This window comes from Hymenobacter sp. FMD4 (assembly GCF_058932745.1).
The window spans coordinates 1-57,671 of sequence record NZ_JBZYWH010000013.1 but is presented as its reverse complement, the minus strand read 5'-3'; the positions used below and the strand labels follow the sequence as shown (position 1 = coordinate 57,671).

48 protein-coding genes, 1 tRNA gene and 1 riboswitch (1 of these 50 running past the window's edge) are annotated in these 57,671 nt (G+C 56.6%); of the genes, 27 read left to right on the top strand and 22 right to left on the bottom strand.

The features are described from left to right. Together AC5FXY_RS13270 and AC5FXY_RS13265 are read right to left on the bottom strand one after the other, a co-directional pair. Nucleotides 1-1,259, bottom strand: the 5' portion of a protein-coding gene (locus AC5FXY_RS13270) for a lipopolysaccharide biosynthesis protein (RefSeq protein ID WP_493557167.1). The gene continues 256 nt to the left of window position 1, outside the view; 1,259 of the gene's 1,515 nt are visible here — the first part of the coding sequence; it begins with the start codon at nt 1,257-1,259; the stop codon falls past the left edge of the window. Nucleotides 1,260-1,377: 118 nt separating this feature from the next. Further along, a complete protein-coding gene (locus AC5FXY_RS13265) occupies nt 1,378-2,166 on the bottom strand; it encodes an enoyl-CoA hydratase/isomerase family protein (protein ID WP_493557166.1) in 789 nt (262 codons plus the stop codon). 209 nt (nt 2,167-2,375) lie between these two features. Here AC5FXY_RS13265 and mscL point away from each other — a divergent pair, with 209 nt between their 5' ends. Both mscL and AC5FXY_RS13255 read left to right on the top strand, forming a co-directional pair. Beyond that, complete coding sequence (gene mscL, locus AC5FXY_RS13260; RefSeq protein ID WP_493557165.1) at nt 2,376-2,792, top strand: large conductance mechanosensitive channel protein MscL; 417 nt, start codon at nt 2,376-2,378, stop codon at nt 2,790-2,792. Between the two features lie 234 nt (nt 2,793-3,026). Further along, the gene (locus tag AC5FXY_RS13255; RefSeq protein ID WP_493557164.1) at nt 3,027-3,467 is read left to right on the top strand and encodes a hypothetical protein; all 441 of its coding nucleotides are present in this window, start codon (nt 3,027-3,029) and stop codon (nt 3,465-3,467) included. A 281-nt stretch (nt 3,468-3,748) separates the two neighbouring features. On the opposite strand, the gene AC5FXY_RS13250 is transcribed toward AC5FXY_RS13255, so the two are convergent. The 9 genes from AC5FXY_RS13250 to AC5FXY_RS13210 all read right to left on the bottom strand — a co-directional run bounded on the left by AC5FXY_RS13250 (nt 3,749) and on the right by AC5FXY_RS13210 (nt 18,883). Further along, a complete protein-coding gene (locus AC5FXY_RS13250) occupies nt 3,749-4,273 on the bottom strand; it encodes an OmpA family protein (protein ID WP_493557163.1) in 525 nt (174 codons plus the stop codon). Between the two features lie 48 nt (nt 4,274-4,321). Beyond that, nucleotides 4,322-4,957 (bottom strand): hypothetical protein, encoded by a 636-nt coding sequence (locus AC5FXY_RS13245; RefSeq protein WP_493557162.1) that lies wholly within the window; start codon nt 4,955-4,957, stop codon nt 4,322-4,324. A 29-nt stretch (nt 4,958-4,986) separates the two neighbouring features. Beyond that, nucleotides 4,987-5,817 (bottom strand): hypothetical protein, encoded by an 831-nt coding sequence (locus tag AC5FXY_RS13240; RefSeq protein ID WP_493557161.1) that lies wholly within the window; start codon nt 5,815-5,817, stop codon nt 4,987-4,989. Nucleotides 5,818-6,121: 304 nt separating this feature from the next. After that, nucleotides 6,122-6,550, bottom strand: coding sequence for a hypothetical protein (locus tag AC5FXY_RS13235; RefSeq protein WP_493557160.1), 429 nt, complete (start codon nt 6,548-6,550; stop codon nt 6,122-6,124). 327 nt (nt 6,551-6,877) lie between these two features. Then, the gene (locus AC5FXY_RS13230) at nt 6,878-9,886 is read right to left on the bottom strand and encodes a 7TM diverse intracellular signaling domain-containing protein (RefSeq protein ID WP_493557159.1); all 3,009 of its coding nucleotides are present in this window, start codon (nt 9,884-9,886) and stop codon (nt 6,878-6,880) included. A gap of 147 nt (nt 9,887-10,033) precedes the next feature. Further along, a complete protein-coding gene (gene infB, locus AC5FXY_RS13225) occupies nt 10,034-13,207 on the bottom strand; it encodes a translation initiation factor IF-2 (RefSeq protein WP_493557158.1) in 3,174 nt (1,057 codons plus the stop codon). Nucleotides 13,208-13,356: 149 nt separating this feature from the next. Then, nucleotides 13,357-14,649, bottom strand: coding sequence for a transcription termination factor NusA (nusA, locus tag AC5FXY_RS13220; RefSeq protein ID WP_493557157.1), 1,293 nt, complete (start codon nt 14,647-14,649; stop codon nt 13,357-13,359). 118 nt (nt 14,650-14,767) lie between these two features. After that, nucleotides 14,768-15,241 carry a ribosome maturation factor RimP gene (gene rimP, locus AC5FXY_RS13215; protein ID WP_493557156.1) on the bottom strand — a complete coding sequence of 158 codons (474 nt, stop codon included), beginning with the start codon at nt 15,239-15,241 and terminating at the stop codon, nt 14,768-14,770. Between the two features lie 165 nt (nt 15,242-15,406). Continuing rightward, entirely contained in the window at nt 15,407-18,883 is a 3,477-nt protein-coding gene (locus AC5FXY_RS13210; RefSeq protein WP_493557155.1) for a DUF7948 domain-containing protein, read from the bottom strand. Nucleotides 18,884-19,007: 124 nt separating this feature from the next. On the opposite strand from AC5FXY_RS13210, the gene AC5FXY_RS13205 reads away from it, so the two are divergent. The 4 genes from AC5FXY_RS13205 to AC5FXY_RS13190 all read left to right on the top strand — a co-directional run bounded on the left by AC5FXY_RS13205 (nt 19,008) and on the right by AC5FXY_RS13190 (nt 24,526). Then, a complete protein-coding gene (locus AC5FXY_RS13205; protein ID WP_493557154.1) occupies nt 19,008-20,108 on the top strand; it encodes an endonuclease/exonuclease/phosphatase family protein in 1,101 nt (366 codons plus the stop codon). Between the two features lie 94 nt (nt 20,109-20,202). Then, nucleotides 20,203-21,702, top strand: coding sequence for a cysteine--tRNA ligase (gene cysS / locus AC5FXY_RS13200; RefSeq protein ID WP_493557153.1), 1,500 nt, complete (start codon nt 20,203-20,205; stop codon nt 21,700-21,702). A 160-nt stretch (nt 21,703-21,862) separates the two neighbouring features. After that, nucleotides 21,863-22,900 carry a M28 family peptidase gene (locus AC5FXY_RS13195; protein WP_493557152.1) on the top strand — a complete coding sequence of 346 codons (1,038 nt, stop codon included), beginning with the start codon at nt 21,863-21,865 and terminating at the stop codon, nt 22,898-22,900. 144 nt (nt 22,901-23,044) lie between these two features. After that, a complete protein-coding gene (locus AC5FXY_RS13190; RefSeq protein ID WP_493557151.1) occupies nt 23,045-24,526 on the top strand; it encodes an alpha/beta hydrolase fold domain-containing protein in 1,482 nt (493 codons plus the stop codon). 292 nt (nt 24,527-24,818) lie between these two features. Here AC5FXY_RS13190 and AC5FXY_RS13185 read toward each other — a convergent pair whose 3' ends face one another. Then, nucleotides 24,819-25,724 carry a S66 peptidase family protein gene (locus tag AC5FXY_RS13185; protein ID WP_493557150.1) on the bottom strand — a complete coding sequence of 302 codons (906 nt, stop codon included), beginning with the start codon at nt 25,722-25,724 and terminating at the stop codon, nt 24,819-24,821. 640 nt (nt 25,725-26,364) lie between these two features. On the opposite strand from AC5FXY_RS13185, the gene AC5FXY_RS13180 reads away from it, so the two are divergent. Beyond that, nucleotides 26,365-27,015 carry a hypothetical protein gene (locus tag AC5FXY_RS13180; RefSeq protein ID WP_493557149.1) on the top strand — a complete coding sequence of 217 codons (651 nt, stop codon included), beginning with the start codon at nt 26,365-26,367 and terminating at the stop codon, nt 27,013-27,015. A 58-nt stretch (nt 27,016-27,073) separates the two neighbouring features. Here the strand turns inward: AC5FXY_RS13180 and AC5FXY_RS13175 are convergent, their stop codons facing one another. The 4 genes from AC5FXY_RS13175 to AC5FXY_RS13160 all read right to left on the bottom strand — a co-directional run bounded on the left by AC5FXY_RS13175 (nt 27,074) and on the right by AC5FXY_RS13160 (nt 32,052). Continuing rightward, nucleotides 27,074-28,348 carry a homoserine dehydrogenase gene (locus AC5FXY_RS13175; protein ID WP_493557148.1) on the bottom strand — a complete coding sequence of 425 codons (1,275 nt, stop codon included), beginning with the start codon at nt 28,346-28,348 and terminating at the stop codon, nt 27,074-27,076. Beyond that, entirely contained in the window at nt 28,326-29,360 is a 1,035-nt protein-coding gene (locus AC5FXY_RS13170) for a homoserine O-acetyltransferase family protein (protein ID WP_493557147.1), read from the bottom strand. The genes AC5FXY_RS13175 and AC5FXY_RS13170 overlap by 23 nt, the downstream gene beginning before the upstream one ends. A 268-nt stretch (nt 29,361-29,628) precedes the next feature. Next, nucleotides 29,629-31,014 carry an O-acetylhomoserine aminocarboxypropyltransferase/cysteine synthase family protein gene (locus tag AC5FXY_RS13165; protein WP_493557146.1) on the bottom strand — a complete coding sequence of 462 codons (1,386 nt, stop codon included), beginning with the start codon at nt 31,012-31,014 and terminating at the stop codon, nt 29,629-29,631. A 376-nt stretch (nt 31,015-31,390) separates the two neighbouring features. After that, nucleotides 31,391-31,510: riboswitch (SAM riboswitch) on the bottom strand. A 239-nt stretch (nt 31,511-31,749) separates the two neighbouring features. Next, a complete protein-coding gene (locus AC5FXY_RS13160; RefSeq protein ID WP_493557145.1) occupies nt 31,750-32,052 on the bottom strand; it encodes a LysM peptidoglycan-binding domain-containing protein in 303 nt (100 codons plus the stop codon). 191 nt (nt 32,053-32,243) lie between these two features. Between AC5FXY_RS13160 and AC5FXY_RS13155 the strand changes: the two genes are divergently transcribed. Further along, nucleotides 32,244-32,663: a hypothetical protein gene (locus tag AC5FXY_RS13155; RefSeq protein WP_493557144.1), complete on the top strand. Its 420-nt coding sequence runs from the start codon at nt 32,244-32,246 to the stop codon at nt 32,661-32,663. Between the two features lie 135 nt (nt 32,664-32,798). On the opposite strand, the gene AC5FXY_RS13150 is transcribed toward AC5FXY_RS13155, so the two are convergent. Next, a complete protein-coding gene (locus AC5FXY_RS13150) occupies nt 32,799-33,872 on the bottom strand; it encodes a lysylphosphatidylglycerol synthase transmembrane domain-containing protein (protein WP_493557143.1) in 1,074 nt (357 codons plus the stop codon). Between the two features lie 277 nt (nt 33,873-34,149). Between AC5FXY_RS13150 and dxs the strand changes: the two genes are divergently transcribed. Together dxs and AC5FXY_RS13140 are read left to right on the top strand one after the other, a co-directional pair. Beyond that, the gene (gene dxs / locus AC5FXY_RS13145; protein ID WP_493557142.1) at nt 34,150-36,096 is read left to right on the top strand and encodes a 1-deoxy-D-xylulose-5-phosphate synthase; all 1,947 of its coding nucleotides are present in this window, start codon (nt 34,150-34,152) and stop codon (nt 36,094-36,096) included. A gap of 160 nt (nt 36,097-36,256) precedes the next feature. After that, nucleotides 36,257-36,961, top strand: a complete 705-nt coding sequence (locus AC5FXY_RS13140; RefSeq protein WP_493557141.1) for an SGNH/GDSL hydrolase family protein — start codon at nt 36,257-36,259, stop codon at nt 36,959-36,961. 91 nt (nt 36,962-37,052) lie between these two features. Here the strand turns inward: AC5FXY_RS13140 and AC5FXY_RS13135 are convergent, their stop codons facing one another. Next, nucleotides 37,053-37,388: a winged helix-turn-helix transcriptional regulator gene (locus tag AC5FXY_RS13135; protein ID WP_493557140.1), complete on the bottom strand. Its 336-nt coding sequence runs from the start codon at nt 37,386-37,388 to the stop codon at nt 37,053-37,055. 149 nt (nt 37,389-37,537) lie between these two features. Here AC5FXY_RS13135 and AC5FXY_RS13130 point away from each other — a divergent pair, with 149 nt between their 5' ends. The 5 genes from AC5FXY_RS13130 (at nt 37,538) to AC5FXY_RS13110 (ending at nt 43,024) form a co-directional block, all read left to right on the top strand. Continuing rightward, nucleotides 37,538-38,089 carry a YceI family protein gene (locus tag AC5FXY_RS13130; protein WP_493557139.1) on the top strand — a complete coding sequence of 184 codons (552 nt, stop codon included), beginning with the start codon at nt 37,538-37,540 and terminating at the stop codon, nt 38,087-38,089. A gap of 142 nt (nt 38,090-38,231) precedes the next feature. Then, on the top strand, nt 38,232-39,281 hold the full coding sequence (locus AC5FXY_RS13125; RefSeq protein ID WP_493557138.1) for a GNAT family N-acetyltransferase: 1,050 nt from the start codon (nt 38,232-38,234) through the stop codon (nt 39,279-39,281). After that, nucleotides 39,257-39,934: a uracil phosphoribosyltransferase gene (gene upp / locus AC5FXY_RS13120; RefSeq protein ID WP_493557137.1), complete on the top strand. Its 678-nt coding sequence runs from the start codon at nt 39,257-39,259 to the stop codon at nt 39,932-39,934. The genes AC5FXY_RS13125 and upp overlap by 25 nt, the downstream gene beginning before the upstream one ends. A 138-nt stretch (nt 39,935-40,072) precedes the next feature. Then, nucleotides 40,073-40,480, top strand: coding sequence for a hypothetical protein (locus tag AC5FXY_RS13115; RefSeq protein WP_493557136.1), 408 nt, complete (start codon nt 40,073-40,075; stop codon nt 40,478-40,480). Between the two features lie 549 nt (nt 40,481-41,029). Then, the gene (locus AC5FXY_RS13110; RefSeq protein ID WP_493557135.1) at nt 41,030-43,024 is read left to right on the top strand and encodes a GEVED domain-containing protein; all 1,995 of its coding nucleotides are present in this window, start codon (nt 41,030-41,032) and stop codon (nt 43,022-43,024) included. A gap of 12 nt (nt 43,025-43,036) precedes the next feature. On the opposite strand, the gene AC5FXY_RS13105 is transcribed toward AC5FXY_RS13110, so the two are convergent. Then, a complete protein-coding gene (locus AC5FXY_RS13105; RefSeq protein WP_493557134.1) occupies nt 43,037-44,479 on the bottom strand; it encodes a DEAD/DEAH box helicase in 1,443 nt (480 codons plus the stop codon). Nucleotides 44,480-44,632: 153 nt separating this feature from the next. Between AC5FXY_RS13105 and AC5FXY_RS13100 the strand changes: the two genes are divergently transcribed. From AC5FXY_RS13100 to AC5FXY_RS13090, 3 genes are all read left to right on the top strand, one after another. Further along, nucleotides 44,633-44,709 (top strand) — tRNA-His (locus AC5FXY_RS13100). Between the two features lie 98 nt (nt 44,710-44,807). After that, nucleotides 44,808-45,731 (top strand): PfkB family carbohydrate kinase, encoded by a 924-nt coding sequence (locus AC5FXY_RS13095; protein ID WP_493557133.1) that lies wholly within the window; start codon nt 44,808-44,810, stop codon nt 45,729-45,731. A 66-nt stretch (nt 45,732-45,797) separates the two neighbouring features. Further along, nucleotides 45,798-46,085, top strand: a complete 288-nt coding sequence (locus AC5FXY_RS13090; RefSeq protein ID WP_493557132.1) for a hypothetical protein — start codon at nt 45,798-45,800, stop codon at nt 46,083-46,085. A gap of 129 nt (nt 46,086-46,214) precedes the next feature. Here the strand turns inward: AC5FXY_RS13090 and AC5FXY_RS13085 are convergent, their stop codons facing one another. Together AC5FXY_RS13085 and AC5FXY_RS13080 are read right to left on the bottom strand one after the other, a co-directional pair. Further along, nucleotides 46,215-47,045 (bottom strand): hypothetical protein, encoded by an 831-nt coding sequence (locus AC5FXY_RS13085; RefSeq protein ID WP_493557131.1) that lies wholly within the window; start codon nt 47,043-47,045, stop codon nt 46,215-46,217. Nucleotides 47,046-47,071: 26 nt separating this feature from the next. Continuing rightward, nucleotides 47,072-48,808 (bottom strand): M61 family metallopeptidase, encoded by a 1,737-nt coding sequence (locus AC5FXY_RS13080; RefSeq protein WP_493557130.1) that lies wholly within the window; start codon nt 48,806-48,808, stop codon nt 47,072-47,074. Nucleotides 48,809-48,971: 163 nt separating this feature from the next. On the opposite strand from AC5FXY_RS13080, the gene rpmH reads away from it, so the two are divergent. The 9 genes from rpmH to AC5FXY_RS13035 all read left to right on the top strand — a co-directional run bounded on the left by rpmH (nt 48,972) and on the right by AC5FXY_RS13035 (nt 57,296). After that, the gene (rpmH, locus tag AC5FXY_RS13075; protein ID WP_078014902.1) at nt 48,972-49,130 is read left to right on the top strand and encodes a 50S ribosomal protein L34; all 159 of its coding nucleotides are present in this window, start codon (nt 48,972-48,974) and stop codon (nt 49,128-49,130) included. A gap of 63 nt (nt 49,131-49,193) precedes the next feature. After that, nucleotides 49,194-49,622 carry a ribonuclease P protein component gene (rnpA, locus tag AC5FXY_RS13070; RefSeq protein ID WP_493557209.1) on the top strand — a complete coding sequence of 143 codons (429 nt, stop codon included), beginning with the start codon at nt 49,194-49,196 and terminating at the stop codon, nt 49,620-49,622. Nucleotides 49,623-49,651: 29 nt separating this feature from the next. Next, on the top strand, nt 49,652-51,352 hold the full coding sequence (locus AC5FXY_RS13065; RefSeq protein ID WP_493557129.1) for a S41 family peptidase: 1,701 nt from the start codon (nt 49,652-49,654) through the stop codon (nt 51,350-51,352). 39 nt (nt 51,353-51,391) lie between these two features. After that, the gene (locus AC5FXY_RS13060) at nt 51,392-51,961 is read left to right on the top strand and encodes a hypothetical protein (protein ID WP_493557128.1); all 570 of its coding nucleotides are present in this window, start codon (nt 51,392-51,394) and stop codon (nt 51,959-51,961) included. Next, nucleotides 51,939-52,631 (top strand): tRNA (adenosine(37)-N6)-threonylcarbamoyltransferase complex dimerization subunit type 1 TsaB, encoded by a 693-nt coding sequence (tsaB, locus tag AC5FXY_RS13055; RefSeq protein ID WP_493557127.1) that lies wholly within the window; start codon nt 51,939-51,941, stop codon nt 52,629-52,631. The genes AC5FXY_RS13060 and tsaB overlap by 23 nt, the downstream gene beginning before the upstream one ends. Before the next feature lie 90 nt (nt 52,632-52,721). Continuing rightward, nucleotides 52,722-53,234 (top strand): DUF2480 family protein, encoded by a 513-nt coding sequence (locus AC5FXY_RS13050; RefSeq protein WP_493557126.1) that lies wholly within the window; start codon nt 52,722-52,724, stop codon nt 53,232-53,234. A gap of 133 nt (nt 53,235-53,367) precedes the next feature. Further along, complete coding sequence (locus tag AC5FXY_RS13045; RefSeq protein ID WP_493557125.1) at nt 53,368-54,696, top strand: APC family permease; 1,329 nt, start codon at nt 53,368-53,370, stop codon at nt 54,694-54,696. 60 nt (nt 54,697-54,756) lie between these two features. Continuing rightward, nucleotides 54,757-55,971: a hypothetical protein gene (locus AC5FXY_RS13040; RefSeq protein WP_493557124.1), complete on the top strand. Its 1,215-nt coding sequence runs from the start codon at nt 54,757-54,759 to the stop codon at nt 55,969-55,971. 197 nt (nt 55,972-56,168) lie between these two features. After that, nucleotides 56,169-57,296 (top strand): serine hydrolase, encoded by a 1,128-nt coding sequence (locus AC5FXY_RS13035; protein ID WP_493557123.1) that lies wholly within the window; start codon nt 56,169-56,171, stop codon nt 57,294-57,296. Nucleotides 57,297-57,383: 87 nt separating this feature from the next. On the opposite strand, the gene AC5FXY_RS13030 is transcribed toward AC5FXY_RS13035, so the two are convergent. After that, a partial coding sequence (locus tag AC5FXY_RS13030; RefSeq protein WP_493557122.1) for a hypothetical protein occupies nt 57,384-57,671 on the bottom strand: 288 nt, incomplete at its 5' end.

Sequence of the window (57,671 nt, the reverse complement as noted above, 5' to 3'; positions counted from 1 at the left end):
GTGGTGAGGGCCGAGCCCATGTAGCCTAGTACCGGAATCAGCAGCAGGTTCAGCACAATGGTGAGCAACGCACCACCAGCACTGATGTAAGTGCCCACGTAGGTTTTGTCGGTAAGCTTAAACCACACCGAAAGGTTGTAGTACACACCCAGAAACAGGTTCGCCATCAGCAGCACCGGTACCACCGCAATACCTTCGCGGTACTCGGGGCGCTGCAGCAGGATAGGCGCGATTAAATCCAGATTGGCACTGATACCCACAAAGATGACGGCGCAGCAAAGCGTAAACCACTTCAACACCACCGCGAATGTGATAGGTGAATTTTTTTCCTTGGCCTGCGCGAAAAAGAACGGCTCGGCTGCGTACCGAAATGCCTGAATCACCAGCGTCATAAAGATGCTGAGCTTGTAGCAGGCGCCGTAAATACCCACAGCTGTTAGATTGGACTGATCTGGGTAAAAACCTTCAGGAAGCCAATATTTGAGCAGGATACGGTCCAGAACTTCGTTAATCATGCCGGCCAAGCCCATCAGCATCAGCGGGAGGCCATAACGCCAGAGCGACGGTACAGCTTCCCAGTTGAGGCGAAAACGAAAATCGGTCAGCTCGCGCCAGAGCAGCGGTATGAACAGGGCATTGGCCACCAGATTCGAAATGAAAATGTAGCCCACTCCCAACTCGGGATTGTATACAGCGTCGATTAAGGGCCGCAGTTGAGGCAGGTAGCGGCCAGCGTGCACGTCGCGGCAGAGGACAACGAAGAACAGGTTCAGCCCGACGTTGACCAAGATATTGACGAAGCGGACAGTCGCGAATTTCCGGGCTTTGTTTTCCAGTCGCAGCCGCGCAAACGGAATGCTTACCACCGCATCAATAGCCATGATAAGCGCTAACCAGATAAAATAGCGTTCCTGTCCCGGGTACTTCAGCATCTCTGCGATGGGCCTGGCAAACGCAATGATTAGACCGCAGAATACCAAGCTACTCAGGAGCAGTAGGCTCAGGATCTGGTTGTATAGCTGGGGGCGGTCGGCACCGGCGCGGTTGGCAAACCGGAAGAAGGTCGTCTCCATCCCGTAGGTAAAGACGATGTTCAGGAAGCCCACGTACGCATACAACTCGGTGACTACGCCGTATTCAGCCGCCGCAAACTTCGCGGTGTAGATGGGCACGAGCAGATAGCTCAGTACGCGACCGACGATGCTGCTAATGCCGTAAACGGCCGTTTGGCTGGCCAGCCGCTTTGCTAATCCGCTCAAGGGAAGAGATTAAGAATTAAGGATTAAACATTGGCAATCAATACTTTAAAAAGAGCTGCCATTTCTCGACGAGAAGGGGCTTTCTTTTAAAGTCTTGATTGACAATGTTTAATTGATTTTACTTGCCGCGAAACACAGCGGGGCGCTTTTCCAGAAACGCTTGCGTGCCTTCGCGGAAATCCTCTGAGGCAAAGCAGCGGGCGAAAGCGTTGGCCTCGGTCTGGTAGCCGTGGCGCTCGGTATCAAAATAGGCGTTGACGCAGTCCACGATCTGACCCACGGCCAGGGGGGCTTTGGTCAGGATACGGCCTAGCAGCTGCTGGCAGAAGCCGAGCAGTTCAGTCTGGGGTACCACGTGGTTGACCAAGCCCAAACGCAGTGCCTCGTCGGCTTTCAGCAAATCCGCGGTCATCATCAACTCCAGGGCTTTGCCTTTACCCACCAGTTGGGTGAGGCGTTGGGTGCCGCCGTAGCCCGGAATTAAGCCTAGGTTTACTTCGGGCTGCCCAAAGCGGGCGTTTTCGGAAGCCACGCGCATGTGGCAGGCCATGGCTAGCTCGCAGCCGCCGCCTAGTGCAAAGCCGTTGACAGCGGCCACCACGGGCTTGGGGCTTTCTTCAATCATGCAGAACACCTCTTGGCCGCGCTCCGAAGCCCGCCGAGCCAGCGGCTCGCTCAGGGCAGCCAGCTCCGCAATGTCGGCACCGGCTACAAAGGCTTTCTCACCGGCGCCAGTAAGGATGATGGCCTTTACCTCGGCCGTATCCAAGGCATACTGCATGGCTTGGCCAATTTCCTCGATGGTGGCCGCATTCAGGGCGTTAAGCTTGCTGGGACGGTTCAGAGTAATGGTCAGGATGCCGTCGTCGGAACGGTCAAGCGCGAGGTTTTCCAGGGCTGGGAGCATGGGATAGAGTTGAGGAATGTGGAATGCGTAGTGGGGCAAAGATAAAGACAATGCGTACCTCGCTTTGGCGGGCTGTTCAGCTACCCGCTGACCTTGTCCGGCAAGCGCCAACCGATATTCAGCAATACTCAACTATAATCATATATTTCAAGCGCCAGCTTCACAGCTGAAACTGGAATACGGGCTGCAGCTTAGTAATCATCCGTTCTATGATTGCTCGCGTCTCAGTTCTTTACCTAACTCTCCACACCACCATGGGCTTCGTTTCCGAGTTCAAAGAATTTATTTCCAAAGGCAATGTGCTCGATCTGGCTGTCGGCGTGATTATCGGCGCTTCGTTTGGCAAGATTGTAACGTCGCTCACCGAAGACATCATCATGCCAGTTATTGGCTTGGCTCTGGGCCGCGTTGATTTTTCCACCATCATGCTCGGGCCGATGAAGGTGGGCAATTTTCTCAATGCCATTCTTTACTTCCTCATCATTGCCTTTGTTATTTTCTGGGTGGTGAAGCTGGCCAACCGCTTTAAAAAGCCCGCGCCGGTAGCCGTGGTAGCGGAGCCCACCCCTAGTAAGGAGGTGCTGCTACTAGCCGAAATACGTGATGCCCTGCGCAACCGGGCATAAATAAAATCTGCTTTTCTGGCGCTTCAGTTGGTTGCCGCTATCTGCCTTTCGATGGAGGAATGATCAGGTTGATTTTCGCGTTTGTGAAAGTGCCCAAGTGAGTGAAACCTATTGGCGTTAATCGGCTTATAAGGGTTTTGCAAATTTGAACTAACTTGCTTTTCTGACCGTTTCGCCGACAATAAAGCTAGCCGTGCTGGCGCGTTGCCGCGGACCATATCCTGCCCTCTCAAAATGAAAACTCACGCTGCTGCCGCTGCCCTTCTGCTTGCCGGGTTGTTGGCTACTTCTGTAGCGCAGGCGCAAACGTCGGCCACTCCGTTTACGGGTGATGCGCCGCGCCGAGACGCTCCAAAGAAGCGGAAAGCGTCTAATCAGGACGTGGCTCGCATGCAGCAGCGCATGAGCATGAACGCCGGCGAGGCTAAGCGCGACCAACAGATTGAGATACTAGAGGCACGAGCCGGAGGCAGCAGCAGTTACGCTCGTGGTTCGTCTTCAGCCCGCCAATACGAGAAAGTGGCGGGCGGCTTCACGGTGCGCAGGTTCCGGGGCGATAAGCGGAGCGCCGCAATGCAGAAACGCGGGCAGACGCGCCCCGCGCCAGGCATCGACCCCAAGGGCAAGCCGCTCAAGCACAAAAAGCACAAGAAGAACCACTTCCTGTTTTTCTAACCGCTACCAGCCAGAAATGAAAAAGCCACGGCGCAAGGCTCCGTGGCTTTTTGCTTCTTCATGTTTTTTCAGAGCCACCGTTCGCCTCTGATTCAATGAAGAATGACTAGTTGTTGAGCTTCTCAACGAATGCTGGTGGAGAGATTCTGGAGCCGAGCAGTACCGGCTCAGCTAATGCCAACGGTGTAAAGCAGTAGGGCTGCCAAAAGCAACCCTATGCAGCGGCGTAGTAAGATGGTGGTCATGTGCAAAGACGTTGAACCGACTACATACCGGATGTACTAGAGCTTGACTACCTCTACGCGTTGATTCAGCGCGGCGTATTCATCGTCTGGGTCGGAGTACAGCGGTTGCGTTTCTCCTAGACCTTTAGCTGCCAAGCGGGTGCCATCGATGCCAAGTCCGATAAGGGCGGCCCGTACCGCATCGGCGCGGCGTTGCGATAGGCGTTGATTGGCAGTGGTCTCTCCAGCCTGCAGGGTATGCGCTTCAATGCGTACCCGCACAGCGGGGTCGCGGCGCAGCACGTCGGCCAAGCCTTTCAGGAAGGGCTGCGAATCGGGCAGCAGCGTGGCCGAGCCTTCTTCAAACTGCAAGGTGTGCGAAACGATACGGCCGTCTTCGAGCAGTTGAGCGTAATAATCACCAGTGCGTTCGGTGAATTTGCGCTCTACAGCCTGTTCGATTTTGCGCGAAGCAGCGCGTTCGGCACCGCGCTGGACGGCCCGCTCTAGCAGCCCGTATTGGGCTTGGGTGGCGGCCGGTAGTAGCAGCAGCCAGCATATGATCAGCAGTAATTGCTTCATGGTCTTAGGACAGCAAAAGCGAAATAAAAGGTAAGCGCAACGGCCGGGCTACAGCTGAGCTAGTCGTTTCAGATCCAGTGCTTGAGCTACGTGCTTCACGAGCTTGGTATCCTGCTGTTGCGTAGATTCAACGGAGACGAAAAATCGGTCACCAACGCCCAGCGCCACGGTAGCCCGGTGCTCCTTTTTTTGCAGCGTTTCGTAGCCGCGTACTCCTGGCATACCTAGGTCGCAGCCTCGCATCAACTGCTCGTCGCTTTCCTGGGAGATGCCAGTGCCCATCAGAGCGGTGGCGCCGGCATACAGGGCGTTGGCCCCGTTGTAGTCCACAAGCTGCACTTTCAAGCGCTGTTCGCCCTTGCGATAGTGCTGCTCGCAGGTGGAGTAGTTCACTCCGCCTAGGCTCACCGATTCGCCTTGGGGCTCCCCCTCGCGCACAAACCCAGCCACGTGCTCAGGAAGAAACTTCTCCAACTCCTTGTAGTGCAGCGACATGGTATCGCCGCGGGAGGAACGCTCTAAGTGCCGCTGTTCCGACTGTTCCAGCTGCCGCTCCATCTGCTGCACAGTTTGGGTGGCCGTGGCTACGCTTGCGTAGGAGCGTTGGGCTTCCTGTACTTGGCTACAGCCAGTGAACAAGACCAGCAACACCAGGCAGCTGGAAGAAGTGAAGGAGAAGTTCATGGGTGGGTTGGTGGTGGAGGGGCTGCGGTTTAGAACCTAGCCGTCAGCCCCATTTTCAGGTAAGACATATCGTAACCAGCCTCACCGAATGCGCCGATTTTATCAGTGAACATGTAGCGGGCACCAGCAAAAAAGCCCGGGTAGACGTAAGCGCCACCATAAGAGTATCGGTCGTTGCCGAAAAACTCATCGTAGTAAGTGTCCTTGTACTTCTCGACGCGCACGCCTAGGGAGATGCCCGCGTACGTGTCCAGGTTGGGTACTTCGAAGATGTTGTAGTGATAGGTGCCACGTACGCCCACATAAAGGTTGCTCCAGGTGGCCTTGTACTTCGTGCCGGGGTAGTCATAGCGGGTGCTCTTGTAGCCGATCATGCCGCCAATGCCAATCACACCCGGGCCGATGCCTTCAATGATGCCTCGCTCCACAGACACGCTCAGAGCAGGAATTGACTTGAGAGAGCTGCCGTAGTAGCCATATCCTAACCCGAAACCCACACCTAAGTTGGCGGCCGTGCTGCCCTTGCCAAACTCGTGGCTGGCCGTGGTAGCCTTCGGCGCCACACTTGGGGCGGCTTTAGCGGGTGCTGCTTCTGCCTGCGGGGCAGGCTGGGCAACGGGGGCTGCCGCTACAGGCTTAGCAGCGGCTGGTTTGGCCGTTGTGCCAGCAGGCTTGGCTGCCGAGGTGGTGGTTTTCGCGGCAGCTGGCTTTGGCGCCGTGGAGGTAGCGGCCGGCTTAGCCGCCACCGTACGGGCCGCAGCGGATGAAGCTGGTTTGGCTGCCAATTGCGTTTGGGCAGACACTGTGCCCGCCGCCAGGGTCGATACTGCAACGAGGGTAGAGAGGCCAAGCGTTTTCATAGGGTAGGGTTTGAACGGTGTGAGAGAAGAGAAGAACAGCGCGCCAGACGTATGGCTAACTGACTGGGGCAAAGCTACTCGCTCGGTAGGCCTAGGGTCAATCGCATGATGATGTGAAAAGCAGCATTAGGCGGTAATGGAGCTAGATACAAGCGCTCCAAAAACAAAGCCCCTCTGGCGCCACATTAGGCGTCAGAGGGGTTTTTTGAAGGGAAAAGTTACTTTAAACCACTAGCAGTAAGTGGCTAAGAGAAGGCCTTTCTATGTGAGTCTGTGGGCAGCGGCTTAGACCGATAAATCGATTTTACAGGTTGGGAAACAAGCGGTGTGCAAGGTTACCAACCAGGGGTAACGGCTCATGCAAGCCGCTCATTGCTGCCATCAGGCCCAGCATGCGCATGAGCAGCGTAAGCGAAAGACCTATCCCGGCTACAATCAGACTGCTCCAGCCGAAAAAGGGAATCAAGGCGACCTGTGCTACCAGCAGGCCGGTGCTCAGCAATAGTAAAAGCGTCATCTGGCGTAGATGAAATGTCACCAAGGCACCGCGCTGATGACGAGGCACGCGGTAAGCCACGAGCCATCCGAATACCGACAGATAGCACATGATGGCCATTTTACGGTCGAGCTGTTCAGCATCGGCGCTGCGCAACTCGTAAGACTGCCGCGGCGACATTCCTACTTCCTCAAAGTCACCCAACCAACTTCCCACGCGGCTGCTTATGCGAAGCACAAAGTCAGCTGCTAAAAACCTCTCCAGAGCAAACATGATAATTGAGAAAGATGAGTAAACAGAATCGGTGATGTCCTTGGGTGGAAGCCTCTGCTTTGTTCCCACCGAGTCTACTCTGCTAATGTTGCCGAGCACTACTCGCCGTTGACATTGCAAAGGTGGAGGGCGAGCCAACGTAAGAGCTAATACTAATGTTTCATTTACTAATACAAATGTTTCCTTGTGAATAAATGCTTGTAAATGAATTAATTATAATTGAAATATGCTTGGCGCTAACACAAATATTGATGTGATGTAACGCCGACACTGAAGTTGTAGTCCGGCTTTTTACTCCGCTACCAGCGTGCCCGCTGCGTACTCAGAAGGGGACTGGTGATATAGTTCTCGGAAGCATTTGCTGAAGTACGACAAGTTGGCGAATCCCACTGACTCAGCTATTTCGGCTACGTTGCCGGCATGACCCTGTAGAAGCACCGCTGCCCGGCGCAGCCGGATCGTGCGCACAAATTCGGAACTTGATTGATCTGTCAGCGCCTTCAGTTTCCGATGTAGCTGTACCCGGCTCAAGGCCATTTCATCGGCGAATTGCTCCACGCTAAAATCGGAATCGGCCAAGTGCTTTTCGACTACCCCCATAGCTCTGTTCAAGAAAGCCTCATCGGTGGAGGTGATGCTAATGTCGCGAGGCTGTAAGGTTACTTCGCGGCCGAAGCGTTGGCGCAGCAAACGCCGTTGACTTATGAGGTTATGAATGCGCACGCGCAGTTCCTCCGGCCGAAACGGTTTGGTGAGATACTCATCAGCTCCAAGCCCGAAGCTGCTCAAGCGAGCTTCGTCGTCGGCCCGAGCTGTCAGTAGAATAACAGGAATGTGACTGGTACGCTCGTCTTCGCGTAGGCGCTGACACAGTTCCAACCCATCCATCTTGGGCATCATCAGGTCTGATACCACTAGGTCGGGTACTGCGGATATAGTACGTTCCAGACCTTGTTGGCCGTCTTCTGCAGTCAAAATGCGGAACTCGACTGAGAGGCAGCTCTGAATGTAGCTGCGCACCTCCGCGTTGTCCTCTACCAACAAAACCAGCGGCCGAGCATCCTCAGGGTTTGTGTTTAGGCTGACTTCTGCCGGCTCCGGTGTGGGTAATACCGATATGTAGGCGTGGGCTTTAGCGGATGGTGCCGACCCTTCAGAGCACAACTCGGTGGCATCCAGATGGTCATTGCCCAACGGCAATTCTACCACGAAAGTGGTGCCCTGTTCTAGTGCGCTTGATACCCGAATGTGCCCGTGGTGCAGCGATACTAGCTCTTTCACCAAGGCTAGCCCAATGCCCGAGCCCTCGTGCCGGCGGGTGCGCGAGTCATCGACCTGATGAAACCGATCGAAGATAAGAGGCAAGTGTTCGACCGGAATTCCTACGCCCGTATCGCGTACTCGTAACACCGCATGGCCGGCAGAGCGGTCAACGCTAACCACCACCTCACCACCCGCGGGCGTAAACTTAATGGCGTTTCCAAGCAGGTTGTAGAGGATTTTGTCGAACTGGTCACCATCTACGTACACCTCCAACGTCTCTAGCGGCGACTCAAACCGCAATTCTACATTGTGGCTCACCGCTAACGATTCAAAAGACAACACGTTGGTGCGTACAGTGCGCACTAGGTCTACCGGTGCAGCGGCCAAATGCATTTGGCCAGCCTCTAGGCGCGCAATGTCGAGCAACTGATTGATCAGTTGGAGCAGCCGCTGTGCGTTGCGAAGCATCATCATGTACTCCGGCCGGGTATCAGCCGTTGGTTTCGCTTGGGCTTCATTAACCAGTTGTTCCAGCGGGCTGATAATGAGCGTGAGCGGGGTTCGTAACTCGTGAGAGATGTTGGTGAAGAATTTCGTTTTGAGTTCATCCAGCTCCTGCAAATGGTGCGAAGTCCGGATGCTGGCGTGTAGTTCCTGATAAGCACGCTGCAACTCCGCCGCTCGTTCCGCAAGCTCCTGGTTGCTGCGCTGCTGCAGTTCCTCCTTCTCCTGGGAAACCTGAAGAGCCTGTGCCTGCGCCGCCTGAGTTGCCTGCAGGGCTATTAACGCTTGGCTTTGAGCTGCTTCTTTTTCCTGAAGTGCCTTCATGGCACCTTCCTGAGCCAATTGTTTATCACGCTTGGCTAGGTTGATGCGGTCGGCTAGGCCCAAGGAGAGTAAAATCATTTCCAGCGCCGATGCCACATGTACCCCGTGCGACGCCCAGAAGCCCGAGCGCGGCGTGATACCCACCAAGCCCAGGTAGAAATTAACTACTGCTGCCAGCAGCAGCGTCCACCCAATCATGTAGTACCGCGCAGGGCGGTAACCACTGCGCAAGGCCAGGGTACCCGCCGTCAGCAATGCGACGCTGGTCCACAGCGCCGCAATAACGGGCCACCACACGGCATCGTTGGGGTTAGTGTGTAGAAAACTCAGCAGCGGTAACCACGCCACTACCAGGGTCAGCCGCAGTACACGGTCAAAGCGTGGCAGCAGGCGGTCGGTTTCCAGGAAAGCCCGTGCAGTAAGCGTTCCAAAAAAGATGGTAAAACCCAGCAACAGATGTTGCCGCAGATCCAAAGCCGCGTGCGACCAGTCATTGGGCAGTACCTGCCGCCAATACCCCGTCATGTCAAACTGCAGTGCCGTAAAAAAAGCAACGTACAGCGCGTACAGGAGGTAACTCTTGTCTCGTACCGATATGTAAAGCAGTAGGTTGTAAGCCAGCAGAGCCAGCAGAATACCATAGTACGGCCCCATGATCCAGTCGCCCTTGCGGTATCCCTGCAGCACGTCTGCTTGCTCAGCCACTCCATACAATACCTGCTGATTGGCTGGGGCACGCGTGTAGAGCGTTATTTCCTGGCCGGCAGGCAGGTCCAGCCGCACGTTGAAATGCCGAGACGTAACGGCATGTGTGGTTTCGTACGGCAGCTGCGAATTCAGCGAGTGGCGCCGCACCGAGCCATCAGCTCGTACCAAATATACCTCTACGCCATCCATGTACTCCGTGGCCACCAGCAGTAGCCAATGGGTACTGGCATGAGCCTCGGAACGGATACGGACGCGTTGCCACAAGTCCTGCGCCGTAGCCGGCACCTTAGCTTGCGCTACGGATTGAAACTGCTGCGCCCAACGCGGGGCCTGCACTTGGGATAGGGTCAGCGGCTCAGGCGCGACCAACACCAGAGCTTCCTCATTAACCCACGCAGTGCTTGCTGTATCGCGCACTACCAGCTCACCAGGAGTCGCGGCGGCACTGGCTGTAACTGCAACCAGCAGCCACAACCATATGCTGAGTAGCAGGTGTTTCATGCAAACGGTGATTTAGGATAGCGCGCACTATTAATATACAACACGCCGGTGACTTAGAGTCAGAAACTAACCAGAGCGTTGCTTGCTGCTCACAAAAAAGCCCCAGCCGTTGCGGGCTGAGGCTTTTCATTCTTGAGTTTAAGCGGATTATAGTGTACGCTTAACTTCTTTTTCCTCGAAGCCTTCGATGATGTCGCCTTCTTGCAAATCATTGAAGCCTTTGATCGAGACACCGCATTCGTAGCCTTGGCGCACTTCTGAGGCGTCGTCTTTGAAGCGCTTCAGCGCCAGAACATCACCAGTGTGCTGCACGATGCCATTGCGAACCACACGCACCCTGGTGTTGCGGGTGATGGTGCCATCCGTGACCATACAGCCGGCAATGGTGCCGACCTTGGTGATGTTGAACACCTGGCGCACTTCCACCGTGGCCACCGTGACTTCCTGCACCGTCGGGGCAAGCATGCCTTCCATGGCATCCTTCACCTCGTTGATGGCGTTGTAGATGATCGAGTAGAGGCGGATGTCGATCTGCTCCTGCTCGGCCAGCTTACGGGCACCCAGCGACGGACGCACTTGGAAGCCAATGATGATGGCGTCGGAAGCCGAAGCCAGCAGTACGTCGGATTCGGAAATGGCGCCTACACCCTTCGAGAGGATGTTTACAGCCACTTCGCTCGTAGAAAGCTTCAGCAGCGAGTCTGAAAGTGCTTCTACTGAACCGTCCACGTCGCCCTTCACGATAATGTTGAGCTCTTTGAACGAACCGATAGCCAGACGACGACCAATCTCGTCGAGCGTGATGTGCTTCTTAGTGCGCATCGACTGCTCGCGCTGTAGCTGCAGACGCTGGGTAGCAATTTCGCGGGCTTCGCGCTCCGTTTCCATCACCACAATCTTGTCACCAGCCTGCGGCGCACCTTGCAAACCAAGAAGCTGTACCGGCGTGGACGGACCAGCCTGCTTCATCTTCTTACCGCGGTGGTCCGTCATAGCCTTCACGCGGCCGTAGTGCGGACCAGCCAGCACGATGTCGCCAACTTCCAGCGTACCCGTCTGCACCAAGATAGTCGTTACGTAGCCGCGGCCCTTGTCGAGGGACGCTTCGATAACGGTACCCACCGCGCGGCGGTTCGGGTTAGCCTTCAGCTCCAGCAGTTCGGCTTCGAGCAGTACTTTTTCAAGTAGGTCCTCGATGCCTTGGCCGCTCTTAGCCGAAACTTCCTGCGACTGGTATTTACCACCCCATTCTTCTACCAGAACGTTGATGGCCGACAGTTCCTCGCGGACTTTGTCAGGGTTAGCACCCGGCTTATCAATTTTGTTCAGGGCAATTACGATGGGCACCCCAGCCGCTTGGGCGTGGTTGATGGCTTCCTTCGTCTGCGGCATTACCGAGTCATCGGCTGCTACCACGATGATGGCAATGTCCGTCACCTTGGCACCACGGGCACGCATAGCAGTAAACGCTTCGTGACCAGGCGTATCAAGGAAGGTGATGCGACGGCCAGAAGCTGTTTTTACATCGTAAGCACCAATGTGCTGCGTGATACCACCAGCTTCACCTTTGGCTACTTGCGCATTGCGAATGTAGTCAAGCAGCGAAGTCTTACCGTGGTCGACGTGACCCATGATGGTTACAATCGGAGCACGCTCTTCGAGCTCTTCCGGGTTGTCCTCCTCAATAATGGTCACATCCTGCTCGTCTTCTGCCGAGAGGAATTCCACATCGTAGCCAAACTCGTCGGCAATGACGGTAATGGCTTCGGCATCGAGGCGCTGGTTGATGGACACAAACATGCCCATGTTCAAGCAGACCTTGATAACCTCGTTCACCGATGCATTCATCAGCGAAGCTAGGTCATTAGCCGAAATGAATTCGGTCAACTTCAGGGTCTTCGATGCCAGTTCGTTTTGCTGACGCTGCAGTTCAGTAGCTTCCGCAATACCAGCACGCTTATCGCGGCGGTACTTGGCGCGGTTGCCTTGGTTGCCACCACGGCCGCCGCTAAGACGAGCCAGCGTAGCCTTGATCTGGTCCTGAATCTGCTTATCATTCTGCTCAGGCGTGGCTGGCTGGCCTTGGCCGGGGCGCGGCGCGCCCTGACCACCACGGTTGTCGCGGCCGCCAGGACCACCACCGGGGCGGTTGCCTTGGTTGGCCGGGCGTACCGGACGGTCGTTGCCAGTCCCGGGGCGCGGTGCACCAGCGGGACGATTGCCGCCACCCTGATAACCACCTCCACCAGCACCTTGCTGACCCTGACCTTGGCCTTGCTGCTGATTACCACCCGTGCCAGGGCTAATACGCTGGCGCTTCTTCTTGTCACCGATGCCGGCTTTGCGCACATCAGAGGAGGCCACCGGGCGTGCACCGCGGCCACCACCCCGACGTGAAGCATCGACGGGTAACTCAATCTTACCAAGAACGGTTAAGCCTTTTAGCTGATCGGCTTTGGCCACAATGGTTGACTGGTCAACAGCTGCCTGCTCGCTTGGGGCAGGAGCAGGAGCCGGTGCTTCGGGAGCAACAGGCTTTGTTGCGACCTCAGGCGCCGGTGCTGATGCCTGTGCTCTGGTTACAGGTGCTTGAGGTGCTGGCGCGGCAGGCTTAGCTTCGACTACAGGGGCTGGTGCGGGAACCACTGGTGCCGGAGCAGGTGTGGGTGCAGGAGTAACCGGCACCGGTGCGGGCTTCTCAGCTGCAGGTGCCATCGGGGCCGGTGCAGGCGCCGGATTCGGCGCAGGCGTTGGCACTGGAGCAGGCTTCTCAGCTACGGGAACTGGAGCCGGCGCTACCGGAGCCACTGGTTTGTTTTCCGCTACCGGAGCGGGAGCAGGGGTAGGCTGGGCTGGGCGGGGCGGAACGGGCCGCCCTTTGGCGTCGAGTTCAATTTTACCTAATACCTTCAGACCGGGCACGGAGCGGCTGGTCTCCGCGGCGGGCGCAGATTGGGCTTGGGGCGCGGGAGCAGCCGGCTTGGCTTCGGGTGTGGGTACCGGAGCTGGCTGTGGAGCCGGGGCCGATGCGGGTTCTGCGGGCTTGGATGCCACGACAGCTTTGGCCGCTTCCTTCGCCTGAGCAGCTTGCTCAAGTTCAGTATGCCGCAGCGACTGGCCGCGTTTGGTCGCCTCGGCCTTTTCCTGGGCGGACGACGCAAACTCTTTGTTCAGCAGCGCAACCTGATCGGCTGATAGCTTCGTGGTGGGTTTATTTTCAACAGAAATGCCCTTCGCCGCGAGAAAGTCCACAATAGTGTGGGTCCCGACGTTAAGGTCCGTGGCCGCTTGTTTCAGTCGTTTGCTTGCTGCTTCCGCCATTCTTTGGTCGCGTGCGATACTCTTAGTTTGGTGCAAAAGTACGATTTAATTATTGCCAAACGGCGGAAAACCGGCCACTAAAGGCAGGTCTTCCGCCGGCATTACCAGATACGGGCCCCGCCCCCCTACGTTAGGAGGCAGTCCACTGGTTACGCGGTGGGCTCAGTCACCTCGCCTTCAGCAGGCTCAGTGGCTTCGTCCTCGCCGTCAAATTCGGCCTGGATGACGCGGAAAACGTCTTCGACGTTCTCTTCTTCCAGTTCAGTACGACGTACGATGTCGGCCTTGTTCACGGCCAAAACCGAGCGGCCGGTGTCCAGACCAATCTTTTTCAACTCATCGATAATCCACTGGTCGATTTCGTCGCTGAACTCTTCCAGCGCGATGTCTTCCTCGTAAGTATCGGCTTCGCGGAATACGTCGATTTCCATGCCTACCAAGCGCGAAGCCAATTTAATGTTGGCACCGCCCCGGCCGATGGCCAGTGAAACCTGGTCCGGCTTCAAGAACACCGAAACCCGCCCAGTTTGTTCATTGATTTTCATCGATGAAATTTTGGCCGGCGACAAGGCGCGCTGGATGTACAGCTCGAGGTTGTCGGTGTAATTGATGATGTCAATGTTCTCATTTTCCAGCTCGCGCACCACGGCGTGGATACGGCTGCCCTTCATGCCTACGCAGGCACCTACGGGGTCGATGCGGTCATCATAGCTTTCTACAGCCACTTTAGCCCGCTCGCCCGGCTCGCGTACGATGTTCTTGATGGTGATAAGACCATCAAAGATTTCGGGCACTTCCTGCTCCATCAGGCGCTCCAAGAAGGCGGGTGCAGCACGGGATAGGATGATCTTTGGCGCGCCGTTGATGACGTCCACGCGGTGAACCACGGCGCGGATGGTATCGCCCTTGCGGTAACGGTCCTTGGGAATCTGCTCCGGCTTGGGCAGGCTCAGCTCGTTTTCCTCTTGGTCAAGCACCAGCGTTTCGCGGCCCCATACCTGGTAGACTTCGCCGGCAATGATTTCGCCGACCATGTCTTTGTACTTCTGGTAGAGGTTGTCGCGCTCAAGGTCCTTAATGCGCTGAATAAGCGTCTGGCGGGCCATGAGTACGGCGCGGCGGCCAAACTCCTCCAGCTTCACCTGCTCGGATACTTCTTCGCCTACTTCAAAGTCCGGCTCGATCTTTTGGGCCTCCGACAGCGGAATCTTGTCGTGGTCCCAAATGTCCTCCGACTCGTCGTCTACGATTTCGCGGTTGCGCCAGATTTCCAGGTCACCGTTGTCGGGGTTAATGATGACGTCGAAGTTGGAGTCGTCGTTGTACTTCTTGCGAATCATCGTCCGGAACACCTCTTCGAGGATGCTCATCATGGTGGGACGGTCGATGTTCTTGAACTTAGCAAACTCCGAGAAGGACTCGATGAGGTTGAGCGTGTTCATGGGGGTGGCTATTAGCTGTTGGCTTTCGACTGAAGCTTCCCAGTGGAGATGCAGTACAAAAGATAACAGTTAGAAGGATGATTTTCAGTGCGGCAGCCGATAGATATCAGCTGTAAGCTTATTTGAAAGAAATGACGATACGCGCTTCCTGAATTGTGTCAAAAGGCACGAAAGCCGGATCGAGCGTCTTCTTTTTGTTTTTTTCCTTCACCACTTCGCTGAGCATGATGCCTTCGGGCATAAACTCATCGAGCGTGCCGGTTTTTTCGGAGCCGTCGGCCATCTTCAAGGCCAGCGTGCGGCCCGCGTGTCGGGCGTATTGCCGCGCGCTCATCAGGGGCTGGTCGGCGCCGGGCGAAGTAACCTCGAGCGAGTAGGCCGCGTCTTCTCCGTATGCCTCATCGATCTGGCGCGTCAGGCGGCGGGTGATGCTGCCGAGCTCGTCGATGCCAATGCCTTGGTCACCGTCGATGGTCGCCGTGATTTTAGGACGGACTGCCGTGTCACTCACCGTCAGGCCCACTACGAAATACTCCGGGCCGGGCAAGCTGGCTTCCAGCATTTGCTGGATACGGGTGCGTTCGAAACTCATGGAGATGGGTAGCAAAAGAAAGAGGGGACTGCGCGTCCCCTCCTCTTGAATACGATTAAGTATGGCAAAGATACAACATTGTGGCTCCGGGCGCAAGGGGCGCCTTATTACGCCTTGGACTATTGGCCTCCTTAATTCGTTAGAACGAGGAGAATGCCCAAGAAGCTAGCGGCGAATTTCAACCCAGCCTTTGGCTTTGCGGCCTTCGGGGTCGGTCAGGTGATAGTAATATACTCCGTCGGGCAAGTTAGCGCCGCCCCAATTGTTGCGGTAATCTTTGGATTCGTACACTTGATTGCCCCAGCGGGAGAAGACCTTTAGTGTAGTAGGCAGGCAACTGAGCCGTTGTACAAACACATCGTTGAGGCTGTCGCCATTGGGCGTAATAATGTTCGGGATGAACGGGTCGCCTACGTAGACTGGTGCAAATTGCGTAGTGGATTGGCAAGAGCCATTATAATAAGCTGTAAAGCTGACGCGGTAAGTTCCTGGGCGTTCATATGTATGCGTGGGGAATTGCTCGGTGCTCGTGTTACCGTCCCCGAAGTCCCAAGCGTAACGGCTGGCGAAGAGCAGGTCATGGTTGAAGGTGTGCGTGAAGGGCGCAATGCCGGTATAGTTAGGCAAGCCTTCTGACTGGCGCGGTTTTACGGGGCAAGTAGGTAGATCCAGCGGACGGTTGGTGCGGTCTTCCGGTACTAGCATTACACGCAGCTGATCAGCATTGAGACAGCCTGTGGCAGCTGTGTAGGTATAGGTAAGCGTAACGGGGCCGCTAGCTGCGGGCGGGGTGAAAAGTCCCGATGGGGTGCACCCTTGTCCACTCCATACGCCGCCAGCAGGCGTGCCGCGTAGCTGATAAGAGCTGCGCTGGAAGGCGCACAAAGCAGTGTCGCGGCCTGCTACCACCACTGGTAATTCGTTGACGAGCACCCGCTGGGTAGCTGAGCCGCACTGGTCGGAGTTCAATGTGTACGTGACAGCGTGCGTGCCAGGACCGGCTACCCGTGGAAAGAACATGTCGCCGGATACGCCTGGGCCGCTAAAGGTACCGCCAGCAGGCGTGGCAGTCATGCGGAAGGGCTGCTCATCGCGGCACACTTGCTGAGGCATATTGAAAGTAACGGGTGTAATCGGGCGCACCGTCATATTCAGGGGGCTGGTGGTGACGCAAGTGCCAGTGCTGGCTACCGAATACGTAAGCGTATGCGTACCGATGAGAGAGGCTGAGGGTGTGAAAAAGTAGCCTGCGCTAGCCGAACCCGTTACGCCCGTGCCCGACCAAGTGCCGCCGGCTGGGGAGCCGCCTAGCCGAATGGGACCGGTATCCGCACATACATTTTGGCTGGGGCCGGCCACGGCTGCGTTGATGCCAAAGTCAATCTTAAAGGCGGCGTTATTGCAGTTGCTGGAGTTGTTGCGCGTCGAAAACGAGCCGGCACCGGGCGGGATTGGAAAGCTTGACGAGCCTGAACAACCGCCACAAACAGCTTGGTACACAAACCCGCGACGGTCAAAGCGGGAGGTGCCACCATCAACGTGCTCACCATTAGAGCCAGTGCCGCCAAAATAGGTGGCATACTCAACAGCGGTAGCGTACGGGGCAAACTGAATCAGGTAAAAGTCGTTGCCGTCAGTACTGCGCTGTAACGCGTTAGAAGTAGTGAAGAGGCCATTAACGCTACCGCCGTTCGGCGAGTTGGTACTACCACCCCATCCGCACACGTAGATCCGCTCGCACTGGTCCACTAGGAAAGCGGTGGGGGAAATGTCGGGGGTGGGGCGTCCCGACCCGAACACGGTGCTGATCAGCATGGTGCTAAGGTCGGGTGTGAGTTTTTGGATAAACTGACGGCCGTTGTTGTTGCTGACCACGCCCGCCGTTACCGGCATGTTGCCGCGGGTCTGGCCCAAAGCATATACGCCACCCAAACCATCAAGCTGAATAAAGTACGCTTGGTCATACTCAGAAGTGCCAATGTAAGTGGTACGCAACAGCTGTGGTTGGTTGCCGGGAGCCGTTATGCGACTAATAAAGCCGTCGAGGCCGCCGCGCGCGGTAGCATGATAGGCTCCTGCGGTATTGCTGAGGTTTGAGCTACTGGTGCCGCCGGCTACGTACACGTCACCGGCATCATTTACCTGAATGGAATACCCGGCATCAGCGCCTTGCCCTCCTAAGTAAGTACTCCAGAGCAGGCTTGATAAGTCAGGAGAGAATTTGCAGACGACGGCGTCAGAAGTGCCGCCCCGGTATGTAGGCTGGAAAGCGTTGATTACAGGGAAGTTGTTGGTGCCCGTGCTGCTCGTGCTGGAAGTCAGGTATACGTTGTCGGCGGCGTCCACGATGACGTCGCCACGAAACTGGTCACCGTAATTATTGGCCAGTTGCGAAGCCTCCAGTACTCCGTCGTTGCTATTGCCGCCAAGAAAAGTAGAGCCCACCAAACGGGAGCCAGCAGCATTCAAGCGTGTGACTACAATATCTGCACCGTTGGGGTAAGTCAAGCCATTGGCCGTGATGGAGCGGCCACCGGCAAAGCTACGGTCGTAGCCGTTGGCCAGCACCGGGTAATCAGCGGAAGAGGTAGAACCCAAGATAATCAGCTCGCCGAGGCTGTTAACCACCATGCTATGGGGCGCATCCATGCTGTTGCCACCGATGTACGTGGCCCAAACCCGCGAAGCTGGCCCGGTAGTAGTGGTATTGTACTTGATGATGCCCATATCCCACACACCACCGAAAGAGGTATCAAATGCCCCTGTGCTGGTAGGATAGCCCGAACCGCTCACAATGCCGCCGGAGTACATGTTGCCCTGCTGGTCGTAGGTGGCGGTGAAGCCCCAGTTGTCGGCCTGCGAGCCGGTGAAGGTGGAGAAGACTACCGTCGGGTCGATGACCAGCGCCCGGCGCCGGTCGTACGAGCCAAGCACGAAGCGCACTTCTTTTCCCTGTAGGGCGTAGCGGCAGCTTACAGGTTGTTGCCGGCCCTGGGCATCAAGCTGATAAGCCTTGGGAGCGAGTTCGGTAACAGTGCCAACTGAGGTACTGATAATTAAAGCTCCCTCAGCATTGAGTTGCACGTTGTCGGCGCCTTCGTAGCGCAGCCGGATGCGGTCGGGCTCTGCGCGGGGAGCTAGCTCAAAGTCGTATTCAAACAGCCCCTGCTGGTTTTCATACAAGTGCGCGTCGATACCGGTCCATAGACCGCGGTAGCGCAATTGGCGAAAGCCCGCCACGCCGCTGGCCCAATGTGCGGGGTCTTTGCCCAGGATGTAATTGCGCACCTCGCCGGTTGGCTCGGTATGCTCCAGTGTGGCGCTGGTTCGGGCGTTGACAAACTGCATTTTGTAAGCATGCGCCCGAATCCGCTCCGCCGCTTGGTGAGCTCCTTCCTGGCTTGCGTGCGCATGTTTCAGGGCCGCAGGGTCGAGCAGGGAGTACGTGAGGCCGGCCGCTTCCACGAACATGCGGCCCCCCGCGGGCAGCGGGGCAGCGTAGCGGGCGCGAGAGTCCCATTGGCCTTTGTTCTGAATAAACTCCAGGCTACGCTCGGGCTGCGGAGCCGCCGCCTTGGCTCCTAGCGGCAACAGCAATAGACTGATAGCGTAAGTGGCCCAGTAAAAAGTAGAGAGGCTCATAGGCGAACAATTGAATAACAACATGAAGGTACAACGAAGCCCTGTTCTGGTTGCAAGCCTCACCCAAACATGTGGTAGCCTCCAAAATGCGTTGTAGGTTTGTTTCCCTTAGTTTAGTTATTCGGTGCGTCGTTCTCTCGCCTTCAAGTTTTCCCTACTGGTCATCTTGTGGCTGCTGATAGCCATTGGCAGCATGCAAGTGCCGCCCCGGTTGTTCTGGCCAGCTGCTTTTGTGGCATTGTCGTTGCCGGCGGCGCTGTTGCTGAATGCGTTGCTGCTGCTGTACTGGTTGTTGCGCCGCTGGCCAGTTGCGCTCCTGCCGCTGGTAGTGCTGGTACTTACCTGGCCGCACCTGATGCGGGGGCTTGCGTTGCATCCCTTTGCTACCAACGAGGCGGCCAATCCAACACTGCGGGTGCTAAGCTCCAACGTGCGCATCTTTAATGTGTACCCACAGCTCCGCGACCCGGGTCTGCAGTCCTCAAAAGCCATGATTCAATGGTTGGCTGAGCATCCTGCCGATGTGCTGTGTCTGCAGGAGTTTTATACCGAGCCGCGGCCCACACAGGATGGTACCGTTTTCAACGCCGAGCGAAAAATTGGTCAGTTGAGCGGCCGTCACAGCTTTGTATCAACCACGTTGATCAACGCAGCCGATGCCAAATTTGGCATGGCCATCTTCACGCGGCCTCCAATCATTAGGAAAGGCGTGATATCCTTCGGCAAGCTCACCCAGAATCACGCCATGTGGGCCGACATCAAGCTGCCCGCCGGCGACACGGTACGAGTCTACAACGTGCATCTGCAAAGTATGAGCATGGATGAGCAGGATATTGTAGATAGCTATTCCAGCAAAACAGGCTTAAAAACCAAAAGCTTGGGACTGCTGCGGCGCCTGAAGCGCGGTATGGAAGTGCGCAGCGTGCAGGTAGACACCCTCACGCGTCGGATCGACAATAGTCCCTATCCAGTGATAGTATGCGGCGATATCAACGACCTGCCTTATAGCTATACCTACGACCAACTGGCCGACCGCCTACAGAACGCTTGGGCTACCGTGGGAACGGGCCTGGGTATTAGCTATAATGGTAAAGTGCCTTTGCTGCGCATCGACCACCAGTTTGCCAGTCCGCATTGGCAGGTGGAAAGCTTCCGTATCCGGCGCGACATTCCGTACTCCGACCATTTTCCGCTGGAAGCTGCTTATCAGCTGAAAAAGAATTGATTGTGGACGGGTAGATGAGTCGAGATGGTTAGAAGTGGGAGAACAATCGACCATTTAACCATCCAGCCATTTGACCTTTCACTAATTTTACCCCATGCAACACCCACTGTCGCTTTACAACACGCTCACGCGCCGCAAAGAATCGTTTGTGCCTCTGCATTCCCCGTTTGTGGGCGTGTACCTCTGCGGGCCTACCGTGTACAACGAAGCGCACGTGGGCAATGCCCGTGGCCCGGTGGTGTTTGATGTGCTGACGCGTTACCTGCGCCACCTCGGCTACACGGTGCGCTACGTGCGCAACATCACCGACGTGGGCCACCTGGAAGGCGATTCCGACGAGGGCGAGGACAAAATCAGCAAGCGGGCCCGTGCCCAGAAGCTGGAGCCTATGCAAGTTGCTCAGGACTATGCCAACCGCTACCGCCGCCACATGGAGGCGCTGGGTTGCTTGCCGCCCGATATTGAGCCGCTGGCTACCGGCCACATCATCGAGCAGATTCAGCTTATCGAGGAAATTCTGGCCAATGGCTTTGCTTATGAAGCCAACGGCTCGGTGTATTTCGACGTGCCCCGTTACAACGAGCAACACCAGTACGGCAAGCTCTCTGGCCGCGTGGTGGAAGAGCTGCTGGCCGGCTCGCGCGACAACCTTGCCGGGCAGGAGGAGAAACGCTCGCCGTTGGACTTTGCCCTCTGGAAGCGCGCCGATGAGCGCCACCTCATGCGCTGGCCCTCGCCTTGGGGCGAAGGCTTTCCCGGCTGGCACTTGGAGTGCTCAGCTATGAGCCGCAAGTACCTGGGCCAGGAGTCCGACATCCACGGTGGCGGGCTGGACCTGATGTTTCCGCACCACGAGTGCGAAATAGCCCAGAGCCAGGCTAGCCACTCTCACACCGACGAGGCGCGGGTGTGGCTGCACAACAACATGATTACGGTGAATGGGACCAAAATGAGCAAGGCGCTCGGCAACTTCATCACCGTTTCGGAGCTGTTTGAGGGTCGGCATGACTCGCTGTCGGGGCCGTACTCGCCCATGGTGGTGCGCTTTTTCCTGCTGCAGGCGCACTACCGCAGCACGGTGGACATCAGCGACGAAGGCCTGCAGGCAGCCCGTAAGGGCTACCGCAAGCTCATGAACGGCCTGCGCCAGATTGAGCGGCTACAGCTGCCGGAAGGCACTGAGCGCGCCGCCGACACGGAAAAGGCTGATGCCGAGCTGCGCAAGCTGGTAGCCGACTGCTACGTGGGCCTCAACGACGATCTGAACACGGCCCGCTGCGTGGCTTCGTTATTCAATCTGCTTCGCAAATTCAACGGCTTTTACAACCAGCCTGCTACGCTGGCGCAGGTAGGGGAAGAGGCTTTAGCTGAAGCTACTGCGGCTTTCCGCACGCTGGTACAGGATATTCTGGGCCTGCGCGACGAGCCCCGCGCCAACGCCGAGGAACTGTTGGGCTTGACACTGCAGTTCTACTCCGAAGCCAAATCGGCCAAAGATTACGCCAAGGTGGACGTCATCCGGGCTGCGCTCAAGGAGCAAGGCATTCTGGTGAAGGACACCAAGGCCGGTGTCGATTGGGCTTACGAGGAATAGTTTTCACTCCTGCTTATTTGGCACGTCATGTCGAGCTTGCCCAGGCATCTTGCTCGGGTGCTAATCCTTTCGATGAGCAGTTGCTTAATGTCCGACGTCAGCACGCGAGATGTCTCGGCAAGCTCGACATGACGTTCTATTTTGTTTGCATTCCGACAACATGACCTTTTCTCCCCTGCGCCTGCTGTGGCGCCCCGCCGCCCTGCTGGCCGTTACGGTTCTGCTGACGGCCTGTCCTGATAAAAAGCCAGCCGCCACCGAAACCGATACGCCAGCCGAGCAGCCGCTGCGCAAAGCGCCGGTATTCAACGCCGACTCCGCTTATCAGTACACAGCCAAGCAGGTGAGCTTCGGGCCCCGCGTGCCCAATAGCAAGGCCCATACCCAAACCGGCGACTGGATCATCCGCAAGTTCCGCGAAATGGGCCTGCAGGTGCAGGAGCAGCCGTTTACGGCCATGGCGTTCGACGGCACGCAGCTGCGCAGCCGCAACATCATTGCCCGCTACAATCCGCAGGCAGCCCGTCGCGTAGCCCTGTTTGCGCACTGGGACACGCGCCCTTTCGCCGACAAAGACAAGCAGCAGCCCAACGTACCCTTTGACGGCGCCAATGACGGTGCTTCGGGCGTAGCGGTAGCTATGGAAATTGCGCGCCAGCTGGCCACCCAGCCCGACTCCCTGGCTCCGGCCCTGGGCGTTGATATTATTTTGTTTGACGCCGAAGACTACGGCTACGATACCTCTACGCAGGGCAACAAGCAAAACAGACTAGCTGGGCAGGGCGTGGAAAGCTGGTGCCTAGGCTCGCAGCATTGGGCCAAAAACAAAGTGCCGGCGAATTACAAGCCTGAGTACGGCATCTTGTTCGACATGGTAGGTGCCAAAGGAGCCCGCTTCTCGCGTGAAGAATACTCGCGCCAGTACGCCAACGACGTCGTTGGCAAGGTGTGGTACGTGGCCTCGCGCATCGGCTATTCCGATTTCTTCATCTTCCAGGATAGCCCTGGCATTACCGACGACCACGTGTTTACCAACCAGGCCGGCGTGCGCACCATCGACATCATCGACCATGTGCCCTTCGGTGACGAATACTTCCCGCCTTACCACCACACCACGCAGGACAACATGAGCATCATCGACCGCAACACGCTCAAAGCCGTGGGGCAGACGGTACTACAGACCTTGTATCAGGAATAGGCATCTGATCTAATAAGAGTCTTAACGAAGGTCCGGCCGCGAATAGCACCGGGCCTTTTTCGTGGAACCGTATGGTTGAGCTAGCGGCAAATGGGTTATACTTAGCTCTTCATCCCGCGCCAGGTTTCTATGAGGTACGCGCTAATGTTAACGCTGCTATGGTGGCTGTGCCAACCAGCCGTGGCACAGATTGATACCACCGGTGGGCAGTTTTATCAGCCGCTGTACCCTAGTCCGACAGTGCAGCGCGACGTGGTTTACGGCTCTGCCACCACCTCGCAAGGCGCTACCCAGACCCTGCGCCTCGATGTGTACCAGCCCGCGGGCGGCCCCGCGCAGCCGCGGCCACTGATTATTTTGGCGCACGGCGGGGCTTTTGTGTTTGGTTCGAAAGCTGATTACGACGTCTCAGAACTGTGCACACGCTTTGCCAGGCTGGGCTACGTCACTGCTAGCATTGCTTACCGGCTGGAGTCACCATTTACCTTTTCCGGCTCCCGCGCTGTTGTGCAAGCCATGCAGGACATGCGCGCCGCCGTGCGCTTCTTCCGGCAGGACGCTGCTACGAGCAATCAGTACAACATCAATCCTGACTACATTTTCGTGGGAGGCTCCTCGGCTGGTGCCCTCACAGCTGTGCACACCGCCTACCTCGATAAACCTGAAGAACTAGCGTCGTTGAATGTAAGCGCCGCTGACGGGCTGGAGGGCAACAGCGGAAACCCCGGCTATAGCAGTGCCATTCGGGCGACCATCAATCTGTGCGGTGCCGTGGGCGACCTGGCGTGGATAGAATCCGGCGACGAGCCGCTGGTAAGCCTGCACGGCACCGCCGATGCTGTAGTGCCTTATGGGGCAGGAGCCACTTTTGGTGGTGTGGTGTATGGCAGTGGCATCATTAAGCCCCGCGCCGATGCCGTGGGCGTGGCCAATACGCTTTACACGTTTAAAGGCGCGCAGCACGTGCCCTATAACGGGGTAAGTGCCGCGCAGCTCGCCTATATGGACACCACGTTCTGGACAGTACGCGACTTCTTGCGGCCCTTGCTGGCGCCCGCCGCGCCGCTGCCCGTTACGCTGGTGCGGTTTGAGGCAGTGCGGCAAGGCCGCTATGTTTCGCTTAGCTGGGTAACAGCTATGGAAAGAAGCAGTGCTGGATTTGAGGTGCAGGTGTCATCCGATGGAGAGGTTTATGAAGCTTTAAGCTTCTTGCCAAGCGCCAGCAGCGAATCGACCCAGCGCAACTACTACCGATTCATCGATACTGAAACCCAATCGGCGGGCGTGCGCTACTACCGACTGAAGCAGGTAGATATTGACGGCAGCGCTAACTATTCGGAAGCGCGTGCAGTACGCTTCCCAACAGAAGTCAGCCTAAGTGTTTTCCCCAACCCGACTACTGAGCAAAGAGTCAAAGCAAACATTACGGTGGCAGCAGCCACCACAGCGCGGCTACAACTGCATGATGCCCTGGGTAGAATAATCATTGATCAAGCCCTAAACCTGCCAAGTGGGCAAACGCAGTTCGAACTTGCACCATTGGCGGCCTGTCGACCAGGCATTTACTGCTTGTCGCTATACTATAGTAACGGCCAGCGGCAGCAGCTAAAGCTGGTAAAGCAGTAAGGAGCGGAACTAGGAGTTGTCCTTTGTGCAGCGCCGCGCAAGGTTTGGCCGGCTCAGACATTGTGCCGTCGGCCTTACTACTGCGTCTGCAGATGCTTCTCCGGAAGAAGCATCCTGTCACCTGCCAGCGTCGGCATTTGACAACTCTGCATTGCTTGTGTGCCGGAAGGGGCAAGCCTTTCCAAATTGACTACTTAGAGCCCAGCTGTATGCCTTTTAAAATCGGGCGTAATCAGTTTGAACAGGCAGAGCTGCCGCAACAGTTGACTCCGCACCCAACCGCCTGACCAGGCTAGGATAAGTAAGTCAGCGACGTGCCAGTTTCACTAACCGTCAACCGAGCCGCACGGCCGCAGATCAGGGCCACGTTGGCAGGCTCATGGCCTACCGGAAAGCCATAGGCAACTGGAAACTGGTACTTGCGGGCGTAGCTTTCGATGATTTCGTACGAAGTCTGCCCGAAGGGAATGGCATTGTCCTGCGGATTGGTAAAATGCCCCACGATTAGCCCAGTCAAGCTGCGCAGCTTACCAGTGCGGTCGAGGTGCACCATCATGCGGTCCACGTTGTAGAGGTATTCGTCGATGTCCTCCAGAAACAGGATGCGGCCAGCGGTGGGGCAATCCGAAGCAGTGCCGGTGAGCGTCTGAAGCAAGCTCAGGTTGCCGCCGATCAACTCGCCTTCGGCTGTGCCAAGGCGGTTTAGTGGGTGAGGAATTGTTTCGTAGCTGACGGGCTCCCCAAATAAAGCCTGCCGGAGCGTTTCGAGGGCCAGTTCACCATCGGGCTGGGTAAAGAGCAGCGGCATTACGCCGTGGATGCTTTCGTGGCCAAGAGCCAGCAAATGGCAATTCAGCGTGGTGATATCCGAAAAGCCGGCAATCCACTTCGGGTTGTTGGCGAAGCCAGAGAAATCGAGCTGATCGATGATGCGCGTGGTGCCGTAACCACCGCGGGCGCACAGGATGGCCCGGACGCTAGGGTCGTCAAGCTGGTGCTGAAAGTCGCGGCGGCGTAGCTCGTCGGAGCCGGCAAACTGGTGGTGTTCGGTGGCTACTGTCTCGCCCAATACCACTTCCAGGTCCCAGCTCTGCAGCACTTGCACGGCGGTAGCTATTTCCTCTAGGGAGACTTTACGAGCGGGACACACGATGGCGACTCGGTCGCCAGGGCGAAGGGCAGGGGGCGTAATGGGCATCAGAAAGGGGCTTGTCAGACGCAAACCTACGGCGTGCGGCACAACCTTACGCTTTACTGGTGATGGAATTGTAAAGACCGAACACAGCATGTCTCGTCGTTGCCGATGTAGATTTACCAGTAGGCTGTTCAACAGCGTGATGTGGGGCGAAGGTGGAGATGCTACTACAGCCGCCTGTTCGTGTATGAACCTATCCTAGTGTGCTGCTGCCCGAACAAAACGATGGTTGACTTTTTGCGGGCCTTATCAGGCTTTAGCGTTTGAGCCCTGGCGCAGGTTGATACCACCAACGGCCGTCATCTGCGCCCATTTTTCAGCAGTCCAAGGTGACGCGCGCCGTGCCGTACGGCTTCGCGCTCTACCCGTCCTGGAGCGGTTTTATGGAACCGGCCACGCATGATCGTGCTGCGCGGCAACCTCAATGCCGGCATCTATTCCTTAAGCGGTGAAGGGTTGGCCTATCATCTTTTAGGCCTTCAGCGGAAGTTTTATTATACCGGTTTCACCCAATGTATTGGCTAGGCTGAGGGTAAACTGTAAAGCGGGTTGAGGCAGATAAACTTCCAAAAAAGCATGGTGAGTTGTGGATTTTGCTCCAGGGAAGCATCAGCAGTACATGCAACATAGCACACTCTTGATCTTGGCGCTCTTACTGTCTGGCTGCGCCACTCAGCACGTTCTTACGCCAGGTACTTACATCGAAACCCGGCTCAATGCGGTGTTGTTTGCGCAGAAAGAACTCCGGGTAGCCGCCGACGGCCGTATCAGATACTTTCAGCATCTAGACGACATAAGTATGAGCCGGGAAGGCTGCGGCACCTACCGTTGGCGCGGCCGACAGTTGGAATTGCGGCTTAGTGGCCAACCGGATACTGCTACTGTGCGCACCAGTGCCACACCGCTGCCGGCTGCTAGTCGTAATCTGCAAATCTTTGTCAGGGCACAGGTGGCACCGTACAAAACGGAGCCGTTGCAGGGTGCCACGGTACTGGTGCGCAATGCCACTGGGCAGATAGTGGGCGGAGCCACGACTGACGCCGACGGCTTTGTCGAATTGTCGCTGGCGCAAGCTGAGCCGCCGCGCACCGTTGAAATCACCAGTATCGGCTTTCGGGGCTGGCAGCAGCCATGGCCATCCGTGGCTACGGCCTACCACGTGCAGTTGCCCGTTCAGCCCTACCAGCCTTACGAACTGGGCACCCGCAAGCGCTTCCGAGTAGTGACAGCTTCGCCTAGGTTACTGCTGCTACTGCAGGGCCGCGATACTGTTTCGATGGTGGCCAGACCTTGAACTGGCTCGAACGCAAAGCAGCCGGCTAGACCGACGGCGGCTGCTTGAAGCTAAGTAGCTATTCAGCTACTGCTACAGCTGCTTCGGTTAGCTTTGGCAGGGCAGTAGTAACGGCCCGCGTACGGCCGGTACGCGCCACAAAAGTGCCAGCAGTGCGAAGCGCATCACGGTGTTGGCGCAGTTGGCTGAGTCGAACAAACCCTACTACGTAGTCATCAACGAAGCTTGAGGAGCTTGCTTCTTCCGATGTTTCGGCAAAGCCAAACGCTTTCTGGAGGGTACTAGGTGCGTGGCGCAAATAAACTTCCAGTTCCAGATCTGCATCAGCTGAGGGCAAGGCTGCAGAAGCGCTGAGCTTGTCGTACGCATAGCGAAAGCCATTGTGCAGGGCCACCAAGTCCGAAAGCACTGCCGAGCCGGTAGGGTGGCCACCTGCGCCGCGGCCGCGCCAAAAGTGCTGGCCGGCAAATTCAGCTTCCACCACCACGCCGTTAAACTCGCGTTCTACAGCATACAGCGGCGAATCAGCATTCACGAACTGCGGCGTGACAAATACGGTGGCGCCACCACCGGGAAGGGGCTGCAGGCTCGCTACTACTTTGATTTTCTGCCCGCGTTCGGCTGCGTAGCGGATATCGGCCGCGGAAATATTTTCGATGCCCAGGTTTAGCACTTCGTCGGGCGCTAGCAGTAGTCCGTAGGCGTGAGCGGCCAGGATTACCGCTTTGGAGCGCGGGTCGAAAGCAGCCATGTCCAGTGTGGGGTCGGTTTCGGCGAAGCCTTGCACCTGCGCCTCGGTAAGCGCCTCGGCGTAGTCGGAGCCGCCTTCGGTCATGCGCGTCAGCACGTAGTTGGAGGAGCCGTTGAAAATGCCGCTCACGCCCAGCAGTGGTTCTTGACCGAAGTAGCTGTCGATGGTGCGAATCACCGGAATGCTGCCGCACACGGCCGCTTCGTAGAGCAAGGTACCCCCGAAGTCGCGCTGCAGCTGCAGTAGCTCGGGCAGGTGTCGGGCCACCATGGCCTTGTTGGCCGTGACCACCCGGCGGCCTTGGTGGAGCGCGAGGCTCACCAGTCGGAAAGCTTCGGTTGGGTCGTCGATTACTTCTACCAGCAAGTCCAGTTCTGGGTCGTGCAGCAGCGCATCAGCTTGAAACTCGAAGCGGTTAGCTGGCAGCGGGCGCATCTTCGTAGGGTTCTTGACGGCAATACGGCGTACCTCAAAACCAGCCTCGGGGTGGCGTTCCAGAATATCGTATAGCCCTTGCCCTACGCAGCCGAAGCCAATCAGGCCGATGCGGGTGCGGGCGTTAGTGGGCGAAGGTTTGGACATAGAATCGTTCGAGAAAGTGCGCGATTTGCGCGGTTTCAATCAAGAAGCCGTCGTGGCCGTAGGGCGAATTCATTTCGGCGTACATCGCTCCCGGAATCAGGCGGGCCAGCAATTCCTGCTCGGCGGGTGGAAACAGCACATCGGACGAAATGCCCAGTACCAGCGTGCGGGCTTGTACCCGCGCCAGTGCTGCCTCCACGCCGCCGCGGCCGCGGCCTACGTGGTGCGAATCCATGATGTGCGACAAGGTGACGTAGCTATAGGCGTTGAAGCGCGCCGTAAGCTTGTCGCCTTGGTACTGCTGATAGGAACTGGCCCGGTAAAAGGCTGGCAGTGTATCGTGGTTGGGCTCGGCCTGCGTGCGGGCGTAGGCATCATAGCTGCGGTAGCTGAGCAGCGCAATGGCTCGTGCAGCCCGCAGCCCGGCCGTGCCACCCTCCAGGCCCCCACCTGCATAGGTGCAGTCGGCCTGAATGGCTAGGCGCTGCGCTTCATTGAAGGCAATGCCCCACGGGGAATGTTGAGCATTGGTAGCCAGCAACACAAGGTGCTCAAACAGCGTCGGCTGCTTAATGGCCCACTCCACGGCCTGCTGCCCGCCAAGTGAGCCGCCAATAACCGTGTGGATTTTCGTCAATCCCAAATGCTGCCGCAAGTGTTCATGCGCTGTCACTAGGTCGCGCACGGTCAGGCGCGGAAAGGCCTGATACAGCGGCCGGCCATGTGGTGCCACGGGCGTAGTGGGCCCGGTGCTGCCGTAGCAAGAGCCCAGCACGTTGGCGCACACGATAAACCAATCGGCCGGGTCGAAGTAGTCACCGGTACCTATCAGGCCGGGCCACCAGCTCAGCACGTCGGAGTTAGCCGTGAGAGCATGGCACACCCAAAGGACATTGTCGCCTGCGGCATTGAGCGTGCCGAACGTGTGATAGGCTATCTGAACGCCGTCGAGCTGCCCGCCGCATTCCAGCGGTAGCGCCTGCGCAAGAGTCAAGGTTTGTGGGTTACTCATAGCTTAAAGAACCGCTCTGCGCGGGAGCAAGTAAGGCAGTACAGAATGTGCGGTAAATGAGGACAAGAGCGCCCCGGCATAAAGGCGTGTTGTCAGATATTCTTTGCTTCCGGCCCCTTCGGAGTGAGCGTGAGTGAAGAGTGAAGGAGCCGGAAAGCAAAGAGGCCTAGGCAAAGACGCGGCGTTTTTCCCGAAACGCCGCGCCTGTCCCCGTCGCTGGAAGGGAAGCCGTGCCATGGCAGTGGCTAGGCTTCACTTGTTCCCTCCCTTAAACTTCCAGCGTTGCGGGGTGCCCGGCTTGTTGTTCAATGAGGATTTCTGCGTCTGCTGGCGTGCTCAATGGCGCTTGGTTTTGCACAGCGTCGAAAGCGCGCTGCAGGTCAGCTTTGATATCGTCGATGTGCTCTAAGCCTACAGAGAGGCGCAGCAGCGTAGGCGTCACGCCGGCAGCACGCTGTTCAGCGTCACTGAGCTGTTGGTGCGTGGTGGCCGAGGGCTGAATGATGAGCGTCTTGGCGTCGCCCACATTGGCCAGGTGACTGATGAGCTGCAGGTTGTCGATGAACTCGGTGGCTGTATCCTTAGAGCCTTTGATGGCGAAGGTGAGCACGCCGCCGAAGCCGCGCTTCAGGTACTTAGTGGCCAACTGGTGATAGGGGCTACTCTTCAGACCGGGGTAGTTTACGGCCTCTACCTGCGGGTGCTGCTCCAGCCATTCGGCGATTTTTAGGGCGTTTTCTACGGTGCGGTCCACGCGCAGGCTCAGCGTTTCGAGGCCGATGAGCAGCTGCCAGGAGTTGAAAGGGCTCTGAGAGGGGCCGAAATCGCGCAGGCCTTCCACCCGGGCCCGAATGATAAAGGCGATGTTGCCGAACGGCCCGTTTTTGCCGAATACGTCGTTGAATACCAGCCCGTGGTAGCCTTCGCTAGGCTCCGTGAACTGTGGGAATTTGCCGTTGCCGAAGTCGTATTTGCCGCCGTCCACTATCACCCCGCCGATGGAGGTGCCATGCCCGCCGATCCACTTCGTAGCCGACTGCACCACGATGTGCGCGCCGTGCTCCAGCGGCCGGAACAGGTAGCCACCCGCTCCAAAGGTATTGTCCACAATGAGCGGGATGTCGTGCTTCTCGGCAATGGCTGCAATGGCTTCGAAATCAGGAATGTTAAAGCCAGGGTTGCCGATGGTTTCCAAGTACAGCGCCTTGGTATTCTCATCAATCAGTCGCTCAAAGCTTTCAGGATTGTCACCGTCGGCGAAGCGCACCTCAATGCCGAGCCGCTTGAACGCAACCTTGAATTGATTGTACGTGCCGCCGTACAGGAACGAGGTCGATACGAAGTTGTCGCCGGCCTGCAGGATGTTGTTCAGCGCAATGAACTGAGCGGCCTGTCCCGAGGAAGTGGCTAGGGCAGCCACGCCACCTTCCAAAGTGGCCACGCGCTGCTCAAACACGTCCGTTGTGGGGTTCATCAGCCGGGTGTAGATATTTCCGAACTCTTTCAGCGCAAACAAGTTGGCGCCGTGCTCGGCATTCTTAAAAACATAGCTGGTAGTCTGATAAAGCGGCACGGCGCGGGCGCCAGTCGTAGGGTCGGGCTGCTGGCCGGCGTGGAGTTGAAGGGTCTCGAATTGCAGGTTCTGCGTGGACATGATAGTGCTGAGAAAGAGGGTTGTGGATTAAGAAATCGATGCGAGGAACCGGCTACGCTGGACCATAAGCCGCGTATGCCGGAGTGCAGCCCTGCTACAGCCCGGAATACATCAACGGGTGCGTAAAGGCCACGCGCCGCGGGGAAGCCCAGCGGCAATCAGGAAAATTGAGAAAGGGTAGGGGCAGGCTTTACGCGCCTGCAAAGCGCACTACCAACAACAGCAACAACACGCCATCAGAGCCGCACGCAGGGCATGTGGCTGCATCGTTACGCTGGTAGGGTGAGCGGCTACAAGCATAGCTGTAGCAGGCACCGCGGTAGCGCGGAACTGGAAGGAGGTGTCGGAACTATTTGGGTAGTTTGCCATAGCACGCCATTTATTTGCCCCCAGTCTGATGGTCAGTGGGGCAGGACTTGGCACCTGCCGGCTGGTGCATTGCCGGTGGTTGCCAGCGGGTCATCGAGCCTGTTCTCTCGCCGCTTCGGAATAAATCATGCTTCAAAAAACGCCGGGCCGTAAGCCGGGCTGGCACAAAGGTAGTACCGGATGCATTAAACGCAAATCCGGCAAAAAGTTTTTTCGAACACCAAAAATTATAGTTGAAGTGCCTGCGCACCTGGTCTGCAAAGAGGGTTGTAATTATTCGTGTACTAGCTAATAAGGCTTGTACAGTGCATAAAAAAACGTCCAGGGGTCGGACCTGAACGTTCATTAATCAGAGGCGAAATCCGCTTATAGCTGCGGCAGTTTCAGCACTTGCCCTACCTCTATGTGGTCGGGGTTAGAGCCGATGGTGGTCTTGTTGGCATCGTAAATTTGGTGCCACTTGCTGGCGTCGCCGTAGTGCTTCTTGGCAATTTTCGACAGCGAGTCGCCGCTTACTACGGTGTAGCTCTGGCCCTGCTGAGCAGCAGGTTGGGCCTGCTGGTTCTGGTTGCCGAAGAAATCGGCGGCTCCACCGGTTTGTTGTTGGGGCTGGGTTGGTTGTACGGGCTTTTTCTCGCCCTTATCGCTCAGGAAATCAAAGAGTCCCATAGTGGTGTCGTTGGTTGGGTGTAGAATCAGATGCCAATGGCTTGATAGCCAATTGGTCGCCTAAGCTTTACGCCACTGCTGCTAATTGGTTGCTGGCTTAACCCTTTGACAAGAGGCGCGTAAGAAACGCGGCAGCGACTCATCAGTGACTCGCTTTCGAACCACTTGTACCACTCCATTCCAGACATCCTATGAAACGCGCATTCAACACTCCTTTACACTACTTAGCCAGCCTGCTGATGCTGCTCACGCTTGTTACCTACGCCTGCGGCAGCAAGGAAGGCAAGGTGGAAGGAGTAAACATGCTCTACGGCACCGATAGCAAAGTGTGGAAAACCAACCGTGAGAAGGATGCCACCGGCGACAAAGTGAAGCAGACTTCTGAGCAGAAGCAGGAGGAAATTCGTTTTTTCGCCAACGGGCAGTACGTAATGACTTCGCCCACGCAGTCGATCAACGGCAAATACACCTTTGACCAGGGCAACAATAAAATTTCCATGACGCCCGAAAACGGCAGCACCAGCAGCACATTCGACGTAGTGACGCTGACCGAAAAGCGCCTGACGCTGCGCAGCCCCGAAGGTGCTGAACTGCAACTGGCTGCCGACTAAGCGTAGCAATTGGCTAAAAATGCAAAAGCCCTTCAGTCGTCAGACCGAAGGGCTTTTTTATGGTTGGTCGACAACTAAACAGAGGCATTAAGGGGAGGCGGTCCTGATGGGAAAGTCAACCAAATGCCACGGACATTACGATGCCATTACCTCTTTCACAGCCTGTTTGCCAAATACCCGGCCTACCCAGCGCGGCAAGAAAATGGTGCCCAACAGCAAGTACAGGTAGTAGGTGGCGATACGGTAAAGCAGCAGAATAAAGTTCGACATGGTATCGGAGCCAGCGAAGGTGCGGAAGAACAGCGGAAACGCGCCTTCGGCAATGCCCGCCCCGCCCGGCGTAATTGCAATAAGCAGCACTACTTTATAGATGAGGTTGCGGGCGAAAATCAGCCCGAAGTCACCCGGCGATATGCTGATGAAGGCCGCAATAAGGCAGCCGATAACGAGGTAACGCGCCGTCCAGACAAAGACCGTGGACAGGATACCCCGTACCCAGTAGCCCGCGCTGTTGCCGCGTAGCTGCTTGGAGGCGTGCATCAGCTCGATGCTGTGGTGATAAGCCCGCCGGCGCCAGCGGTGCAACCCGCGCATCGAGAACAGCCGCACCAACAGTCGCTTTACCGAGCGCGGATTTACAAAAATGGCGTACGCCATCAGCGAGGAGTACACCAGCGTGGCAAAGTAGCTGACGCCTACCGCAATTTTGAGCGTGAGTACCAAGCCCGATTGCAGGGTTTCGGTGGGATAGATGTAGTCGCCGGCCAATAGCAACACCAGCGGCACCGCCAGCACGAAGTACAGGTTATCGAGCATGGCCGTCACCATCACGTAAGCCAACGACTTGCCTAGCGGAATACCTTCTTTATTGAGCAGCAGGGAGGCAATGGCCGTCCCCCCAACCGCCGAGGGCAGCACGCACGATGCAAACTCCCAGATCATGATGACGTCGACGCTCTGCTTCCAGGTAAGCTGTCCTTCGGCGATGTGCTTGATGCGGTACATATAACCCAAATCGCGCACGAGAAGTACGGCTAGTGTCACCAGCAGCCACTCAGGGCGGGCATTGGCCAAGCTGGCCAAGTCGCCGGGCTTGTAGCTGCGCCAGAACATAAACCCCACCACCCCGAGGCCAATAGCAACCGGCAGCAGCATGCGCGAGGGCGAAAGTTTTTCGAGCAGCTGGCGGTCCTGCTGGGGAGTGGTCATGCGGAATGGGGGAAGGTATTGGGCAAAAATACGGATAAGGGCCTCGGCGTACCGTTAAAAATGGATTAAGCTTCGGGCTAAATGCCCAGTACTGAGCCGTAAATCCCTTCCGTAGCATCAACGAACGTAACTGCAGGAACTGGGTTGCTAAGGAACTGCGGTGGGAAAAACTTGTAACTTTGCCACTTGCTAGTGTTCAAGAAATGATGTCGGCGCAACAATTCGGCCGCAGCATTAGTTAGGCCTACATTCCCACTTGTTGCCGTAATTCCCCACGATGATTGTCGAACCCGGACCCCTACTGGCGGCTGTTAACTCACCCGCTGACCTCAAAGAGCTGCGCGAAGACCAGCTGGTGCAGTTCAGTCAGGAGCTGAGGCAGTATATCATCGATACCGTATCCATCTACGGCGGCCACTTTGGCGCCTCGTTGGGCGTGGTAGAGCTGACGGTAGCGCTGCATTATGTATTCAATACGCCCTACGACCAGCTCGTGTGGGACGTGGGACACCAGGCTTACGGACACAAGATCCTGACCGGCCGCCGAAATCAGTTTCATACCAACCGCAAGTACGGCGGACTGTCGGGCTTCCCCAAGCGCAGTGAAAGCGAATACGATGCCTTTGGAGTAGGGCACTCTTCGACCAGCATCGGGGCAGCGCTAGGCATGGCCGTGGCTTCGCAGTACAAGGGCGAGGCCGAGCGCCAGCACATTGCCGTCATCGGTGATGGCGCCATGACGGCGGGCATGGCCTTCGAGGCGCTGAATCACGCCGGCGTGTCCAACACCAACCTGCTCGTTATCCTCAACGATAACTGCATGAGCATCGACCCAAATGTGGGCGCGCTCAAAGAGTACCTCACCGACATCACCACCTCGCGTACTTACAACCGTGTGCGCGATGAGCTGTGGAACGTGCTCGGCAAGCTGTCGAAGTTTGGCCCGAACCCCCAGCAGATTGCCCGCAAAGTCGAGCAGGCCATGAAGGCCACCTTGATGAAGCAGAGCAACCTGTTTGAGGCCCTGAACCTGCGCTATTTCGGCCCGGTGGATGGCCACGACGTGCAGCACCTTGCCACCATTCTCAACGACTTAAAGAACATCCCCGGCCCCAAACTGCTGCACTGCGTGACAGTGAAGGGCAAAGGCTACGCGCTGGCTGAAAAAGATCAGACCAAGTGGCACGCGCCGGGTCTGTTCGACAAAATCACTGGTGAGATTTACTCCAAGGTGCCCGAGAAGCCGCAGCCGCCTAAGTACCAGGACGTATTTGGCCACACCATGGTGGAGCTGGCCGAGCAGAACGATAAGGTAATGGGCGTGACGCCGGCTATGCCCTCGGGCTGCTCGCTGAACATCATGATGAAAGCCATGCCCGACCGCGCTTTCGACGTGGGCATTGCTGAGCAGCACGCCGTTACGTTCTCGGCGGGCCTCGCCACGCAGGGAATGGTGCCGTTCTGCAACATCTACTCGTCGTTTATGCAGCGCGCCTACGACCAGGTGGTGCACGACGTAGCCCTGCAGAACCTGCACGTAGTGTTCTGTCTTGACCGCGCTGGCTTCGCCGGTGCCGACGGTGCCACCCACCACGGCGCCTACGACCTTGCCTACATGCGTTGCGTGCCCAACATGGTAGTGGCCTCACCCATGAACGAGGAAGAGCTGCGTAACCTGATGTACACCGCCACGCTGCCCGAAAATGCGGGCCCTTTCACCATCCGCTACCCGCGCGGTGAGGGCGTGATGCCGGAGTGGCGCAAGCCGCTACAGCGCATCGCCGTGGGTACCGGCCGCACCGTGCGTGAGGGCCAGGGTGATGTAGCCATATTGAGCATCGGCCACATTGGTAACTATGCGGTGAAAGCTACGCAGCTGCTCGCCGCCGAAGGCCTCGACACCGGCCACTACGACCTGCGCTTCTGCAAGCCCCTTGATGAGGAACTGCTGCATCGGGTGCTGCGCCGCTACAAGGCCATTGTGACGGTGGAGGACGGCTGCTTGCAAGGCGGCTTCGGCTCGGCAGTGCTGGAATTTATGGCTGACCATGGCTACTCTGTGCCCGTGAAGCGTCTTGGCATTCCTGACCTCGTCATCGAGCACGGCTCGCAAGATGAGTTGTACAAAGAGTGCGGCTACGATGCAGCTGGCATTGCGCAGGCCGTACGGGAGCAGGCTGCGAAAGCAGCAAACGCCAAAACGGAGAAGCTGACGCTACGCTAGTACCAAGAACAGAAAAGCACGAAGCCCCGTCGGACTATTCCGGCGGGGCTTTGTGTTGATCGGGCATTTAGGCGTAAACGGCCCATCAACATTTCTATATACTAGCTAATCTGATAAGCACTAGTAATGCGTACATGCGTGGCTGACCTGCTCTTCTGCTATGCGCTTTTTGTTTGTATTTCTCTCGCTCCTCTCGGTGCTGCTAAGCTGGAGCTGCAGCACCCCTTCATCTGACCCTACGCCCAGTAATGGGCCAACACCAGCTGGGGCAAGAGGAAGTTTCCTCGCGCTTGGCGACTCATACACCATTGGGCAAGGCGTGCCAGTTGAGGACCGATGGAGCGTGCAGCTAGCACGGATGGGTCAGGCGGAGGGCTTGCAGACGCCCGAGATTATAGCCCGGACAGGTTGGACAACCAGGGATTTGCAACAGGGAATCTTTGCTGCCAATAACCAACGAACCTACGACTTGGTAGCGCTTATGATTGGGGTCAACAATCAATTTCAAGGGCTGCCGCTTACATCTTATCGCACCGAATTTCGCGAATTGCTGCAGACCTCGATTCGATTTGCCGGCAACCGCCCGGGTCGAGTATTTGTGCTTTCCATTCCCGATTGGGGCCAGTCGCCTACGGGACAGCGTTATGACCAAGCTCAAATCAGCCAGCAAATCGACCAATTCAATGCGGCGGCGCAAGCTGAGTGCGTGGCTGCCGGCGTTGCCTTTGTCGATATCACAGATCTGACCAGAGCTGCTGCTAACGACCCGGCGCAATTTGCTCCTGACGGGCTACACTATTCAGGCTTGCAGATGCGTCAGTGGGCCGAACGGGCATTGCCCGTGGCACGACGGTTATTGTTGTAGTGAACGAGATAAAGGTTGACCCGAATACCAAGTGGCTATTATGGGGTAAGCACGTTTTAATCTCCGATAGTAATGTTAGTGTGCCCCAGCATTATTGCTCTATCATCCGTTCCCGGTGGTGCACACCCCACTCACGAATCTCGCTGATAACCTTTTCCAGCGAGCGGCCATACTCAGTGAGCGAATATTCTACCGACAGAGGCACGGTATCGAATACTGTGCGCTTCACCAGCTCATGGCTTTCCAGGTCCTTCAGTTCTTGGGACAAAACCTTGGCCGACACGTTTAGCTCCCGCTGAATTTCCTTGAAGCGGCGCTTCTGCAGCGACAGCAACAGCACCACAGGAATCTTCCATTTCCCGCCAAGTACATCCATTGCGTCGCGAACGGGGCGTAGGTAATCGTTGCAGGTTTTGGCAGCGCTCATGGCAGATGGGGTAAGGACAGGTGACTTTCAGGTAACCGGTTACGTGTGAGTTACTCACAACAAATGTATGTACATAGTTTCGATATTTGTCATCGAAATCATCACCGACACCAAAGGCCGCTCGCGCTGGCTACCAAACTATCTACATCATGGCGACCAACAAATGGACTCTTGACCCCACGCACTCCGAGGTTCAGTTCAAAATCAAGCACCTTGTCATTTCCACGGTGACCGGCTCGTTCAAAAAATTTGAGGGCACGGCAGAAACCGAAGACGACAACTTTGAAACAGCCTTTGTGCGCTTTGCAGCTGATATCGACAGCATCGATACCAACCAAGAGCAGCGTGACCAACACCTAAAGTCTGCTGATTTCTTTGATGCCGCTGCGCACCCGCAGCTCGTTTTCGAATCAACTTCGATGCAGAAAGCCGGTGACGAGCAGTACAAGTTGCACGGCAACCTCACCATCAAAGGCGTGACCAAGCCCGTAGCGCTGGACGTAGAGTATGGCGGCACCGCCACCGACTTCTACGGCAACTACAAAGCTGGTTTTGAAGTGAGCGGTAAAATCAGCCGTAAGGAGTTTGGCCTGACCTGGCACGCTGCTACCGAAGCCGGCGCCATCGTGGTAGGCGACGAGGTGAAGTTGCTAGCCAGCGTGCAGTTTGTCAAGCAAGTAGAAGCTGCCGTCGTAGCTTAAGCCTAAGACGGAGCACATAGGGGGAAACTGGTAGCAGGGAGAACTGCCTAGGTCGCGCGTTGCGACTTGGGCGGGTGAGACCAGAAAAACACGCACCGTCGAATCAGTCATCGTAACCGGTGACTGCCGAGCCCGCCACCTCATGCGAGGGGCGGGCTTTTTGCTAACGGCCGGCGCCAAACTGTTCGGCTTGGCGCTGGGCAGCGGGTTCCGCAGCCTAACGCTATACCTTTGCGCTACCGTGCCGCTTTACTACCTCCGCCATACCGAGCTTGATCATGCTGCCTGGGATGCGTGCGTGGCCGCCGCTACGCAGGTGGTGCCGTATGCGCAAGCCGCTTGGCTACGGCATACCAACGGCGCTTGGGATGCAGTAGTAGAGATGGATAAGCGGGCTGCGGGCCGTTACCTCAGCATTTTGCCAGTGCCTGTGCAGCGGCGCTTATGGGGCCAAGAGGCGCTGCAGCCACCTTTTACTCAGCAGCTGGGGTTGCTTACTACTTCAGGCAGCCAGCACTTGGATGCCGCTGAGTACTTGGCCCTGTTGCACTCCCGCTTTGCCCGGCTGCACTTGCAACTCAATGCCGATAACTCCGCGCCGCAAGGGCTTCCCGCAGGTTGGGTAGCTGCCGAGCGCTTTACTTATCATCTGCCATTGGCTGCCGAATACGCCGAGCTAGCCAACGGATACTGTGCGGATTATCGCCGTCGACTGCGCCAACGCAGCAATTCTACGTCGGTGATTGTGACAACGGAAACTGATTTGAAGCCTATAGTCGGTCTGTTTCAGCAGCACAAGGGCGGTGAAGTAGGCGGCATCAGACCAGAGTATTACGTCCGCCTGCTGGGCTTGTATGCTGCTTTGCACAGCGCCGGACAGACCTTATTGCTCACTGCCCGCGATGCTGGCAGTCATGATTTGCTGGCCGGGGCGTTATTTTTTCGTTACCGCAGCCGGTTGGTTTACCTTTTTGCCGCGGCCACGCCAGCTGGCAAAAAAGCCTCCGCCCCGCTGCTGCTGCTGGATGAAGTCATCCGTCGTCATGCCGGCACGCCGGAGCTGATCCTGGATTTTGAAGGCGGCATGATACCGAGCATTGCGCGCTTTTTTGCGAATTTCGGGGCGCGGCCCGTGCCGTACTATACCCTCACCCAAACCACCCGCCCGTGGTACCTGACCTGGATGCGCTGACCCAAGGCGACCGAGTGCACATTGTGACCTCTGAGCCCTCTATTGCTAATCACTTCCTTGCCGAGCTGCGCGACATACAGGTGCAGCGCGATTCGCTGCGCTTTCGCCGCAACCTGCAGCGCCTGGGCGAAATCATCGCTTACCGCATCAGCTCGCAGTTGGAATACACCGAAAAGACGGTTCAAACCCCCCTGGCAGAGTCGAAAGGTCAGCTGCTCGCCGATTTTCCCGTGCTGGCTACGGTGCTGCGCGCCGGTCTGCCCTTTCACCAAGGCTTCCTGAACTACTTCGATCAGTCGCCGAGTGCCTTCGTGGCTGCTTACCGCATCGAGGCCACTTCGCGGGTGGAGGTGCAGGTGGATTACCTCTCAGCGCCCAACCTGGATGGCCGCGTGCTCATCCTGGCCGACCCCATGCTGGCCACCGGCAAGTCTTTGGCGCTGACGTACCGGGCCATGCTGCGCTTTGGGCAGCCGCGGCAGGTACACATTGCGGCTGTAATTGCATCGCCCGAGGGCCTGCGCCACGTGAAGGAGGAAATTCCGGAGGCTCACATCTGGCTAGCTGCGCTGGACGACCACCTCAACGAGCATGCTTATATCGTGCCTGGCCTCGGCGACGCGGGGGATTTGTCCTACGGCAGCAAGCTTTAGTTGCCCCGTTGGCTTAGCCTTAGCGGAACCAGACGAAGCCGCGCACAGTATCTATTCTTGTTGTTTACCCGAATGCCTCAGGCCTGACTGCCCGTGATGCCGCACGCCGTCAAATACGTTTCTGTTTTCCTGCTTAGTATGGTTAAGTTCTTCGGTGGGCCACTGGCCGGGGCTGCCGCAGGGCTTTCCTTCCTGCCCACCTGGGCCCTTACCGTGGCCGGGATGATGACCAGCGTCTTCGTGTTTTCGAGCGTTGGGCGAGCTTTCACGGCACATCTGCAGCGGCGCCGTCGGCTGCGCCACAAGCCGGTATTTACGCCCCGCGCCCGGCAAATCGTACGCATATTCAGCCGTTTCGGCATCGGTGGCATTGCCTTTCTTACGCCCATTCTGTTCACGCCCATTGGCGGAACAGTCATTGCCACTATGCTGGGCGTGCGGCGTAACCACATCATGCTGCACATGCTTTGGAGTGCTTTGCTTTGGGGCGCTGCCTTTACTTTCCTGACCATCAAGTTCAGTCACCTACCCATTTTTCACCGCTGATAAAAGAGCAAGCAATAACCTTCAAAGCCCCGGCTACTAGCCCGGGGCTTTTTTTGTGTGTTGTTTTCAACAAGCATAGGCTTACTGGAGGCTTTTAAGGGCTTTTGAATTGTAAACCATATAGTTGGGCTTGTGCAGTCGATGGGGTGTGGTTACATTGTTTAACGCAATATCAACAGTTGGTTCTGGATTAGCCGCACCAGACACTAAGCTTACTTGCTACCTACAAAAAGCAGTAGCACCTGAGCATAGCGGTAACAGGTGGCGCTGCGCAATTGAGCGTGGAGCTGGGATATGCTGAAAGCCTGCGGGCCGACAGCATGATGGAGAGAAGGGAAGCAGTTGCCGCTATTGGCAACTGGACGCGAAGAGTAGCTTGAGTGTAGGTCTATGCACCGATTTTTATCGTTTGTCTTCGTTGTTTTTGCGTTTACCACCGCTTCGGCCCAATCCAGGTTGCCTTGTGGCGCGCCACCTCCCAGTGAGGCCCAACGTCAGCAGCTACTTCAAATCAGGCAGCTGGCCGATCAGCCCCGTACTACCGGACTGATGACGTACCTGCCCATCCGGCTGCACATCGTGCGCGACGATAATGGGGCCGGCGGTGCCAGCGAAGCCGCGCTGCTGCAAGCCCTGGCCGAAACCAACTACCAGCTGCGCGGCAGCGGTACTCAGTTTTATGTCTGCGGGCCCATTGATTACGTCAACAGCAGCCTGCACTACGACCTCAACTACAGCAATGAGGCCAGCCTGACCACCTCCCGGGAAGACCCACGCACCATCAACCTGTACAGCGTACGCTCCATCGAAATTCCCGGGTTTGGGGCAGCTGGTGGATATGCCATCGGCCGCCGCACCGTACTTATCAACAGTGCTTTGGGCGACCACGCCACCATGCCGCACGAAATAGGTCACTTACTGGGCCTGCTGCACACGTTTAACGACAACGACGACGTCGATCTGACCCGTCGGGAGCACGTAGCCCGCACCAACTGCGACACCGCCGGGGACCTGATCTGCGACACCCCCGCCGACCCTTACGGCCGCGCCAATACCAGCCTGAATGATTGCACTTACACTGGCACCGTTACCGATGCCAGCGGCGCGCCGTTTGCACCGGCTGTGCGCAATGGCATGGGGTATTGGGGGTGTGGCAATGAGTTTACGGCGGGGCAGCAGCAGTTTGCCGCCGCCTACCGCTCGCAGTATCTGGTTGGGCTGTCGTGCGGCAGCGTGCAGCCATTGGCTCCTATCTCGTTGCAGGCTACGAATCTTGACGGGGCCGGAGTGCGGCTGAATTGGGTGGACCGGGCTACCGATGAGCTAGGTTACTTCGTGGAGCGCTCCATCTACCAAACCGAAGGGTATGCTGCCATCGGCTTTGTGGGCCCCAATGCTACTACCTACCTCGATCCGTCGCCACCGGCTGGTGTGACGGTGTACTACCGCGTAAAGCCGGCAAACGCCGCGGCGGCTTTCAGTAATGTGGCCAGCACGCTCAGCGGCCGTACCTATTGCCGCCCGCAGTACGTGAATGAAAACTGCCGCACCACCGCGTCGCCGCCCATCTATTTCGACGATTTTCAGCTCCGTGCTAACTCCACCGTGCTGCTGCAGCGCCCAGCTTCCGCTGGCTGCACTGCTTACGCCGATCGAACGGCCATAGCTGCTCCCACGCTGGAAGCGTCCCGCACTTACAGCTTCAGCCTGCGCCTGCACGATGCGCAGGGGCAGTATTACATGCAGTACGTGAGCATATGGATTGATTACAACCGCGACGGCGACTTCGACGACCCGGGTGAGCGAGTATTCCAGGGCACCAACAGCACTTTCGAGCAGACTGGCAGCTTCCAGGTACCGGCCCAGGTACCGTCTGGCGATACGCGCCTGCGCGTCAGGACTCAGGCGCTGGGTGTCGGGCTTGTTACCGATGCCTGTGCCTGGGCCCAGTACGGCGCTACCGAAGACTACACTGTGCAGTTCCAGGGCACCCCTTTACCCGTGGAGCTAACGGCCTTTACCGCCGAGGCCAACCCCAACGGCCGGGTGCAACTGCACTGGCGTACCGCGCAGGAGCGCAACAACGACCGATTCGAAATAGAACGCTCCGCAGACGGCCAGCGCTACGAGCGACTTGGGTTTGTGCGTGGGGCCGGTACCAGCACCCAGCCCCACAGCTACAGCTTCACCGATGCGCCAGCTAGCGTGACCGGCAGCCTACTCTATTACCGCTTACGCCAGTTCGACCACGACGGTACCGAGTCTTATAGCGCTGTACGTACCGTTCGCCTCAGCCCCCCAAGCGAAGTGGCCGTGTATCCCACCGCCACCGCTGATGTGGCCACGCTTGACTTGCGAACCTTGCCTAGCCAAGCTTACACGATTCGCGCCATCGATCCGCTCGGGCGCCAGTGTGCGGCGTGGGAACTCACAGGCGGGAAACAGCACACGCTGCTCGTAACCCAGCTCCCGGCCGGTACCTACGTGCTGTCGATCAGTGATAAGGCCCGCCGGTTGTCGTCGCTGCGGATGATTCGCTTGTAGCTTGGTCCGGTGTTACTTGCGCCGGGCGTTTCGGTTCTTGGCGGCCGCGGCTTTGGCTGCCTTCGCGGTAGGGGAAGATGAGCGGCCTTTCGAGGGGTTTGCCTTGCTGCCTTTTTTGCTGCGCGCAGGACCCTCGTAAGTTTTGCCGGTGCGTTTATCGGTAGTTACGCCGGTTTTGAGCCATTCCTGCTTGTCGTGGAAGGCTCCTTTGAAATCGGGGTCTTCCTTGCGGCGTAGCGCGTCCAGCTCCCGGGCCATGCGTTGGGCTTCCTCGAAGGGTGTTTCTGTCACCTTTACTTCGGCGGGCAGCTCCTGCTGCGGAATAGTTTGCCGCATCAACTGCTCGATTCGCTCCACATGCGGCATCTCTGCGGGCGTGGCAAAGGTAATGGCTGCGCCCGTCAATTCGGCCCGGCCCGTGCGCCCGATGCGGTGCACGTAGTCGTCGTAAATCACCGGTACATCAAAGTTGATGACGTGGCTCACGGCCGGCACATCGATGCCCCGGGCGGCTACATCGGTAGCTACTAGGAAGCGCACGTTGCCCTCCCGGAAGGCATCCATAGAGTTCAGGCGAGTATTCTGGCCCTTATTGCCGTGAATCACACGCGATTCGCCCTCAATCTTCCGGTGCAGGAAGTGAAAGACATTGTCAGCTGTTTCCTTGGAGCGAGTAAAAATGATGACGCGGTTAAAGGTCTCTTCGTTCTTTACCAGATGCTCCAGCAAGTGAATCTTGGTAAGAAAGTTCGGCACCTGATACAGCGTCTGCTGCACCGTAATGGCCGGAGCGGCCGGCGGCGTCACTTCTATCTTGACCGGAAATTCCAAAAACTCGGCGCTGAGCTCTTCTACCTTGGGCGGCATGGTAGCCGAAAAGAGCATGTTCTGCCGTTTGCGCGGAATAATTTCGAGCAGGCGACGGATCTGGGGCATAAAGCCCATATCCATCATCTTATCGGCCTCGTCCAGCACCAGCGTCTTAAGCTCTTTTAGCACTAAGTCACCTCGTGAATACAGCTCCATTAGGCGACCGGGCGTGGCCAACAGCACGTCAACGCCCTTGAGTACTGCTTCCGAATGCGCCTTAACGCCCACGCCACCATACACGGCCACGATACGCAGATCGGTGTGAACGGCCAGCTTCCGCAGGTGCGATTCCAATTGTAGAATCAGCTCGCGGGTAGGAGCCAGCACTAGCGCCCGGGGGTGCGTGCCTTGGGCGTACTTCACTTTCATGAGCAGCGGCAGGCCGAAAGCGGCCGTTTTGCCGGTGCCGGTTTGGGCCACTCCCAGCAGGTCGTGGCCGGCGAGCAGCAGCGGAATTGCTTGCTGCTGCACGGGGGTAGGGCGCTCAAAACCGGCTTCCGCCACGGCCATGAGCAACTGTTTGTTCAACTTAAACTCGTCGAACGACTGGGGTGCGGCGGCTTGTTCGGGGGTAGGTTCGGTCATGACTCGGCAGCTAATGAGCCCGCAAAGGTACGGCGAAGTAGCGGGTGGCTCAGGCAAATAGGTCTTTGATGCTGTATACGATGAAAAAAATATGCGTCGAAATGTTGCCTGACACGCCTTCTTGCTCTACTTTTGCCATCCTAAACAAACACGGTAGGTATAGCTCAGCTGGTTAGAGCGTCGGATTGTGATTCCGAAGGTCGTGGGTTCGAGCCCCATTACTTACCCCAACAGGTCCCCGGAACTTAAGCTCCGGGGACTTTTTTATTGCCATTTGGGGTTTAAACCCGCAACTTGAGTTTTACACCAACTCCTTGATTCTTCTGCTATGAGTCTAGTCGTAATCGGCACGGTGGCTTTCGATGCCATCGAAACGCCCTTCGGCAAAACCGACAAAATCGTGGGCGGCGCCGCCACATTTGCCTCGCTGGCCGCTTCCTACTCTGTCAAGCCCGTTAAGATCGTTTCGGTGGTCGGCGACGACTTCCACGACAAAGACATCATGTTGCTGCAAGAGCACGGCGTGGACGTGGAAGGCCTGCAGATCAAGCAAGGTGAGAAATCGTTCTTCTGGTCTGGCAAGTATTCCCGCGACCTGAACTCGCGCGATACCATCGCTACCGAGCTGAACGTGCTGGCTGATTTCGACCCCATCATCCCGGATTCCTACCAGGACTGCAAGTACTTGATGCTGGGCAACCTCACGCCCCAGATTCAGCGTCTCGTAATTCAGCGCCTCGTCAATCGCCCGAAGCTCATCGTGATGGATACGATGAACTTCTGGATGGACATAGCCATGGACGAGCTGCTCGAAACCATTCAGATGGTAGACGTACTGAGCATCAACGACGAGGAAGCTCGTCAGCTTAGCGGCGAATACTCGCTGGTAAAGGCTGCACGGAAGATTCTGGCTCTCGGGCCGAAGTTCTTGATCATCAAGAAAGGGGAGCATGGCGCCCTGTTGTTCCACAAGAAGCAGGTGTTTTTCTGTCCGGCCCTGCCGCTGGAAGACGTATTTGACCCGACCGGTGCTGGCGACTCGTTTGCGGGCGGCTTCATCGGCCACATCGCCGCTACCGACGACATCAGCTTCGAGAACCTGAAGCGTGCCGTGATTCACGGTTCGGCTATGGCTTCGTTCTGCGTTGAAAAGTTCGGTACCGAGCGGTTGCTGAACCTGACCCAGGACGACATTCAGGAGCGTGAAAAGCAGTTCGGCGACCTGGTACGCGTGGAAGAAGTGCTGGCTTAGCACAACCTTGGAGGCTGGCTTGGGGTAAAAGAAGGTATCCGTTTACCTTCTAAACGTTCCCAAGCCATGTCTCAGTCCAAGAGCAAGCATAACCATAATAAGAACCAGTCGCCCATGATTCCGAACTCCAACCCGCAGGGGCAGGATTCGAACAGCGGCGGAACCAACGTTCAGAATTTCAACCGCAATACCATCAGCCAGGACGGTAACCAAACCAAGGGCAACACGCCCGGCAACAGCAACCTGGATGAAGTATTGTCGGCCCGAGTAAACAAGCCGCGCAGCAACCCGCAAGGCAACTGGCCGATGTCGGTAGACAAGAGCCAGAAAGGTCCGGGCCGCAAGGCTGACTAATTTTCTGCGAAAGCACAGAGCCCCGCCGGAGCAATCCAGCGGGGCTTTTTTGTGTCAGGCAGCGTGCAACGAAGTATTTAGATGCACGAGTAAGCTGAGGCAACCCAGGTTCCTCGTGGGCGATACGCGTTAGGGTATCACCGTCAGGCGCATGATGCGGGTGTCCACGTCACCATTGTGGATAAAGTCCTGCTCAAACAGAATCATGTGGCTGTCGAGCCAACGCGGTTGACTGACACCCCATTCCGTTTGCCGTTCCCAGAGCAGGCGTGGTCGGCCACTGGTCATGCTCCATACCTGCAGGCCGCTGGGCTCGTAGCGGGCCAGTACGTCGGAAGAGCCACACACGAAGTGCTGTCCATCAGGCGCGATGGAAGGTGGGCTCCACACGACTGTTTGCCGGCCGGTTTGCTGATCAATAAGCAAGTAGTATCCGCCTTCGTAAAGGCGCACGGCCACGAGCCATTGCCGAATGCGCGGTAGCGTAGCTATGTATTCGTATAGTACGCTGGTGTCGTAGTTCTCCGTTGGGTTATTGATCAGCCGCACAGCCTTGCCCGTGGTGCATTGTAGCGTGAGCGTCCGGCCGGTGCGCCGCACGTCAGGGCCGGCCTTGCGTAAGCGGCGGCGCTCTTCGGCTTCCGGATCGAATTCATCCCCTTCGCCGGCGGCTTGGTTGACCAACCACTGCTGTACTGGCAGGCGTTCGTATGTGTCCCGAGCGCCAGGATAGAGGCGTAGCACCTTGCCGCTCACCACTAGGGTATCGAGGTGGCTGTAGCGGTATACTTTAGGTGGTACAGGGCGGGGCGGCTGATTGGCGGGTGGCACTGATGACGACGGGGGCGGTGACATGCCCGGTACACCCGGCTTGGCACGCTCCGCCGGCTGCATGCGCAGCGAACAGGAGGTCAGCAGGCTCAGGCCCATGAGGGCTGGCAGCGGACGAAGCGGGTACATACAGCGGGGGAGAAGTGGCGAAACGACTAGAAAGCTTGATTTAGCCACTGACGGAAGCCAGCTTGTTGGGCAGGCGTAGCGCCGGGGCGCTTATCCACGGTAAGCTTAGGCCAAAACTGCCGGTTGGGTTCTGCCTGGAGGGTTACCATCAGCAACCGGTTTTGACGAAATACGGCCACTTCGTAGCGAGGTTGACCGCTGCTCAGCAGGCTCTGCAAATTCATTTCCACGCGCCGACCGTTCACGGCCACTATTTGGTCATCTACCGTCAAGGCGCGGGCAGCAGGTGAATTTGGGTGGATGTTCGCTACCTCAGTGCGCTCGTTTTTAACTACCGTCCGGAAACCAAACAAGCCTTCCGAGGCCGAGGCATTGGCCTGAATCATCAGCGCGCAGCCTACGTGCTCCAGCGCCGCATCCAGCGGCTCTTCCAGCGGGGCAGTGCCGTACACGTGCTGTTCAAAGTACCAACTCATGTCCTCGCCTGCTACTTCCGTCACAATGCGTTGGTAGTCGTCTTCGGTATAACCAATGCCAGTCTGGCCAAATTCCTGCCACAGACGACGCATCACGTCATCCAGGCTGCGCTCGTGATTATGCCGGCTGCGGATGTGCAGATCGAGCAGCAAGGCTACCAGGGCGCCTTTGTGGTACACGGACACCTTGCGGTCGGGCACGCCGGGCTTGTAGCCGTCGAGCCACAAATCCATGGAAGCGTCGGCTACGGAAAGGTTGTCGCGGCCGTGGTCGTCGTAATGCTTGCGTAGTACGCCGTTTAGCTCGTCGAAATACTGCTCAGCGGTGCGTACGCCAGCTCGAGCCAGCAGGTAGTCGCCGTAGTACGTAGTGACGCCTTCTGCCACGAAACACGTCCGGAAGTAATTCTCGCGGGCGTAGTCGTAGGGCATCATTTCGGCAGGCCGGATGCTCTTGATGTTCCACACGTGGAACAGCTCGTGGCAGCTCACGCCGAGAAATTCCTTGTACAAGCCTTCGGTCATCAGCAGCTCGGCCGGCCCCAGCGTAATCACCGTCGAGTTAAGGTGTTCTACGCCGTGGTAGTGCCGGTAGGGCAGAATCTGGTTTAGGAAGTGGAAGTCCTGGGCCGGGAAGCCGCCAAACAGGCGTAGCTGCTCTTCGCTGAATGCTTTGAAGTCGCGCAGCAGCACCGTCCAGTCGGGCCGGGCGTCGTCGCCCTGTATCCACACGTGGAACGGTAAGCCGCCAGCTTCGTATTCCCGGTGCTGCAGGGTAGGGGAAGCGATGAGCGGCGAATCGACCAGTTCATCGAAAGAGGCTGCGGCCAGTACGTTGGATCGAAGCTGTGGCAGGCCGCAGGCAATTTGCCAGCCCTCGGGCAGCGCCAACGTCAGCTCACAAGGCTCGTTACGGCGACCTTCAGCATACATGAAGCACTGAATGCCGTTCAAATACAGCTGCGACTCATCCAGCCACGAGCCGCCGGCATCCATTTGGTGGGCGTAGAAATTGTAATGCACACGCACGGTGCGGCCCGCGGCGTTGGCTACTTCCCATCGGTCTTTGGTGAGCTTGCGCAAGGGTAGCGCCTCGTGGCTTACGGCATCGAATGCCTCTACGCGCTGAAGCTTCTGACCAAAATTTTGCAGCTCGTAACGTCCCGGCCGCCAAGCTGGTAGTTGCAGTTCAAGGGGCGCAGCCGCCTCAGCGGGCACGTCCAACTGCATCTGCACCTGGAGGTAAAAAGTAAGCGGGTTGTCAAACGAGACGTAGTAATGAATCATACAGCGCAGCACTTCAAACGCGTAGCAAAGCTACGGCGGAAATGCCGAGCCTTTCCGGTCTGTGGCCACCCCAATACAACTTTCTTGTTATTTACCGAATCGGCAATTGCCTTTTCCGATATAAGTCCTTACCTTTGCCGGCCTTACATAACCGTGCCCCGTCATGAAAAGAACGTTTCAGCCTTCTCAGCGCAAGCGCCGTAACAAGCACGGCTTCCGTCTGCGCATGGAATCTGCCAACGGCCGCCGCGTACTCGCCGCCCGCCGTAAAAAAGGTCGCAAAAAGCTCACCGTATCGGACGAGCACAAACACAAGCGTTAATAGCCCCGTCGCACGGCTGGCTTGCTAGTGTTTAGCAAATCACCGGCTGTGCCCCGAGTTTTCATGCCGGGCGCGCGCGCTTACACGTTTTCGAAAGAAGAACACTTGTGCCGTAAAAAGCTCATTACAGAGCTTTTCGGTCAGGGTTCTTCTTTTGGTTTATACCCCCTGCGTATGGTATGGCTTCCGCTTTCGGAGCCTACCTCCACGCCGCCCCAGGTGCTCGTCAGCGTGTCGAAGCGCACCTTCAAGCGGGCCGTCGACCGCAATTATCTAAAGCGCCTGCTGCGCGAAGCTTATCGCCTCAATAAGCATTTGCTAACCGAAGCGCCTGGCGGCCACTGCGTGGGCCAATTGGCCATTATCTACACAGGAAAGGAAAAAAAGCCTTTCACCGTGGTGCAGAATAAATTAATTTCAGGACTGGAGCGTTTGTTACGCGCCACCGATGTCGGGAATGTGTCGAACAACGCAACTCCGCCGGCGGTATAAGTGTCTGTACTACACAGCTGCTGCCATCTATGAACGTCCGCAAAACTACCCTTGGCTTCGCTGCCGGCGCTGCCCTTGTATTCTCGCTTACCTCGGCCACCGACAGTGAGCGGTATTTCGAAATAGCCAAAAACCTCGACATCTTCGCTACGCTCTTCAAGGAGGTGAATACCTACTATGTGGACGAGGTACCGCCTTCCAAGCTGGTAAAGACGGGCATCGATGCAATGCTGAAGTCGCTCGACCCGTATACCAACTACATTCCGGAAGACGACATCGAAGACTTCCGCACCATGACCACCGGGCAGTACGGTGGCATCGGAGCGGTAGTGGTGAAGCGCAGCGGCAAAACGGTAGTACGTACGGCTTACGAAGGCTTCCCGGCGCAGAAGGCCGGTTTGCTTCCCGGCGACGAAATTTTGTCCATCAACGGCATCAGCGTCGAAAAGAAAACCGATTCCGACATCAGCAAGTTGCTGAAGGGCCAGGCCAATTCCACTGTGAAGCTCATGGTGACGCGCTACGGCCAGGAAACACCCGTCGAAATCAACATCACCCGCGACAAGATCCAGGTCGATAACGTGCCGTACTACGGCATGCTCACCAACGACATTGGCTACCTGCAGCTGGCCGGTTTCACGGTGGATGCCTCGCGTGAAGTGCGCAATGCGGTAACTAAGCTCAAGGAGCAAGGCGCTAAAAAGCTAGTGCTCGACCTGCGCGACAACCCTGGCGGCCTGCTCAACGAATCGGTGAATATCTCGAACCTGTTCGTGGATAAAGGTCTCGACATCGTGAGCACCAAAGGCAAGGTGACGGAGTGGAACAAGACCTATAAAGCTCTCGACGCACCGTTGGATACGCAGATTCCGCTGGCTGTCATTACTTCCAATCGTTCGGCCTCGGCCTCGGAGATTGTAACCGGCGTGCTGCAGGATTATGACCGCGCTGTGGTAGTAGGGGTGCGTACCTTCGGCAAGGGCTTGGTGCAGGCCACGCGGCCACTATCGTACAATTCGCAGCTGAAAGTGACCACCGCGAAGTACTACATTCCCAGCGGCCGGTGCATCCAGGAAATTGACTACTCGCATCGTAGCGAAGACGGTACCCTTGGTAAAGTGCCTGACTCTTTGCGCACCGCTTTTAAGACGCATGCCGGCCGTACTGTGTACGACGGTGGTGGCGTAGCTCCCGATGTGGAAGTGCGCGACAAGGAAGTTGCCGACATCACGCGGGTGCTGCTGCAGAAGAACTACCTCTTCGATTACGCCACGCGCTACCGTGCCGAGCACCAAAGCATCCCGCCGGCTCGTGAGTTCAAGTTGTCGGACGCAGAGTACCAAAAGTTTTCTCAGTGGGTGCAGGGTAAGGACATCAGCTACTCCACGCCCGCCGAAAAAGCCTTGGCCAGCCTCACCAAGCAGACCAAGGACGAAAAGCACTATGAGGACGTAAAAGCCGAGTTGGAAGCCATACGCAAGAAGGTGACTGTCAATAAAGCCAATGACCTGACGCGCTTTAAGCCCGAAATCAAGGAGTTGCTGGAGCAGGAAATAGTGTCCCGCTACTACTTCCAGAAGGGGCAGGTAGAAGCTTCGTTCGATGACGACCCTAACATCTTGACCGCTGTGCAGGTGCTCAACGATCAGCCGCGTTATGCGTCGTTGTTAAAGCCCGGCGGCAAATCAGCCAGTGCCATGAAGGGCGCCGGTACGCCGAGCAAGCAATAAGCTTATCGTACTTTTGCTTTACAGAAAGCAGACTCAGTTATGAGTCTGCTTTTTTGTTCCATCAACTACTCGGATACTCGGAGCGCACGGATGCTTACACTTAAGGTTAAACATTGGCAGGTTTTCCTTTTTATCTCGCTTAGCCAAATACTTACGAGCATCACCATTCATGACAGTAAATTGGTTACTGATTTATTATATGCGGTAGGAGTCGTTCTATATATTGGCTGGTTTGCTGTGTTAGGCAATACGTTAGCCGACTTACTCCCTGAAGAGGCAGATTTTAGCCGCAATTGGTTTCTAATTGATACGTTTATCGGCCTGCTCGCACTCTGTGCAGTAGCAGTGCTGACCGAAACCAATTCCTTTCATGCGCAGGGATTAGCCGCAATACCGGCGTTCTATGTGTTTTTTGCGCTTGGTCACATCTTCTGGTTCCCTGCCGCAACTCTTGTTGCGATTGAGAAAGGCCGAAAGCCTGAGTTTGGCTTCTATTTCGGAACTATGCTCCTAATGCTGTTTTGGCCAATGGGAGTATGGTTTGTACAACCACGGCTAAACCGAATATTCGCTGAACGTCTGCCACATGCCCCTCATTCTCGCTCTTGAAACTTCCTCACCCATTTGCTCTGTAGCCCTGATGCAGGACGGAGCTTTGTTAGCTGCCTCCGAGCTTCGACTGGAAAAATCGCACTCTTCGCACCTAACGGTGCTAATCGAGCAAATGCTCGATAACAGTGGGCTCACAATTGCGCAGCTTTCGGCGGTGGCCGTTTCGGATGGGCCTGGTTCTTACACCGGGTTGCGCATTGGGGCGGCAGCGGCTAAGGGACTCTGCTATGCGTTGGGATTGCCGCTGCTGGCCATTGGTACGCTGCCGGCGTTGGCTCACCAAGTAGCTCAGCAAGTTCCCAATGCTAGCCATTACCGGTTTGCCCCGCTATTAGATGCTCGGCGTATGGAAGTATATGCCGCTCATTACACGGCCGACGGTCAGGAGTTGCAAGCTCCAGTGCCTATGATTCTGGATGCAGAAAGTTGGTCTGCGGAGTTGGCTGCTGGCCCTATTGTGTTCTTTGGAAGTGGCGCTGCCAAGTTTCAGCCTTTGGTAGCCGCTAATCCAAACGCGGCTTTTCTAACCAATGTGCAGCCCTCAGCCATTGCCGTGGCCCAGTTGGCCGAAGCAGCCTATGCCCGGCAGGAGTTCCGGGATGTAGCCTACTACGAGCCGTTTTACCTGAAAGAGGTGTACACTACCTCGCCAAAAGCTGCCCTTTAAAGCATCGGGTGAGCCAAATGGCTCGTTTCTTTGTTATGCAGATAAGCTGCTGCTGGGCGGCTACCTCACTGAGTAATCTTGCTGATTGATATGGACGAAATCATCAACCGCGTCGCACAGAGCGCCTTGGTCAGCTTCAATCTGGAAGAGCTGAAGCACCCCGGTGAGCGGATCGTGTACGACATCAAAGACAACCTTTTCCACGGCCTCATCCTGCGCGAAAAGGACTTCCGGGACTTCATCAAGACCCATGACTGGAGCCAGTACGACGGCAAGAACATTGCTATTACTTGCTCCGCCGATGCCATCGTGCCTACTTGGGCATACATGCTGCTGGCATCTAAGCTGCAAGGCCATGCTCACCGGTATGTGTTCGGTAACCTTGATGCTTTGGAGCAGGAGTTATTTCATGAAGCCATTGCCAACGTCAATGCCGAGGAATTCCGCGACGCTAAAGTGGTGGTGAAGGGCTGTGGCAACGACCCTGTTCCGAATTACGCCTACGTAGCCATTATGCAGAAGCTGCTGCCCGTGGCCAGCAGCATCATGTATGGCGAGCCGTGCAGCACTGTACCGCTATATAAGCGTCCGAAGACTGCATAGAGGCCTTTCTTGGTATTTAGCGCAACGCGAAGGACCTTTTTCCGGGTTATCGGTGGCAGGAATGCTGCCGCTCACCCGGGAAAAGGTCCTTCGCGTTTATCGTGCATCTTTGATTCTTATACACCCCACACGCATGAGTCAGCATACTGCCAGCAAGCCCATATACAAGATTGGTTTCTACACCGGCATTGCTATCGTCGTAGCCAACATGGTGGGCACTGGAGTGTTTACCAGCCTCGGATTTCAGGTGCAAAGCATCCAAAGCGGTTTTGCATTGCTGATGCTCTGGCTGGTAGGCGGGGTCATTGCCTTTTGCGGAGCCTTGTGCTACGGTGAGCTAGCAGCTGCCTTGCCGCGCTCCGGGGGGGAATATCACTACTTATCTCGCATTTATCATCCGGCAGTAGGGTTTCTGTCGGGTTGGGTATCAGCTACAGTCGGCTTTGCTGCGCCTACTGCCTTAGCTGCCATTGCATTAGGTCGCTACGCCGCCAGCGTGTGGCCCGAAGTTCATGCCAATTTGCTCTCATTGGCAGTGGTCGTGCTTATTACCGCAATACATTTGATCAGCAGTCAGGTTGGCAGTCGCTTTCAGGTAATAGTAACAGCACTCAAGGTAGCGCTGCTCATCTTTTTCATCATTGCAGGGCTGCTGGCCGATGCACAGCCGATTGCCTTCGCTCCAATGGCCGTCGATTGGCAGCAACTGCTGACGCCCGGTTTTGCCGTGTCGCTGATTTATGTTTCCTACGCCTATTCTGGTTGGAACGCGGCCGTGTACATGGCCGGCGAGGTAGAGCAACCGCAGCGCAACCTGCCGCGCATTTTGCTCATGGGCACCGGGGTAGTAGTGCTGCTCTACGTGCTGCTCAATTACGTTTTCCTGCGCACTACTCCCATCACCACGTTGGCTGGGCAGCTAGAGGTAGGCTTTCTGTCGGCTAATCAAATATTTGGCGTAGCTATCGGGCAGCTGATGGGTGCTGTTATTGCTTTGCTGCTGATTTCCACGGTCAGCTCCATGATTTTTGCCGGTCCGCGCATCATCCAAACGATGGGGGAGGACCTACCGGCTTTGCGTTGGCTTGCCCGTCGCAACCGTCGCGGGTTACCGGCCCGCGCTACCGTGCTGCAGTCCATGCTCACGGTGCTATTCATCATTACGGCTACGTTCGAGCAAGTACTGGTCTACGCAGGCTTTGTCCTGAACCTGTTCACTTTCCTCGCGGTGCTCGGGCTGTTTGTGTTGCGCATTCGTCAACCCGATCTGCCTCGCCCGTACCGTGCTTGGGGCTATCCGTTCACGCCCCTTTTATTTTTGCTGCTCAGCGGCTGGACACTTGTCTTTCTGCTGCGCGACCAAACGCTGGAATCTTTGTTGGGTCTGGGTACCGTGATGCTCGGGCTGATTATATACGCAGTGATATATGCGGTCAACTTTCGCCGAGCAGTAGCGGAGTAAAGGCTTCCTCAACAACCGGTCCTTAGTATCTTTCCCTCCCAAATCAGTGCTTCATTCTGCATGCGCGTTCCTTTTTATCGATATTGGCTGCCGGCCCTTTTGACTGCTGCTTTTGCTTGCACCGAGCGTCAATCCCAACCCAATACCGAGCCCGGCTCCCCAGCAGCCACTGCATCTGATTCGGCTACAGCTCTCGTCGCTCCTGAGCCCGCACCGGTTCCCGCCATTGATACGGCCGAGGTACACGATGTAGCCGCTTTTCTGGCTGGCTTACCGGTACAGCGCACCTCAAATTTGCGTGCCCTCACAGATACTCCGGAGTGGCAGCGTTTCGCCGCTGATGCTGATAAGAGCTGGACTAATTACCATGCCTCACGTACCGACAAAATTGAAGCTTGGGCACGGAAAGAGCTTGATTCCGTTCGGCAAAGCAGCCCGGTTGTCTTCTATCCATTCAGCGGCCCCGATTTTCTAAATGCTGCTACCGTATTCCCCAATAGTCAGACTTACGTGCTTGTAGGCTTAGAGCCCGTTGGGTCTGTGCCCGGACGCACTTCGCTGGAAAGCCCCAAGCTCTTCAACGCCGTCAAAAGCTCGCTTTGGTCGGTACTTAATTTCAGCTTCTTCCGTACCAACAGCATGGCTGTTGAGCTCAAGTCTTTGGAGCTAGATGGCTCGCTCCCGCTGATCCTGCTCTTTGCGGCTCGTACCAATCACCAAGTTACCAATGTCCGTTACGTACAGCTGACCAAAGCAGGAGAACTGGTTTCCGCCGATTCCACTGCTGAGTCTGCCAAGCTCATCCCTGGAGTAGTGGTGAGCATGCGCAATGCGCAAGGCCAGGAAAAGCAAGTGTATTATTTCTCTGCCGATCTTAGTGACTGGAAACTTGGACAAACCAACAGCGCCATCCTGCGCTACGCCCGTACGCTCGGCCCCCTAACTACCTACGTAAAATCAGCCACCTACTTGATGCACAAGGCGTACTTCAGCAAAGTGCGCAATCTTATCTTAGAACGCAGCCGCTATGTCTTGCAGGATGATTCAGGCATAGCTCTGAAGTATTTTCAGCCGACTGATTGGCACTTTACACATTACGGGACTTATCACAAGCCGATTCCCATGTTTGCCATGTACTACCAGCCTATGCTCATCGCCGCCTACCGCGACTCTGTAAACAAGCCGCGCCCACTGCCATTTGGCACTGGCTACAACTGGCGCGTAAACGATTCCAACCTACTCTTGGCGAGGCGGCGGTCAGAGCCAGCCATCTAGTAATCTTTGGTATAAAAAATAGTTAATGGTAATAACAAGTATAAAATGAGATGCTGATGTGGGGTAGGAAGGGATTCTCAGGTATTGTAGCTCTGGCTATTGTTGTGGCAGGTACTTCCGTCTCTTCTAGCCGCCCTTCGCCTGCTATAATAGCGTTGCCTTCCCAAGCGTTTTCTTCAGATCCACTTGATAGTCTTTTGCACGCTACCCCGGCGCTGGCTTCAGTTATTAAGGATGCCGAGAAGTACGAGCTACAGATCATTTACACACGTATCGACCGCGACGCGCAACAGAAGCCGCGCTTCACTCAATATGATTATCGCCTAAACGAGCGGGCATACTTCAATCCCGCCAGTCTCGTAAAGCTGCCAGTTGCTCTGCTGTCGCTGGAAAAGCTAAATCAGCTGCGCCAGCAGGTTCCCGCGCTTTCCCGGCAAAGCATTATGGCAACTAGCGCAGCAGGCCGTTGCCAGACCCCCGTACCCTTCGCCGCTCCTGCTGATTCTGACCAAGTAGCCAGCATTGGCAACTATATAAAGCGGATGCTACTCGTCAGCGACAATCAAGGGTACAATCGTCTTTACGAATTCTTGGGTCAACAGCAGTTGCATCAACGGTTAAGTCAACTAGGTTACCCTACTGCTCGCATAATTCGTCGCTTTGCACCTTGCGACTCTGCTGCTAACCGGTGCACCAATCCAATTACTTTCTTCAATTCTAGTGGTGGCATCGTCTACAAACAGGCTGCCATCTGCAATCCAAAGCCTTTGCCGCCTCCTTTAGGGCGCGTAAACAAAGGCCGCGGTTATTACGCCGGAGGACGGTTCATCACCAATCCATACGATTTTACAACGGCCAATTACTTGCCACTACAAGCCGTAACTGATATCCTACGCTCCATCCTCTTCCCTGAGTCAGTGCCTGTGGACCGACGCCCGGCCTTAACCAATGCCGACCGAGAGTTCCTTCTACATTATTTATCCGCTTCTCCCAATGAATCTGGGTTTCGACCTTATAACACTGCTCAGTACTTTCCGGCTTACAAGAAGTACCTCTATTACGGGCGTCAGCGTCAGGCAGCCCGCGAGCCTGGCCTACACATATATAATGTGGTGGGCATGTCTCACGGCTATCTAGCTGATTGTGCTTACTTCTTTGATGAAGAAGGCAAAGCGGAGTTTATGTTGAGCGCCGTACTGTATGTCAACTCCAATCAGATCTTAAATGATGGTCAGTACGAGTACAATGCTGTTGGCCTTCCTTTTTTAGCTGCCCTAGGGCGCGCTGTGCACAACATGGAGTTAAGACGTTCTCGAGCGCGTTAAGCTATGATTATGCTAAGCAGCCGATTGCTAGCTGGTTGCAGTAAGGCGCTCTGGTCAACTTGTAATTATTATCTCTACTCTCTTGAGTTATTCAATCTCTTCCTGCATCTTTGCACTCCCAATCCGAAACGCGGAGGGCATCGAGGAAGATTTTAAAGTTTTAAGGCGACTTTTGTTACTAGTTGCTTTGAATTTTTTTTTCAATCGGACTCTTGACTTTTTAAAATCGGAGGTCTTATCTTTGCACCCCGCTTCAGCAGGAGGCGGGTTTCGAGACTTCGCCAGCGCTGCTCTGAAAAAAAACAGCGGTTGGAACTTGGAGGGAGGCAAAGAAGTTGAGTAGCTTTGCAGCCCGGTTCGAAACGCGAGCGGTGC

Coding starts and splice junctions, on each gene's coding strand:
- AC5FXY_RS13265 (WP_493557166.1), bottom strand. CDS start 2,166: ATGCTCCCAGCCCTGGAAAACCTCGCGCTTGACCGTTCCGACGACGGC.
- mscL (WP_493557165.1), top strand. CDS start 2,376: ATGATTGCTCGCGTCTCAGTTCTTTACCTAACTCTCCACACCACCATG.
- AC5FXY_RS13255 (WP_493557164.1), top strand. CDS start 3,027: ATGAAAACTCACGCTGCTGCCGCTGCCCTTCTGCTTGCCGGGTTGTTG.
- AC5FXY_RS13250 (WP_493557163.1), bottom strand. CDS start 4,273: ATGAAGCAATTACTGCTGATCATATGCTGGCTGCTGCTACTACCGGCC.
- AC5FXY_RS13245 (WP_493557162.1), bottom strand. CDS start 4,957: ATGAACTTCTCCTTCACTTCTTCCAGCTGCCTGGTGTTGCTGGTCTTG.
- AC5FXY_RS13240 (WP_493557161.1), bottom strand. CDS start 5,817: ATGAAAACGCTTGGCCTCTCTACCCTCGTTGCAGTATCGACCCTGGCG.
- AC5FXY_RS13230 (WP_493557159.1), bottom strand. CDS start 9,886: ATGAAACACCTGCTACTCAGCATATGGTTGTGGCTGCTGGTTGCAGTT.
- infB (WP_493557158.1), bottom strand. CDS start 13,207: ATGGCGGAAGCAGCAAGCAAACGACTGAAACAAGCGGCCACGGACCTT.
- nusA (WP_493557157.1), bottom strand. CDS start 14,649: ATGAACACGCTCAACCTCATCGAGTCCTTCTCGGAGTTTGCTAAGTTC.
- rimP (WP_493557156.1), bottom strand. CDS start 15,241: ATGAGTTTCGAACGCACCCGTATCCAGCAAATGCTGGAAGCCAGCTTG.
- AC5FXY_RS13210 (WP_493557155.1), bottom strand. CDS start 18,883: ATGAGCCTCTCTACTTTTTACTGGGCCACTTACGCTATCAGTCTATTG.
- cysS (WP_493557153.1), top strand. CDS start 20,203: ATGCAACACCCACTGTCGCTTTACAACACGCTCACGCGCCGCAAAGAA.
- AC5FXY_RS13195 (WP_493557152.1), top strand. CDS start 21,863: ATGACCTTTTCTCCCCTGCGCCTGCTGTGGCGCCCCGCCGCCCTGCTG.
- AC5FXY_RS13190 (WP_493557151.1), top strand. CDS start 23,045: ATGTTAACGCTGCTATGGTGGCTGTGCCAACCAGCCGTGGCACAGATT.
- AC5FXY_RS13185 (WP_493557150.1), bottom strand. CDS start 25,724: ATGCCCATTACGCCCCCTGCCCTTCGCCCTGGCGACCGAGTCGCCATC.
- AC5FXY_RS13175 (WP_493557148.1), bottom strand. CDS start 28,348: ATGTCCAAACCTTCGCCCACTAACGCCCGCACCCGCATCGGCCTGATT.
- AC5FXY_RS13170 (WP_493557147.1), bottom strand. CDS start 29,360: ATGAGTAACCCACAAACCTTGACTCTTGCGCAGGCGCTACCGCTGGAA.
- AC5FXY_RS13165 (WP_493557146.1), bottom strand. CDS start 31,014: ATGTCCACGCAGAACCTGCAATTCGAGACCCTTCAACTCCACGCCGGC.
- AC5FXY_RS13160 (WP_493557145.1), bottom strand. CDS start 32,052: ATGGGACTCTTTGATTTCCTGAGCGATAAGGGCGAGAAAAAGCCCGTA.
- AC5FXY_RS13155 (WP_493557144.1), top strand. CDS start 32,244: ATGAAACGCGCATTCAACACTCCTTTACACTACTTAGCCAGCCTGCTG.
- AC5FXY_RS13150 (WP_493557143.1), bottom strand. CDS start 33,872: ATGACCACTCCCCAGCAGGACCGCCAGCTGCTCGAAAAACTTTCGCCC.
- dxs (WP_493557142.1), top strand. CDS start 34,150: ATGATTGTCGAACCCGGACCCCTACTGGCGGCTGTTAACTCACCCGCT.
- AC5FXY_RS13140 (WP_493557141.1), top strand. CDS start 36,257: ATGCGCTTTTTGTTTGTATTTCTCTCGCTCCTCTCGGTGCTGCTAAGC.
- AC5FXY_RS13135 (WP_493557140.1), bottom strand. CDS start 37,388: ATGAGCGCTGCCAAAACCTGCAACGATTACCTACGCCCCGTTCGCGAC.
- AC5FXY_RS13130 (WP_493557139.1), top strand. CDS start 37,538: ATGGCGACCAACAAATGGACTCTTGACCCCACGCACTCCGAGGTTCAG.
- AC5FXY_RS13125 (WP_493557138.1), top strand. CDS start 38,232: ATGCGAGGGGCGGGCTTTTTGCTAACGGCCGGCGCCAAACTGTTCGGC.
- AC5FXY_RS13115 (WP_493557136.1), top strand. CDS start 40,073: ATGGTTAAGTTCTTCGGTGGGCCACTGGCCGGGGCTGCCGCAGGGCTT.
- AC5FXY_RS13110 (WP_493557135.1), top strand. CDS start 41,030: ATGACGTACCTGCCCATCCGGCTGCACATCGTGCGCGACGATAATGGG.
- AC5FXY_RS13105 (WP_493557134.1), bottom strand. CDS start 44,479: ATGACCGAACCTACCCCCGAACAAGCCGCCGCACCCCAGTCGTTCGAC.
- AC5FXY_RS13095 (WP_493557133.1), top strand. CDS start 44,808: ATGAGTCTAGTCGTAATCGGCACGGTGGCTTTCGATGCCATCGAAACG.
- AC5FXY_RS13090 (WP_493557132.1), top strand. CDS start 45,798: ATGTCTCAGTCCAAGAGCAAGCATAACCATAATAAGAACCAGTCGCCC.
- AC5FXY_RS13085 (WP_493557131.1), bottom strand. CDS start 47,045: ATGTACCCGCTTCGTCCGCTGCCAGCCCTCATGGGCCTGAGCCTGCTG.
- AC5FXY_RS13080 (WP_493557130.1), bottom strand. CDS start 48,808: ATGATTCATTACTACGTCTCGTTTGACAACCCGCTTACTTTTTACCTC.
- rpmH (WP_078014902.1), top strand. CDS start 48,972: ATGAAAAGAACGTTTCAGCCTTCTCAGCGCAAGCGCCGTAACAAGCAC.
- rnpA (WP_493557209.1), top strand. CDS start 49,194: ATGCCGGGCGCGCGCGCTTACACGTTTTCGAAAGAAGAACACTTGTGC.
- AC5FXY_RS13065 (WP_493557129.1), top strand. CDS start 49,652: ATGAACGTCCGCAAAACTACCCTTGGCTTCGCTGCCGGCGCTGCCCTT.
- AC5FXY_RS13060 (WP_493557128.1), top strand. CDS start 51,392: ATGAGTCTGCTTTTTTGTTCCATCAACTACTCGGATACTCGGAGCGCA.
- tsaB (WP_493557127.1), top strand. CDS start 51,939: ATGCCCCTCATTCTCGCTCTTGAAACTTCCTCACCCATTTGCTCTGTA.
- AC5FXY_RS13050 (WP_493557126.1), top strand. CDS start 52,722: ATGGACGAAATCATCAACCGCGTCGCACAGAGCGCCTTGGTCAGCTTC.
- AC5FXY_RS13045 (WP_493557125.1), top strand. CDS start 53,368: ATGAGTCAGCATACTGCCAGCAAGCCCATATACAAGATTGGTTTCTAC.
- AC5FXY_RS13040 (WP_493557124.1), top strand. CDS start 54,757: ATGCGCGTTCCTTTTTATCGATATTGGCTGCCGGCCCTTTTGACTGCT.